Below are 57,671 nucleotides of genomic sequence, written 5' to 3' on the forward strand. Positions count from 1 at the left end.
AAACAAAAGATCGATGAGATTAATGCCTCCATGAAGGAATTGGAAGAGCGCTATCAGCTTATTGGCCATTTGTCTGACATTTCAAAAGGTCAAAATACGTACAGAATCACATTCGAACGTTTTGTTCTTGCTGCCTTTTTAGATGATATTTTAAGGGAAGCCAACAGCCGTCTGACAAAAATGACGAGCGGACGCTATGAATTGCTGCGCAAAACAGACCGCTCAAAAGGAAATGTTCAAAGCGGACTTGAACTGCTTATTTATGATCAATATACTGGACAGGAAAGGCATGTGAAAACATTGTCAGGCGGAGAAAGCTTTAAAGCATCTCTTGCATTGGCACTTGGCCTGGCTGATGTTGTTCAAAACTATGCAGGCGGGGTTTCGCTTGAAACCATGTTTATTGATGAAGGCTTCGGCACCCTCGATCCTGAATCATTAGATCAGGCGATCGAATCATTAATTGATATTCAAAGCAGCGGCCGTCTCGTAGGCGTGATTTCCCATGTGCCGGAACTGAAAGAAAGAATTGATGCAAGATTAGAAGTAACTGCAACCCAAACAGGCAGCAAAACGCAATTTTTATTGATGAATCATTAAGCTTCTAATCTAAAGGAGAGACGCTGAAATGGCTTCTGCATTAAAAGACATCTACAATGTACCATTTATTCATAAACTTATCTCTTCTATTAAAATTGAATATCCTCCCTTTAACGGGGAGGTATTAACTTCTGCTGTTTTTGATGAACAATGGGAGTATAGAACATTAAAAGAACGGATGCGTCATATTACGCTAAAACTGAATGAAGGCTTGCCTGCGGATTACGAAGAAAGCTTAGACTTGCTAATGAAAGTTGCACCCCATTTTAAAAATGAAGATTTGGCAGCCATTATTTTTCCAGACTATGTTGAAGTATTTGGCTTGGATCACTGGGAGCTATCCATTGCAGCCTTGGAACATTTCACTATGTATTCGACATCTGAATTTGCCGTCCGTCCGTTTATCCTGAAGGATCTAGACAAGATGGCAAAACAAATGGAGAACTGGGCAGTCTCACCTCATGCCAATGTTCGGCGTCTGGCAAGTGAGGGAATTCGTCCCCGTCTCCCTTGGGGAATGGCCCTTCAGCCGTTAAAAAAAGACCCATCTCCTATTATTCCCATCTTGGAGCTTTTGAAAGAAGATGAGTCTTTATATGTTCGTAAAAGTGTAGCCAATAATTTAAATGATATCTCAAAGGATCATCCAGAACTTGTCCTTCAATTAGCACAAAGCTGGATCCGTTCACATCCTTATACAGATTGGATTATTAAGCATGCATGCCGAACACTGTTAAAAAAGGGTGACCCTGCTGCTTTAGCCTTATTCGGATATTCAGGTGCAGAAGGATTATCTGTTCAAAACTTCAGGATTGAAAATGAAACGATCCAAATTGGAGAAGAACTTCAATTTTCCTTTGCCATCGCCTCAGAGCGAAACGAACCAACCCCGATCCGGTTGGAATACCGGATCCAATATGCAAAAGCACAAGGCAAACAATCCGCTAAAATATTTAAAATAACGGAAAATACCATCTCGAAGGATAAACCGCTTCTGTATAAAAAGAAACAATCCTTTAGAAATATGACAACAAGAAAACACTATCCTGGTGATCACATGATAGCAATTCTTATAAATGGGGAAGAAAAAGCTAAGCTTTCATTTATTGTTAGGTGAGGGGAATGGGACTTGGGCTGGGTTACCGATATTTGGCGTATTACTGAGAGAAACGAGATATGAAATGCTGAAAAATGGTAATTGGGGTTATGTTATTGAGAGAAACAGGACACGAAACCCCAGTAACTGGAAAATGGAGTCGTGTAAATGAGAGAAACAGGACACAAAAACCCAGTAACTGGTAAATGGAGTCGTGTAAATGAGAGAAACAGGACACCAAACCCCAGTAACTGGAAAATGGAGTCGTGTAAATGAGAGAAACAGGATACAAAACCCCAGTAATTGGTAAAGGGAGTCGTGTAAATGAGAGAAACAGGACACAAAAACCCAGTAACTGGAAAATGGAGTCGTGTAAATGAGAGAAACAGGATACAAAACCCCAGTAATTGGTAAATGGAGTCGTGTAAATGAGAGAAACAGGACAAAAACCCCCAGTGACTGGTAAATAGAGTCGTGTAAATGAGAGAAACGGGACACGAAACCCCAGTAACTGGTAAATGGAGTCGTGTAAATGAGAGAAACGGGACACGAAACCCCAGTAACTGGAAATCGGAGTCTTGTAATTGAGAGACGAAACCCTAGTAACTGGTAAAAAGAGTCGTGTAAATGAGAGAAACAGGACACCAACCCCCAGTAACTGGAAAAAAGAGTCGTGTAAATGAGAGAAACGGGACACGAAACCCCAGTAACTGGAAAAGAGAGTCTTGTAAATGAGAGAAACAGGCCACGAAACCCTAGTAACTGGTAAAAAGAGTCGTGTTTTTTTTCAAAAACAGGATATAGCCTCATTAAATGGTGAAAAAGTCCTAGAAATAAGTGAAACGCTACTCCAAAGTCCGCAAACTGTTAGCCAAGAACTAGTTACTGTTAAAACGGTGACCCTAACCACTTATAACCCAGATGAAAGTCCGCTGCCAGCGGACTTTTTTGTACTCCTGTAAGATACCGCAGCATAATAGTACATATGGAACTGAGCTAAAATGACAACTGAACTACCACATCAAAAATTTGCTGTATAAAAATGTATTGTACGTCTAAGAAAATATGGAACTTTCTATTTATTTCTTCGTATAAAAAGGAGACAGAGAAAGGAGGAGCAAGATTGGAAGTGCAAACAAAAGCAGCTGCTGAAATAAACATACATACAAAGGAAAACATGACAATAAAAAAAGCTCTTCAAATGTACGGCATTTTTGCAGTAATAGGTATGTTTTTATCCAACTTAACCATACCTGTATCTTTAAATGAAGAGATGCAATTTTTCCTAAATGAAGAATTAAAATTATCTCCGACTGAGTTGAAGGAATTCTCAGTTTTTATCATTGTAAATGCTTGTGTTTTCTTTGGGGTGATTCATACGGTTTTTAGAAAGAGGTCATGACACTGTAGTTTGTAATGGATTTCAAAGGAAGAGTGAATTGGAGGAAGCTGTGATAAAAATCAGACCTATTACCATGAACGATTACAAATATGTACTCAATTGGAGTACCGATAAGACTTTTTGTCATGCAAATGGCTGGAAGATTGATCGAAAGCCAGAGGAATTATATGACTGGTGGTTCAATCAAGTGTATTATTCCTCTAGAGAATTTGTCAGATTAGGGATTGAGCAAGACGGAAAATTAATTGGATATGGCGACATGGCAGATATGAAGAACGATACTGCCGAATTGGGAATTGCGATTGGTGAAAGTATGCTTTGGGGTCAAGGAATTGGCACAAAAGCAGCGTCAGATTTGATGAAATATGGTGTAAAGAAATATGGAATAGCCAAATACACTGCTGAAACGCATGAAAACAACCAGCGTTCACGAAAAATGCTTGAGAAATTAGGATTTCAAGAAACAAGCAGAGCTGGAAAGGAAGAATACTTAGGAGAATATGTTCAATTAATTCAATACGTTCTTAGGTGCAAAGGGGTTATAACCGATAAAGTTAGGATTCAATTGTGTATGCTGGTTCTCGGTATTTAAAGGATATAAATTGACAATTGGAAGATTTATACTAAACTAAAATAGTAATATCCGCTGATTACCCTCTGTAAATTTACCTCCATCTGCACCATTTCTTCCAATGTTCAATCAAATTAATGCAGATTAAAAGACAGCTATGCTGGATTCCAGGTTAAAAGATCTCCTGGGTAAGTTTTAGGCTCTAATAATGAAGAAGTATCTATTATGAAAAAGGAGGAATTCAATGGGATATGAAGAAGAATATCAGGCGTTTTTAAATGCTCACATGCAGGCAAGAACTGGGGAACGGCTGCGGCGCTTGGAAGAAGGCCATAGTCAGGCTGAAATGCTATTTTTGAAGCAAGTGTGGTGGCCGATATTTTATCAGTTCAAGTACCTTCATCCAGAATATGAAATAGATGATTTCAAGGACGGCAAAAGGTATTTGGATTTTGCTTATATTCGCCCGGGAATTCGGATATGTTTTGAGATTGACGGGTATGGGCCTCATTTAAAGAACATAAGCAGATGGCAATTTGCTGACAACCTTGATCGTCAAAATCAGTTAGTGATTGATGGATGGACTGTGATTCGCTTTTCTTATGACCAAATAAAAGAGAAGCCACGCCGCTGCCAACAGATTGTTCAGCAAATGATCGGCCAATGGCTGGGTGATGAGTTCGATGAAACATCCTTGTCCTACGCTGAAAAGGAAGTAATCCGGTTAGCAGTTCGTAAAGGAGAAGCCATCTCCCCTAAAGAAGTTTTACATTATATGAAGCTAAGTGATAAAACTGTAAAAAAAGTGCTTTCTAACCTAGTTGATAAAAAGCTTCTGATTCCCGCATCAGGTCAAAAAAGAGTCCGCACTTATCGACTGGGGGATAAGGTGAAGGCTCCTATCTGATGTACTATGGAGTGTAGGGATCAATCTAGGGTTTATTATGAATTGAGGCATCCATCCTGGATAAAATAGACGGAAGAATTCCGCTTAAATCGTAAAATCACGGAAAAAGTGCCTAAATAGACGGAGAAATTCCGACTAACTGCTCGAAAAACATAAAAATTGGCTATGTTTCTTTAAATAGTCGGAAATCGTCCGCTTATTTTCCCCGAAAGTAGCTCATTTCAGCAAATAACGGTAAATTCTCCGCTTATTTCATTAGGCTGCAACAAGCATCCATTTTCAACCTAACCTATTTGATAAAAAACTTCTGCTTCCTGCATCTGGCCGCATGAAGTCCGGACTCATCAACTAACAGACAAAGAGGACCGCTCCAATCTGAAAAATAAACGGAAGAATTCCGCTTAAATCGTAAAATCACGGAAAAAGTGCTGAAATAGACGGAAAAATTCCGACTAACTGCCCGAAAAACATAAAAATAGGCTGTTTTTCTTGAAATAGTCGGAAAACCTCCGCTTATTTCCCCGAAAATAGCTCATTTCAGCAAATAACGGTAAATTCTCCGCTTATTTCATTAGGCTGCAACAAGCATCCATTTTCAACCTAACCTAATTGATAAAAAGCTTCTGCTTCCTGCAACTGGCCGCATGAAGTCCGGACTCATCAACTAACAGACAAAGAGGACCGCTCCAATCTGAAAAATAAACGGAAGAATTCCGCTTAAATCGTAAAATCACGGAAAAAGTGCTGAAATAGACGGAGAAATTCCGACTAACTGCCCGAAAAACATAAAAAAAGGCTGTTTTCAGCGAGATAGTCGGAAAACCTCCTCTTATTTTCCCCGAAAATAGCTCATTTCAGCAAATAACGGTAAAATCTCCGCTTATTTCACTATCAGGCTGCAACAACCACCCCCCCACTCTCGATATAAACCCATTCCTCAATAACCTCGACTTCAACTCCGTTAATTGGGCAAACTAAAGAAAAAACAGGAGCGATCTCATAATGCCAAGAAAAGTTGAGAAATCTGATGAAACAGAAACTGATACGCTTCAGCCCAATGAACAGCAACCTAACAGCGCTCAAGATGAAATAGAGCATTTAAACAAAATGCTTGGTGAGGTCTTAACCTATCTCTCTGATGATGAGGTTGAAGAGATCGATATTGAATATTTGCTCAAGAATACAGAAGGACTTCGTGATTGGTGGGATGGGTTTCGGGAGAGAAATCGCAAATCCATTGAAAAAGAAATAATGAAATCCCTCGGTACGCTGCCTATAAAAGAATTAGAAAATATCCGGGAACAAATTAAAGCTAAATCTTAAGCCATTCAATTCTAAAAGTCTGCTTTTTGGACGACATTGTGTTACATAAAATTACTAAATTCCCTTATCTCAATGCTTAATTTTGGTTATCCCAACAAGTGAATAACAAACCGGAAAATCTTCATAATAACAAGGTAACACTGAAACTTAAAAGGGAGGTAATATCATGGACATCCAACAACAAGGCCAAATGCATCAAAATATGCACACAGGTACTGTACCGCCGCAAATGAACCATGGCGGACATGAGGTTTTTGACTTAAATGAAGTACTAACTGCAGGGGTTGGCACGATTAATCAATTTGTCATGCTAAAGGAGCATGCACAAGATCCTGAACTGATTAATATCATGAATCGCCAGCATGCTTTCCTTGTTCAAGAGTATAATACAACTCTTGAGTGCTTCAAAACAGGTCAAGATCCTCAGGTGCCGACACAAACGTATAATATGACGCAAAACAATGATTTTATTTATGGTTTAACACCAAGAGCGCCTAAGAAACCATTCCAGTCTGCAACTGAAATAAACGATGAATATATTTCAGGGTGCCTGCTGCATGCACATAAGTCAGCTGCATCTCAAAAAACAATGTCTGCACTGGAAACAACAAATCCAGTCGTGCGCAGAGTGCTGGCAGATTCAGTGCCAAATTGCATTGAAATGGCTTATGAGCTATCGATTTATCAAAACAAGAATCACTACTACCAAGTTCCACAATTGGCAGCACAGGATATGCAGGCTTTAACAAATGCATACGCTCCAGCTGCAGCACCAGCAGCAGGGCAAATGCCTATGAACAATCAAATGAAGCATTAATCAAATTGCCCCTGCCCTGTGCAGGGGTATTTTATTTTAAAATAAATAAACTTTGCTTATCACTTCATTGATCCTTTATGCTAGAGGTTGAGGTGAATTAAATGGTTACGATTATGATTGTTGAAGACGACAAAACGATTGCTGCAGGTCTGGAATATACATTACAACAAGATGGTTTTGAATCCATTCTTTGTTATAATTTTGCTTCAGCATTGGATATTTTATCTAAAGAGATAGACCGTATTGATCTTTGCTTGTTTGATGTCGGACTTCCAGACGGAAGCGGCTATGATTTATGCTCATACGTGAAGGAGCGCAGTGATCTCCCGGTCATTTTTTTAACAGCTTTCGACGATGAGGTGAATGTAGTAATGGGCCTTGATATGGGTGGAGATGATTATATTACGAAGCCTTTTCGGATTCGGGAGCTGCTGTCGAGAATTAAATCGGTGCTGCGCAGATACGCTAAACAGCCGCTGAATAAAAAAACTATTGAAATTCAACATATAGTCATAAACACACTGGAAGGTAAAGTGTTCAAGAGGGAGGAAGAAGTATTTCTAACTGCACTTGAATATCGTTTGCTGCTCATCTTCAGCAATCATATTGGACAAGTGCTGTCAAGAACACAGCTGCTTGAACAGTTATGGGATGTAGCAGGTGATTTTGTGAATGATAACACCCTGACCGTTTATATAAAAAGATTGCGTGAAAAGCTTGAGGACCATCCGCAAACACCAGAAATCATTAAAACTGTCCGCGGAATTGGCTATAAAGTAGGTGAGTAGCATGTGGAGGAACAGGGAATGGCAATTATTTATGGTTGTATTGATGATAATAGGTCTACTTATAGTGGGAGCAGCCACATTTTTTTTAACAGCCGAGGCTCTTATCTACATTCTGGCAACGGAAGTTTTGCTGATTACCGCTTTTTTACTATTTACAAGGTGGCGATATCGGGAAATTGAAAAACTCACAGATTATATGCGGAAAATCAGCAGTGAAAGCATAGCATATGACATTCGTGATAATTATGAAGGTGAATTAAGCATTCTAAAAAATGAAATTTATAAAGTAACAAGGAAGCTTTCTGACCAAAGTAATTATCTGCAAAAGAATAAGCAAGAATTAACTGATGCTATATCTGATATTTCACACCAATTAAAAACTCCCTTAACGTCCATGATGGTGATGTCTGATCTCCTGAACGACAGCAACTTAGATGTTAAAAAGCGTTCAGAATTCACCCGCAGTATGACCGTACAGCTTGAACGCATTGATTGGCTTGTGTCTTCACTGTTAAAGCTATCAAAAATTGATGCCGGAACAATCCAATTTAAACAGGACCCTGTTAACGCGGCAGATGCTATTAGAAAAGCAACTCAGCCGGTCCTGATTCCGATGGATGTAAAAAATCAAACATTTGAACTCACAGGTGATGTGACAGCGACGTTTATTGGTGATGCCAACTGGACTGCAGAAGCGCTGTTGAACATTTTGAAAAATTGTGTTGAGCATACTGGGGAGGGCGGACGCATCACGGCTTCTTGCTCTGAAAACGCCCTTTTTACTGAAATCATCATCACTGACAATGGCAGAGGTATCCCGAAAGAAGATCTTCCATACATATTTAAGCGATTTTACAAAGGGAAAAATGCTGGTGATGACAGCATTGGAATAGGACTAGCCATGGCATATAGCATTATAAAGAGGCAGAACGGCTCTATTACTGTCAAAAGTGAACTTAACCAAGGAACAACATTCCATATCAAATTATATAAACAAATTCTGTAAAAGCTTAAGTGACTAAATTGTCATTTTACAGTCACGGCAGAGTCATTTTAGGCAGATATACTTTATGTAAATTGAATGTTGGAGGTATATGATATGGATATTTTAAAAATAGAGAATCTGTCTAAAGTGTACGGAACAGGAGATACAGCAGTCAAAGCTCTTGATGATGTTTCTTTTTCAGTCAAAAAGGGTGAGTTCGTGGCGATTATTGGACCATCCGGGTCAGGTAAATCAACTTTGCTGCATATGCTTGGCGGTGTCGATATTCCAACAAGCGGCAAGGTGCTCGTTGACAATACCGATATTTATGGATTAAACGAATCACAGCTTGCGATTTTCAGACGCAGGCAAATTGGATTGATCTATCAATTTTATAATCTAATACCTGTGTTAACAGTGGAAGAAAATATCACGCTGCCCGTACTGCTTGACGGACATAAAGTCGACAATCAGCATTTAACTGATATTGTGAATACACTAGGCCTAGAACACCGGCTGTCTCATTTGCCGAATCAGCTTTCAGGGGGACAGCAGCAGCGTGTTTCGATTGGAAGAGCGCTTATCAGCCAGCCTGCCATTATGCTTGCAGATGAACCTACTGGCAATCTGGACAGCAAAAACAGCGAAGAAATAATGGACCTGCTGAAAATGTTTAATAAAACTTACAAGCAAACACTTATTGTGATTACACATGACGAGCGGGTGGCACTTGAAGCAGACCGCGTTATTTCGATAGAAGATGGCAGGATTGCAAAGGATGAGGTGCTTCATCCATGAATATCGTTAACAAGCTAACCATTCAGCACTTGAAACAGAATAAAAGGCGAACGCTCGTTACGATCTTTGGTGTTATTATTTCTGTTGCGATGATTGCTGCAGTGACCACTTTAGGAGTCTCTTTCCTGGATTTATTTAAAAAACAGTCCATTGCCAATAATGGCGAATGGCATGTGTCGTACGAAAATGTAAGTAAAGAACAAATACAGGCGATTCAGGATGACGATCAAACACAATCAGCCTTTTTATCGAGAGATGAGGGCTATGCCAATTTAACAGGCTCTGAAAATGAAAATAAGCCATATGTCTTTATTAAATCCTTTGATACAGATGGCTTAGAGAATTATCCAATTCATTTAAAAGAAGGCCGATTGCCAAAAGAGAGCAATGAAGCAGTTATTTCAGAACATATGGAAACAAACGGAGGAGTTTCTTATCAGATTGGTGATGAAGTAACACTGCAGGTTGGAGAAAGAGTGAGTAATCTGCCAGACGCTGATCCTGAGATGGAATTAAAACAAACAGCTTCAGTTGTTCAACTGGACGGCGAAACAGCTGAAACGATTGAAGACACTGCTGAAAAGACATATGAGATTGTTGGTAAAATTGAAAGACCGGAGTGGGAGCCAACATGGTCGCCTGGATATACCATGATTTCTTATTTAGATGTTGAAGCAGATGTTTCAGCTGATGTATCTGTTATCGTGAAAGATATTAATAAGGACATATTTGACCATGCGGAGGTTTTAGCAAACAGTATTGGATTGGAGAAAGCATCTTTAAGTTTTAATGACAGTCTGCTCCGCTATTACGGTGTTACAGATAATGCAAACCTGCAAACTACATTGTATAGGCTTCTGGGGATTATTGTTGCAGTTATCATGATTGGTTCTGTTGCACTAATTTATAATGCGTTTGCGATAAGTGTATCTGAAAGATCCCGTCATTTAGGGATGCTTTCAAGTGTGGGAGCAACCAAACGGCAAAAAAGGAATTCCGTCTTTTTTGAAGGCTTTGTCATTGCTCTAATTAGTATTCCGCTCGGCATTGCCGCTGGTTTAACTGGCATATGGATTACCTTCCTATTGATCAATGACATGATTGAAGGAGCTTTAGGCATTTCAGAAAAATTAACGGTAGTTATTACCCCAATGTCAATAGTGACGGCATGTCTTCTGTCATTGGCCACTATCTTTATATCAACCTATTTACCTGCTGTTAAAGCATCAAAAATATCAGCAATTGATGCGATCCGCCAATCACAGGATGTGAAACTTACAGGCAAAAAGATTAAAACACCGAAACTTGTGAGAAAGCTATTTGGCATCGAAGGAGAAATAGGGCTCAAAAATTTAAAACGAAATAAGCGCCGTTATAATGTGACCGTCTTTTCCCTTGTCATCAGCATTCTCTTATTTTTATCGGTCTCCTATTTTACCGATAGCTTAAAAAAATCATTAGAACTGTCACAGGAAGGAATTAATTTTGACATTAGAGTTTCACTCAATAGCAGTAATGAAGAAAAGTCAGAACAGCTGGCAAGTATTAAAGAATTTGATTTGGTTGAGAGTTCAGTGCTGCAAAAACAAATTGATCTAAACTTTTATGTAAAAGAAGAGGAGGCGGCTCTGCCGTTTCAGGAAGACATAAAAAGCGGATTAATAGAGCTGGATGAAAAGGGAGTTCCATATTACACTTCCGTTACCAGTTTGGATGAACGAAGCTTTGAAGATTACGCAGAACAAATTGGTGTGAAATCATTTACAGATGAACCATTGAAAAGTCACCCGGTCATCTTAGTAAATACAGCACAATACGAAGACTCTGAAAGTGGAAAATTTGTCGAAACAGAAGCTGTTTTTAAGGAAATTGGTGAATCTCTATCTTTGCTTTATTATGATTATGAGCAATCAATCGAAAGTGAATTTGCAGATGTCACCATAGTGGCTGAAACAAATGAGGTTCCGATGGGGGTTAATTACGGTGGCATCGGCAGTGTTAACTTAATTACGACCGAAGAGGTTTTTAATGAGTTAGTGGCATCTGACAAACAGGAAATGGCTAATTCAAGTGTATTTCTTCGCAGTTCAGACCCGATAAAACTGCAGGAAATGATCGAAGACGCCGACACTGATTTTTATGTTTCTAATCTGTACAAAGCCAGACAGGAGCAGGAGCAGCTAATTTTGATTCTTTCGGTCTTTACCTATGGGTTTATTGCCCTGATCACATTGATTTCAGTTGCTAATATTTTTAACACAATATCTACTAGTGTTTCCCTTAGAAAAAGAGAGTTTGCTATGCTCAAGTCAGTAGGGATGACACCGATGGGCTTTAATAAAATGATCAGCTATGAGAGTCTCTTCTACGGGTTAAAATCCTTACTGTATGGCCTGCCGCTCAGCTTTATTGTGATGTATCTGATCTATTATGCTACAACTTCATCATTTGAATATACATTTGAAATACCGTGGATGAATATATTCTATTGCATTATCAGCATTTTCGTGATTGTAGGAACAGCCATGCTGTATTCAATTCGAAAAGTCAATCAGGATAATATTATTGAGAGTATTAAACAAGAGAATATATAGAGTACAGCTGAAAAAATGAGGTTCTTTTCTGACCTCAAAAACGAAGCGTCATTCCTAATTGGATATGGCGCTTTTTTACATGAGTGAGTATGGTAAAATTTATAGAAAAGGAGTGGATCGAAGTGAAAAGCAAAGTCAGATTTCCGTTCGTATATTTTTATTTGGAGCCTAATCGGATCTATATGTATAAAATGGACTCTACGGAGTATTTAACTGTTTCGAATTGGTCTCAAAATGGCGAATGGAGATCATTTGAAATAGCTGATGAGGAAGCGTTTGAAACGTTTAAACATGAAGAGACCCAACCGCCTGAAGGATACAGTATATTCGTCAACCAGGATGTGTTGAACGATATGGTTGAAGAAATCAACAACAGTATCCAGCAATATCGCTCATTGCTGGCTTGTAAACCGTTCAGCAGAGATCCATTTAAAGAGGTGGATAGCGTACATATTGTTTCTTCCGAATCCGCAGCAGGCTCGGTTAGAGTAGGACTGCAGCATCCAAAGGCTGTTATAGGCTTTACTGAATTTCTTGCAATCGGTCCCATATGGAAGCTTCATGAGAAAGAAGGACAAGTGTATCGCAATGAATGGCTGTTTGACCATATTAATAGTGAGCAGGATGAATTTGAGGGTGGAAATAAATTTAGGAATATGCTGCGGGAGATCGAAGACATTCCAGAAACTCTGCCGATTTATATCTGGTATGGAAATGATGCATATGAACAAACATTCCTGCGGTTTATTTTATACATACTGCGGCATAAAGCAAATGTGATTTATCTAATGAATTCTGTTGAACTCTATGAGAAATACATAACCACAAAGGATGCACAACACGAATTCTTATATACATGTCATCTTGCCTCTCAAGATGTTAGGATTCTTTTTGAAAAAAGAGGAGAAGTTAAGGCATTAAATGAAGCAGAGCTGTATCAATATCATAAAGAATGGGAGACACTCTCACAGGCTAAGGGAGTTTTGCGGACTTTCCGTGACAATGAAATAATGGAAGTAAAACAGAATCACTATGATTCACTAATTTTAAATACGATCAAAAAATTACATGAGGCACAGGAACAAAAAGACTTTATTAAAACAGGCAGTGTTATTGGTGAGGTTTTGGAAAACCGTAAAGAATTTAAACATGCGGACTATTTGGAATATCGGATCAGGGACTTAATCTATACAGGGTTTCTTGAGTTAAAAGGAGTACCAAAATCGATGAGTCATTATCGTGTGAAGCTGCGTTCGTAATGTTTTTACAATGATAACTGCAAATCTTAGATCCATTTAGATGAGGGGGGATCTCGATGACCAAAAAAATAAGCGACCCTGCTCAATGGCGTGGGAGCTATTATGAACTGGAAATGCAGTATGATGGAGGCGACCAAGAAGTCATAAATGCAGCGCTCAAAACCATGGCAATGCACATGGATTTAGCTTATAAGGATAACTATGTGGAAAAACGCCAGCCTGTCCAGCTTCCAATTCAGATAAATAAAGAGCAAACATATTCGTTTATTGGAAAATTTACTTATTCAGAAACGATTACCCTTAACAGCCTTGTTGAAGTCATTCTTGATGGTGAAACAGCCTCCGTCATTGTTTCAATTCCGCTATGTGAAATAGAAGAGTACTTTTCAATTGACTATCCTTTAACCATCAAGCAAAACCAATGGTTAAAAAGAATGCATGAGATGTTCATTGAACTCTCTGTCATTATTTATGGACAATCCAAGTTTCAGCTTGCTATGATAGGCGATGAGGTTTCCGGTTATACAAGAATAGGTGAAATTAAAGGCAGTGACCTGCACAATGAAGAGATCATCTTTATTCTCCCGGTTGATCTGCAGCGGAAACTTAATGTAGAGCACATAGGAGTAGAATACCCTCATCAACTAAGAATGTACGAAGATATAATGGAGTGAAAGAAATGAGTAATAAAGTGAGCAGCAACGAAGAGAAACAACTTTTAAAGGCACTCTCTAATATGAAAGAAACGGTTATATTGGAAGAAGATAAGAGAGATAAAAAGCTTTATGCAACAGTTGAATACCCTATTAGTCTAGAAGATACCCTGAGCAAGAAGACAAAAGCAGAATTAGATACCATTCGGAAATTTTACGGGCTGCAGGGACTCAGTGCATTAAAAAAAGCACAATTAATAGAAGTGTTAATTGAAAGCATCGTTAATCAAATGGAATCTTTTTTGGAAAGTATAGATGCAGAGAGAATGCAGGTGATTAATAAAATTCTCCAAAATGGAGGGTATTATGCATTTACTGATTTAACTCATCAAAAGATTAGCTATTTTCGTGAAAGCGGCATAGTAGCAACAGGATCCATTAACGGAGAAAGAGTCCTTTATATTCCAGCAGATCTAGTAGAGCAGCTAAAGGCGCTTTGTGAAAGCACAGACATAAAACAAGCAGTCAAACAAAACACGGAGCTATTAAAAATCACAAAAGGAATTATTTTTTATTATGGAGCAGTCTCATACAATGAGTTACAATCGATGATTGAAAAGCTGCTGAAAAAGCCAGTAAATCTGCTCATGTATTTAGAGCTTTTACTTGATCGCAGAGTATATGACTCAGAAATTATTTTTAAAGACGGTTATGTTCAGCATGATGAACTGGAAGATTTAGATAAGCTCAAAAAAGAACATAAAATGCGGCCGCATATTGGGTTTTATCCTTTTACAAAGGAACAGCTCTTTAAAGCAAGTGAACCTGGCTACATTGATCAGACCGCCAGCTATCAGCAGCTGGTGCAATACATGGTGACTCACTATCCCATGAAAAAGTCCGAAGCAGAAAACATTGTAGGAGAAATTGTATTTCTCATAAAGATTGGCAAGCAATTCGGTGAAATTCTGCTTTATCTACAGGAATACATCGATTTTCAGGATGCTGATGAGGTAAATGCTTTTATGAATCCTGTCATGACATTAGTCAATCATACAAAACAATGGCACCTAAAAGGCTACGCACCAAAAGAAATCCGCAAACCAAATACAAATCCAACCGCTGTGTTAGCAACACCTGACAGCAGCAACATTATTGATATAAAATCAAGGCAAAAAAAAGTTGGCAGAAACGAACTATGCCCTTGCGGCAGCGGGAAGAAGTATAAGAAGTGCTGCGGGAAATAATAAGAGCATACTTGTGAAAAATAAACAGAGCCGTTATTTCTTATAAATTTCAAAAAAGAAAGTGTGCATTAAAAGAGACAGTTTATTTCCCATGTTTATGTGCAATCCAGATTATAGGATTAGATCGCTAGCAGTGAGGAAAATAAACAGGGAACCTTTTAAATAACATCACGAATAAAATAAATTAGGAGTGAGGTAGCATGTTTCGAGATAAAAGCAAAGAAGAAAAACGATTTGATGAAAAACTAGTCCAAAATTATCAGCACGGACTGATCTACATTTTGGTTGATCGGAAAACAGGTGTTAATTATATGCATGTTTGGAATACGCAAGGCAGCGGATTAACACCATTATTAGATGAAAACGGAAAAGTCATTGTGGATCCGATAGACGGTTCGGAATAATAAAGTAGTAAAAACCCTTTCAAGTGTGGAAGGGTTTTTGTGCTTTAAGAAGCAGGATTGATCAGTAGAATATTTGAAAAACAAAAAATCGTGATACAAAACCTGCTTATTCGTTACTAAGGTTTTATAAATAAATGATATAAAATAGTTATGCTTAGCAACTATCAATTTATCTTTTATCTTATACAGGTGCATGGACTATTAGGCATATTGCATAAAGTGTTTTTAGTTTCAAACCCGATTTACGATTTAGCGGTGCGTCCATTAATTTGAATTTTTAGTAACTTAACCGAAGAACAATCGTCTATAGAGGAAAGGAGTGAGCGATTTGAGGAAATATATCTATTTCATTATTTGTATTGGAATTCTTTCAATTATCATTTCAGGTTGTTCCATTAGAGGAACAAATGAAGTTCAGATTAATGTTCAAGATAAATTACAGCATTCAGAAACTAAGTTGAAGGTTCAAAAACGTGTTGGCGAAGAGGCAAATTATGAGGAATTTAAAGAAATCAACAATCAGTCAACTGTTCAAAATGTCAAACATCTACTGGAAAGTATTCACTGGGAAAATGCTGAAGTAAGTATGACACACCCTCCTGATTTCCAAATCAATTTCAGCAGTAACAAGGGAATAGCTGTTATAAATTATGATCTATGGATCAGCCCTAACAATGAACAAATCGAGCTTGTTATACAAGGTGAAGGGAAATATGTTCAGTTAAGTAAGAGTAAATCGGGAAAATTGTTCGAAACCATTTCAGGAGAGAGGTTATCTAACTTTGATTAATTTTTGGTTTTATATGGTGTTTTTAATGAGAAAGAGGAGCTAATAGCAATAGGTGGACTGAATATAAATCCCTTCACAAATGTTAAAACAATCGGAAGGCTAAGAAGATTTTATGTTTCTAGATAAGTGAAAATAGATATCCTAACTCAACACATTTTTTAAAGCTATAAAATTATTTTTTTGTAAAACAAGACACATTTATAGAAATGACCAGTTTAATTTTATCAAAAGAGAGATGTTAGAAATTGCTCGATCGATGAATTAACGTAAATTACAGACCAAATGTTTACTGTCTGCCAATTATAGAATGGTTAATCATATTGCAGCTCTCTAATCCTTATAGTGTTAGTTTGTTTAAGTTAATTGTACACTTCATTAAATAGGCAGTTACAAAAATGAGCTGTTTTCCAACAGCTCAAACTTTACTGATTCTTTTTGTTATCATGATGATGACTGTATTTAACAGCTTTAACCGATACTTCATCAAGGTTCTTTCTCTTACCTTCAATTGAGCCGAAGTACGTTTTAGGATCAATCTGTACGGTCACCGTGTCCAAATTGATAGCTTCATTCTTTAGGTTAGAACTAAATGTACGAATCATCAATTCAAGTTCGTACCAACTTTTTGATTCTGATCCCGTATGATCGACAATCAATTCTAATTTGTTGACTCTCTCAAATGTCCAATTCACTCCTTCTCCACATTCTTTATTAACAATTTCTGTGATATAAGGATTAATCATATCAACCAAAAGCTCTTCTGGAGAAGCGTAAATTTCTTTGTTGATCTTGCTGCTAGGATCTTTGTCTGCATGTGCTAGAGAAATAGGGACCGTCAAACTCATTAAGATTAAAAAAGTTAACATTACTAATCTTTTCATATTATTCACCTCAAAGTTAGTATTCCACTTTGAGCAATTTAACGCATACCAATTATTAGGTGATAATATAAATAAACCAATCTTTTGTGACCGCTTGAAAAGACGACACAGATTTTGCCTGATAAACTGAGAAACTTTCTTCCAGTTAAGGACTCCTTTTTTACGGTAGAGCGTATATTATGGTCATAATGATACAGCAGCACTGTTGTCTGAGTGTATTTTCGAAACTCAATAAAAATATATATCTATTAATAATTATGCATATCAACAAAATGGTGCTTGATATACTAACGGGTGGGAGTAGAAAAAGAAAAGGTGCGTTATAAGCACCTTCATCTCATATATTACTCCCAATTTATTGCTTGTTTTTGAACTAAGCTAACCATACTATTTATAGATGGAGACAACCATTTATCTTTATGATAAGTCAAATAAGTAGATAGTGAACTTTGTTCTTTAGAAACGTCTTTTGCTATAAAAATCCCATTTGAAATTTCTTCTTTTGCAGAAAAAAATGGTACAAGTGATACACCTAATCCAGCCTTAACACAGTGTTTTATTGCTTCGATGCTTTGGAATTCCAAACTATCCCTTATATCTAAATGATTTAGTGAAATATATTCGTCAAATACAGATTTATAGCTGCATCTTAAATCGGAATACAATGCTGTGTTTAAATCACCTTTATTACTATTAGGACGGATAAAGACCATTCTTTCTCTTACTAATTCTTCAATATGCAACTCTTCCTGTTTCCAGTTTTCCTTTTCTAAAACCAATGCTAAATCAATGTCACCACTTTGAAGACTCTTAGTTACATCATAGTTCTCTAATGACTTTACTTGAAGACTAACTTTGGGATATTTATGCTTAAATTCGAGAAGGAGCTGAGGAATTCGAAAAATGGTAAGCGATTCAGATATTCCAATTGTAAGTTCCCCTTGAGGCTCTGTTTCAATAGTGAGTGACTGGTTATAAAGATCAATTATCTGATTTGCATAGGGAAGAAATTGCTCACCGAAGTGAGTCAAAATGATTCTTTTTCCTAAACGATCAAAAAGTGGTCTACCTAATTCTTTTTCTAACTCTTTTATATGCGTCGTTATAGAAGATTGAGCATATCCTAAGTAATCAGCAGCTTTATTGAAACCATTTTTCTGCACGATTGTCTTAAATGTAATTAAATGGCGAAGTTCCACTTTTACATCTCCTTTTTCTTGAGTTCAATAATATTGAACTATAATATCAAATATATTAATTTTACTAAAGCATTCGCTTCATTTAAGCTAATAACTGAAAGGTTGTCAAGAACAAATATTGAAGGAGGAAGAAAGTATGAATAAAGAAATTTTACTTCAATCTTATAAATTAAATAAAACAGAATTAAAAAATAGAGTTGGAGTGGCACCGATGACCCGTATTAGTGCTACAGACGATGGATTTGTTACAGATAAGATGGTCAAGTACTATCGCTCTTTCGCCAAAGGTGGATTTGGTTTAATTATTACAGAGGGTACGTATATTGATAAAAAAAATAGTCAGACGTATCAGTATCAACCAGGTATTGCAATAGATGGACAGGCACAAGCTTGGAAAAAGGTAGTAGATGCGGTGCACGATGAAGGTGGGAAAATATTCATGCAATTGCAGCATAGTGGTCCACTTTCTCAAGGAAGTCATTTTTCAGAGGAAACGATTGCTCCATCATCAGTAAAGCCTAAAGGCGAACAGCTCAAATTTTATTACGGGGAAGGAGAATATATAATCCCAAGAGAAATGACAAGAGAAGAGATAAATGATGTAAAAAAGAGCTTTGTAGAAGCTGCTCAAAGAGCAGAGAATGCTGGATTTGATGGGGTTGAAATACATGGTGCTAATGGTTATCTCTTGGATGCATTTCTTACGGAGTATACAAATTTACGTACTGATGAATATGGAGGAAACACAGAAAATCGAGTAAGATTTTTAGTTGAAATTGCTTCAGAAGTCACTAAAGCTGTCGGAAAAGATTTCACATTAGGTATAAGAATATCACAATCACAAGTGAATGATTATCTCTATAAATGGTCAGGAAAAGAGGAAGACGCAAAAATCATTTTTAGTTCTCTAGGTCAATCAGGATTAGATTATATTCACATAACAGAGTATAAAGCATGGCAACCTGCATTTGATGGGGGAGAAAAATCTTTAGTTTCACTAGGAAAGAAATATAGTCAGTTACCGATAATGGCGAACGGCCAATTAGAGAATATTGAAAGAGCAATTGACATTGTAAGAAATGGTGATGCTGATATTGTAACACTTGGAAAAGGTGCCTTAGCTGATCATGACTGGGTTAAGAAAATTGAAAGGGAAGAACCGTTATCCTTTTTTAATCCAGATGAAGTACTTTATCCAGTAGCTAATATTAAAGATTTTGAGATCTAATAAAAAGAAATAAGCTAACTCGTTTGAGTTAGCTTATTGTATTTATATGTCAGGTGTGGGTTGGTTTTCTATGCCCCATTCACACATTTCTTCCAAAATCGGAATAAGTGAAGCACCTTTATCTGTAAGGTAATATTCAACTTTTAAAGGAAGCTGTTGGTATTCCTTTCTTAGTACTAAATCACACTTCTCCAATTCCTTGAGTTGAGAACTAAGTGTTTTGAAGGTTATGTTCCCGATCATTCGATGCATCTCATTGTACCGGATCGGATGGTTTTCTGCTAGTAAATATAAAATGACCATCTTCCATTTTCCGCCGATCAAAGACAAAGTATAACCAAAAGGGGTATCCTGAATATTTTTAACTTTTCCGTGATATCCTTGCATTGTCATTTAAATCATCCTTTCAAATAACTTCTATTTGAACCGAAATATTAGGATCAAAATTAAGTATTAGTTTACAGGCAACTGAAAAAAATGAAAAGAAACTAACTCTTTGGGTACTTTCATAAAAGTGCGTACTTTTAATTGATTTTAATTCAATTATACTAGCACTAGTTAAAAGGGAAAGGAGAATACAAATGACAAATAAAACAATTCGTCTATTAATGCCTCAATGGCAAGGTGGGAATAACCCCAATTATTCCTTTGGGGCGGAACTACTTGCTTGGTTAGCACCACAAAATGAACAGCCACTTATTAGAGTTCCTCTTCATGAACCAGAGGGAAACCAACTTGAAGTTGAAAGGGGTATTTTCGGTAGAAACCAAGTTATGAATCAATTGAAGTCTGCCCAACAAATTATTGCTGCGCATCAACCGGATAAAATCATTATTTTCGGTGGCGACTGCCTAGTTGAACAAGCACCATTTGCCTATCTAAACGAACGTTATAACGGAGAACTAGGATTGATATGGATTGATTCACATCCTGATATTTCTACGCCAAAACAATTTGAGAATAGTCATACTATGGTATTAGGGAATTTGTTAGGAGAGGGAGATAAGGAGTTTGCAAATGAAGTAAAAGTACCTATAAAGCCAGGTAATGTCTTTTTTGCAGGACTTGAAGAAACATTTTCCCACGAGACAGAATTAATTCAAAAGCTCGGCATGAAGACTGCAAGCACCAAAGAGCTAATAGAAAATCCTAGTGCTATTAAAAAATGGATTGTTGAACAGAATATTAAGCATTTAGCGATTCATCTTGATTTAGATGTTCTTGATCCCAGTGCATTCCGTTCTTTAATTTTTGCAAATCCAGATTCAAAAGAACCTATAGATTTTCCAATGGGGAAAATGCATTTTCCGCAATTAACGGAGATCATCCATGAAGCATCAAAAGTAACTAATCTGGTAGGACTCGGTATTACGGAGCATTTGCCTTGGGACTCAATAAATTTAAAAAATCTGTTAAGCACGGTTTCTATCTTTGATTGATTAATAATTCAATCATTACTAAACCTATAAATTGGAGGATATTATGGAAAACGAAAAGAAGACATTACGCTTGATAATGCCACAATGGCAGGGGGGAAACAACTTTTCCTATCACTTTGGAGCTCAACTTTTAGCTTGGCTTGCTCCACCTACAGATGATGAAACAATTGAAGTACCTATTTCTACAGATCCTACTAACGATGATAATGAAGATGGAATTGTAGCAAAAAAGCAAATCATCGAGCAAACTCAATCAGCTTTAAATATTCTTCATGAACGAAATCCGGACAACGTAGTCGTTTTAGGCGGAGACTGTAGCGTAGAACTTGCGCCATTTGCTTATCTTGCAGAAAAATATAAAGAGGATTTGGCCATACTTTGGATAGATGCCCATCCAGACATTAAAACAGCAGATCTATATCCGCATTATCATGCTATGATATTGGCTACTCTACTTGGAGAAGGGGATTCGGATTTGGCTCAGCTTGTTCCAAAAAAAGTTAACCCTAAAAATATAGTATTTGCTGGAATTAATGATGATAAAGAAAAAGCAACTGCTGTATACGAAAAATATAAATTTACTAATGTAAGTTCAGAGGAATTTAGTACCTCCAGTGAAACATTAATTAATGCATTAAGAGCAACGGGTGCTTCTCGAATCGCTGTTCATTTTGATCTCGATGTATTAGATCTTCGCGAGTTCCGTTCTCAAGGTATTGCAAAGCCAGAACGTTATGAGGAGTATGTAGGAAAAGGGTTAAAGCGTTCAAGCATGCAATCTGTTACTCGCCTAATTCAAGACGTGAGCAATGAATTTGATGTAGTTGGACTGGGTATTACAGAACATTTGCCTTGGGATGCTTTTACACTTTCAAATATGCTTCGGAATTTACCGTTGTTGAAAAAACATTAACACAAAAATAAAATATATTTCATTCTGAGCAACCGTAAGAGTTGCTTTTTTTTATGCTTAATGGTATTCATTTCAGCCTGATTTGAGCAAAAATCATGATAATCTTATTAAAGGAATTTACATTAAAAAAAATTCTTTATTCTATATTATTGAATTATTATTGTCGTCTAATTTTGTAATTGAGAGGAAAATGACATGAGTATTAATATTAGAAAAGCAACACTAAATGATGCTTTACTTGTGACAAAAATGACTGCTGAACTTTTATCAGAGCTAAAGGCAACAACTATTTCAAGTGATGAGTTAATGGATGTTTGTTTAGAATTGCTAAAGAAAGAAGAAGAACAATGGACTGCATTTTTAGCTTTTAAGGAAGATGAATGTGTTGGTGTACTAACACTTTTTGGTGTTATGGCTTTGTATGCACCTGGTTCATTAGGCATTATTCAAGAATTATATGTTGCACCCAAAATGCGGAGTGAAGGTGTAGGAGAACAATTAATCGTTTCCGCAAAAGAGCATGGAAAGAAATTTGGATGGATTAATTTAGAAGTTGGAACTCCGAATCCAGAAGCATGGAGCAGAACTGTTTCTTTTTATAAACGTTTGGGATTTAAAGAGATTGGTCCTCGCTTAAAATACCATTTAAATTAGTGGGGATGAATCTTCATTATTCCTCTTCCTTGTGGAAGTTCGCACTTAACCAATTGGGTGCTTTCCTAAAGTAAAATGGAACCCTTTTTATGTCGCTAAAGTGGCGGGTTAGTGCAATAAGAAACATAAAGAAGAAATGGGAAAATATGATATATTATTTAATAAGGAGGGATATAAAATGAACGCTATTAATCGTTGGATTGTTTTTATTTTTCTTACTTTCTTTACTTTTTTAATGGTCTACAAAGGATTAAATTTATGGTCTCTTGGAACGAATGTGGATGGTGACGGCATCGGAATACACCTTTTAGGATTAGAGATAAATGACCGAGTACCAGAAGCGAATATTCGAATATATGCAATTGGTTTCTTTGTTGCAAGTTTGATTACTATGTTGATTGCCTTTGCACTTGTTGGAAAAACTTTTTTAAAGTTAAAAGGTAATACAACAGTAAGTTAATTATTGATAGATATTCAACTATTGGGTGAAAGTGTTGAAGATGGGAGCTGTCATTATCGGCAGCTTTTTCTTTTTATGCTAACGTATGCAGGCTAGAGGAAAAGAATTATATTCTACTAAAATAGGTGGTACAGTTTAATAATATTAATACCTAAATTTAGGAGGTTTTCTATATGCCAATGGAACAAGAAACCATAAGTATGTTAATTAGTGGATTTTTAATTATAATGGGAATTGCAATTGGAATTACAATTTTTTTGTGGGTGAAAAATAAGAGACGGAGTGGGGCATACGCTTGGCTTTTCCTACATTTTTTGTTATCCTCTGTTGCAGTATATTTTTCTTTACAAGCCATTTCGTTTGATTACCTTCATCCTATGGCATCGGAAGAAATATCTCTTCGTTTAGGGTAAACAGGAGTATTTGGGCTTTAACTATGATTTGTTTGTTGTTGGGTATATACAATTTTTCCAAATTAATTAAAAAGGTATAGCTCCTTGTTGAACTAACTGGTGCTCTCCTTAGATAAAATGTAAGCCGTTTTCTTATGATGCTATAAGGGCAGTTTAGTAAAAGAATGGATTTATAATACAAGTTGAACTAATATTTAGAAAATAGGTCCTAAAAGGAGTAGATTGATAATGGAAAAGGTCACACCATTTTTAATGTTTCAAGATGGCAAAGCAGAAGAAGCAATGAATTTTTACACATCTCTGATTGAGGATTCAGCAATTACAAATATTGTTCGATATGGTGCAAATGAAAGTGGGGATGAAGGAACTGTCATGCAGGCTACTTTCACCTTAAAAGGTCAAGAATTTATGTGCATTGACAGTAATGTTAAACATCAGTTTTCCTTCACACCTTCGTTCTCAATATTTGTTACTTGTAATACCGAAGAAGAACTTGACAATATTTATCAGAAGCTGAACGAAGGTGGACAAGCACTTATGCCACTAGGAGATTATGGATTCAGTAAGAAATTTGGCTGGCTAAATGACCGTTTTGGAGTTTCATGGCAACTTAATCTACCTAATTAATATGAAAAACTTAATATCCTGTTCATACCAACAATAAAAAGCATAACGGGTGCTTATGTTTCAGATCAGCTGCCAAATAAGGCGGCTTTTCTTGAGGAATAAACGGAGCAGCATTCCTGAAATAAGTGAAAATCAAGCTTGTGTTGGGACCGCTTCGGAGAACTTTTTTATTGTAGAAAAGAACCAGGATTATTAAAGAAGGATTTACTATTTTTGTTCAAAGGTGGTGATAAATAGTGGAAAAAAGTAATACAAAAGAATTTCTAAAGGAAGCTATTATCACATTTATTACAAGTATTTTATTGCTTTTTGCTTTGCTAACATTACAAATCAATGGAGTATTTGTTCATATAGGAACACCACCAAACGGTATTAGTCATCAGGCGTTATTTAATTTGCTTATAATTGTGGCAGTAGTATCGCTAATATATTTGTTCAATGATAGAGGTATAAAAGGAATAATAATTGCGATAGGGGTATTTTTCATAATAGTATCATCCCTTCCAAATCTTCTAATAGAGGCTGAATACACGAGATTTTCTTCTCCAGATCATAAAGAAGAATTTGTAGTGATTGAAAGAGGTTATGGTCGCCTATACCAATTATCAAATTCAAGATTATATATGACTTATTTAACCAGCATTAATACAGATGATGGCTATAAGCCATTTTCGGACAGTGCATTTAAATTAGAATGGGAAGAACCGCATCAATTGATTATTCAGTATAAGTTTGATTATACGTTAGATTCCTTGAGTAAAGAGATTTCAACAAAATATAAAGTGAAGTGATTTAGGTGATAAAGTGTTTCATTAATTACTTTCTATTTGTTGAAGTTATTAAGCTACCGGGTGGTTTAGTTCAATAACTCCAATACCCTAAAAGAGCCAGATAAATATTATTTTATTCATTAAAGTGTATATGTTGGCTCTTTCTCTTTCTCATTCATCTCCATCTTAAAAAATCAGTCAGTCTTATCAGAATGTTTGTCTTCTGAGTCTGCTAATTGCTATGAACAGGAAATGATAATTTCCAGTAAAGTTTCCCAATTATTTTAGCAGAAACTGTTTCATTTTTAATGATGATCACACCTTTCATTTTACCTTAACAAAGAAGGTATCAGTTCCGATAGTATCGTTACCTTTCCTAGTCATTGATCGCGCCAAATATTTCATTTAATCATCTATTACCACCAATTTGTATGGTTCGAATTAGGTGGGTTGTGCTTTTGTGCTTCATCCTTCATTAATTCTTGGCTGTCTTTGGCATTCTTATCACTGATTCGTTTATAACGGTTGGTTTTTTTATCTAAGAAATATCCAAATAAGAGAAGTGCAACAACAAACATTCCTACAAAACTCCATACCAAAACCATAATATTACCTCCTTTGTCTATTGTTAACTATATTCAACTTCTTTTCTGTCATTCCCTTGTTCCAAAAAACTATCCTTCTAGTCAAAAGATAATAATTACTCGATTAACAGCAGATCTTAAATGCTTTGGGAAGGTTATTCCTTATTCTCAGCAATCTTTTTCAGTGCCTTTGCACGAGAAGCTATGAATGCCGTCATATATTTCTCCAAAAATAACTTGTCGGCTACAACGCCAATTGGACCGAATGGTGATTTATATTGAAATTTATCAATCATTATGGTTCCGCCAGCTTCTTCAATAAACTGATGGGTATGAACGAAGGAATGGAAAGCTCCTGTCACCATAACATCAACAAATTTATGTGGTTTCTCCATTACTGTCACTTTGGCTGTCAACCTTTGTTTAATCCCAAAATGGATGGCTTCCCAGGTAACCGTATCACCTTGTTCTAAAAATCCTTCTGTCACTCCACTAACAGCTCTTTCCCTAGTTTTAGAGGTCGTTTGAGTATGAATATCTACATTTCTTGCAAGGTCGAAACATACTTCAACTGGTGCTTTAATAAATTGCTGATGCTCAATTACAGGCATTTTATTTTCTCCTTTTAATTAAAAACCTTCAATATCAAAGTTCATTCTGCCGTCACGGTAAATCTGAAATGGATCAACTCCGCCAATCAATACTTTTCCATTATAAATTGATGCTGTTTCATTCCATTCAAATTCCTGGCCATTATGCTCTGTTTCAAGTTTTATATGATGCCAGAAGGAATGGCCATCTTCATATTCGACTTCACCAATCTCAAAGTTTGTTAATGTATAGCCTTTGTCTTGCGAGATCTCTACTTTCTTTAAATAGAACTCTTTTGCTTCTTCATCAGAAAATGTAATATCTTCATTTAATTTATAATCATCCGTTTTTACATCATATTGGAACAAGTGTAATTGCTCGAAAGCCTTCTCATAATTGCCATCTATCATTGACCGATAATAATCCTTGATTAAACCTTCTGCTTTTCTTTCTTCAGTGGAATTACACCCTGTAAGGAGTAGAATTAATGATAAAATAAACAAAATTTGAATTAATTTGTACATCTATTCACTCTCCTAAAATTCCCAGTTCCACTCTAACTTTAGCACAAAATTTGTAAAAGCACTTTAATTCTTAACGTTAATTTGTATGTGAAGAATGAATTATACTTCAAGAAAAAATTTAATGAAAAATAAAATAGAAACCATTTCAGAAGTTGGCTTGTTTAGTGGCTATTATTCAATATTTGAATGGGGAATTATTATCACAGAAAAATAGTTTCCAAGAGGTGATTAAGTTCCTGATTATTTAAGTGTATTTTCTTCCTAATAATTCCAACTTTATTATTAGTATATTATAATATAGCTATTATTTTTATACTCCATTGGGTTACTAACATCAGTTTATGCATTAAGGTTAGTTCCTAAAGATTTGCCCAAGCTGCATTTATGTGATCTGACATAATAAATGGATATTGTTCATATGGGCATTGATCTATAAAGGGATTGATGTCTTTTTTATGGGAACTTATTGTACAAATCAGCCAGCAAAATTAAAGAAGACAATTTTTCATTAGGGGTTTATCTGGTTACCTGTAAAGTAAAGTAAGGAAATGGAGGTAACAATAGTTGAATTTAGCCACTAATCTTCGTAAAAAAGGAATTATTGTAACGGAATTTGAGAGCATAGGTCATGATTATAGAAAAGAATGGATCAAATCATTATTTGAATCTATAAATGAAAAAAGATTATATCGTCACCATTTTTTATGGGAGCTGTTGCATAGTAATAAAATGAATTACCTTGAGGGTAAAGAGGCAAACAAAACTTTTGATAGAGTGAACAAACAATACTGTTATATATTTTTTCAAGAATCCAATGATGTTTTAAAAGTAGAATTTGCTTCAGAAATGAAAGCAAATGATTTGTTACATCAATATGGTGAATATAGAGACGTGTACGTAGTTGATAAAGGGTTTAATTGGACATACGTTATTCCGCACGAAAAAGGGATATATGGGCCGTATTTTTATCGGAAATAACTTTAAAGGAACAAGTGTGTTGATACACATAGGATTAGTGCTTTTTATGAAGTGATTTAACTAATCAGGTCAGGTGCGTGCAAGTAGGGATAAGATGAGAAAGATTAGAACATGATATGACGGAAATTGATAAAGGAAGTGTTTCTATGCTTCAGATGAAGATAATTAAAAAATTTAAAACCTCTTATCAGATTAAATTTTCCAATGACTATCGTTTTTTATGCCATACAATGGGCAGTAAAACAATTATTTATGATACGAATTCTTGGGAAAAAATAAAGGAGCTTAGTGAACCTAATCACCCAGGGTTTATTCACTTTTCCGACAATGATGAATATTTGTATATAAAAAACACAAGTGGTACTTTATATTTGTATGAAACAGTTGGATTTGAATTAATTAAGACCATTAAATCGAATAAAAAATATCAACTTGTTGAAGCAGACTTTGCTTTAACCAATACTTCACTCGTTATTCTCGATACATTGAATACAAAAGACGGAAACCAATTGGCATTAATCAACATGGAAAATGGTGACATTAGAGTCTTAACTCAAATAAAAGATTCAATTAATTATGCCTATTATAATCAATTCATCGAGGCTGAAAGAGCCTATTTATTTACTCTAGTTTATGAAATTACCGATAAATACAACGATGAATACATAGTTCGTAAAATTGTAAAAGTGAAAGAACCATTAAATAATGAAGCGATAGAGGTAATAGAAAACTCTGAGATCTGGGATTGGAATTTTATCCTTTTTAACTCTATTCATAACTCATTTATTGTAGTTGAAAGATATGACATAATTATGCTTGATGCACAATTTAATGAGATTATAAAGAGAGTTAAGTTGTCAGATAAAGTTTCTCCAGAATTAGGTGTTTTTCACTATATTCACCTTTCAAATGATGGTCAATTTATTATCCTTACATATAGTAAAAGAGTTATAATCCTGCGATACGAAGATTTAGAACCAATTGTTGTTGAAGAGATTCAATATGCTTGTTTTGGTGAATTCAGCAGCGATGACCGATTTATTCTGATAGGAACGTGGAATAATGGATACATTCTTGAAAACACGCTGTGTTAGTTTTTTGAAGAGCTTATGGTCGCTGTGGTTCTTAATGTGTAATGACTCCGCTTAGAGTGAAGGTTATTTTAATTCCAACTGCTAAATTAGGCAGCTATTCCTGCCACAAATACAGTTTAATTGAAGAACTAGGCCATCATTCCTAGGGTTTCTATTTGCGTCCCTTACATAATATTTTGTTCTCTCGTCAGAAGGGTATTCTGGACTCTTTCCGCCAAGACTTCCGGTCATTTCAAGTGGAATTCACCGACGATCTGATCATTTTTTAAATAAAGACAAATAACGAAATATCTACCTAGATATGATTGATTAAACAAAAAAAGAGAGGTGTCACCTCTCAATTGTAAGTTACTGTTTGAAAACAAATTGTTCTCTATATCTGCGCTGGTCGTTAGGATTATCGCTTTTCTTTATCCAAGTTACAACAACTTTAAGCTCTGTTGCTTTCGTATATAAAGGAAAGTTTGAATGATGAAATGCAGGAGATAAATTCTTTTCAGGTAAATCATTTTGAATAGTAAACAGTTCAAATTCTATGTTTGTATTAGGCTCATCTCTATATGCTTCAACCCTTACCAATTCAATATTATCATTGCCGATATTTTTAATGTCCAGACTGTAAAACTTATATAACTCTGGTTTATCTGATTTTGGATCTTGACTATCAGCTTTATCTACAACTACTTCCCATTGCTTAGAAGATTCCATAGCAGGAATTTTATCCAAAGAAGTAGCTAGGCAATTACTTGATACAAAGCCCATCATTAAGAAAGAAAATAATAAACATGAGACAATCTTTTGCAAAACAAACACATCCTTTTTTTTCTTAGTTTGCTTTAGGATGTAAAGTCTATACACATTTGTTAAACTTCGTGACGCAATGCAACTCCATAACGAAATGCTTATATTTATACTTAGGGGATAGTTTAGTTGAAGAAAGACCCAATATTAAACAAAAAGGAAGCATGTATAGTCTAGCTTATTATTCGAGAAGCACGATTTTATATCATCACCATCCCATCCAACAAGATAAGGCTGAACAAGCAATCTTTCTATTTTAAGTATAGGGTAACGTTATTAGAATAAAGAATAAATGTTTGGGAAGAGTATGAAGAAAAATATATATGAGGTGGATTTTATTGGTTAAACAATGCTTATGCCTAGTAGGATCATTATTATTTGCATTTACCGTTGTGCACACAGTCAATGCAGAAACTATTCCAGAAGTAGAAAATTCGCATTTCACAACTGAAGATATTGTTTCAGACTTAGTAATGCCAACTATTGATAAAAGAGTGATAAAAGAATATAAAGGCGATGACCTATTTGGCTGGGAATGGCAAAGAATTGTCGGAATAAAGTACAATAACAATCATTCATATGACATTGATGTAAAAATTAATATTCCTTCAAAAGATAATAACGATATAGAAGATTTAGTTAAAGTAAGAGTATCCCCATCCTGTGACAGTGAAAAGATTAATAAGCAGAAATGTAACCACGATTTTAATATCGAAATTATAGACTACAAACATTTATCTCGATAAGGAAGGGTACTAATATTAAAGTTCCAGAGCTGCCACTAAGGCAGCTTGTTTAGTTTTATTTTACTAAAGGGTCAGAATAGTGGGGGAGGAATAATAAGTATAAGCGCGAATAAATTAAGAAGTATATGTTTTACATTAAATCAAAGGTTACTCACTGTAATATAATTCTTAACTACCATAGCTGATTGTTTCTCTACTTATTAATCTGCAGGAATAATGTTAAGAGACCGCTATATATGAGGAGGATAATAAATTGGAGTTAGTTTTTATTAGGCACGGACAGGGTGAACATACTCTGAATCTACCTTATAGTCTATATACAACTGATCCTTCTTTAACAAAAGAAGGTATAATTCAGGCGCGAGAGCTTAGAACCCAATTTCCTATTTCAGAAGATGACATTGTAATAATCAGTCCTATAAGAAGGGCATTACAAACAGCAATGATATGGACAGAAGGAATAGGTTCTACAAAATTGGTAAGCCCACTAATCTCCCCAAGAATATTTCCTCTAAAACAAGATTCCAAAACACTTCCATGTGATCAGCTATTAACAAGGGAAAAGATAAGAAAGGATTTTCCTGGTTTTATCCTTGATAAAGAATCGTCACTTAATTTATGGATATATGGAATAAATACTATTCCAGAAAATGAGTTTATTTTGTTAGCAAAACATTTTCTAGAATGGTGTAAAAAACAAGATAAGAAGAGGATTTATATTGTATCTCATGATGGAACAATCACTTCTTATAGACAATATATTTTGGGTGAAAAATTGTCTAGAGATGATTTTCCGAAAGAAACAGGATGGTTTATACTTAATTACTAACCTTGATATAAGTAATAAAAAATTGAGTTTCATTAACCAATGACAAAATTAATGGCCTTTAACAAGGGAAGTTATTACTATGCTAAAAATATTATAAGTATTAGATCTTATGGTTAAATAGTCCAATCTATAAATGAAGAGGGGGATTTTTTGAAAAGATATCTAAAAATCTTAACTTTAATTATGATTTTAATTTTAATAGGATGCGAACCATTAGCGAAAGAAACGATGGACTTTTATGAAAATACAGGGAGTATTGACCTGTCTAGTGAAGATATTAATTCTATTTCAATAAATTCATCTGAGAAGGATGTAATCAACAATTTCGGAAAACCAAATGAAGTCGAAGAAATAGACAATCCAAAGTCAAAATATTTAAGTTACGATGGTGTGGAGTTTGGATTTGTAGATGACAAGGTTATTCGATTATTCATTAAAAGAACACACGAAAACTCTAAAATATATGAAACTTATAAAGAAATTAAAATTGGAGATAAAAAAGAAAAGGTAATGAAAGAATACGGTGATCAGTATTATGAAAGGGTTGAAAGTGGCATAGATACGGTTGGATATTTTGATAAAGATAATAGGATAAATATAGAGTTTGGGATTAATGAAGATAAAGTGATAGCTGTTATTATTCAGCAAATTGGTTGGAAGGAAGATAATTAAGCTATAACGGAGGAATTCCAGATAAACTGCCTAACTTGACAGGTTCTTTAAAATTCCACAATAGGGGCATGTTAGCTTAGGAAGGAAAATACGATTAGAATAAAGAATTTACAGGAAATAGTGACAAGCTAGCAATATATATTAAAGGGGGAAAAAATGAAGCGTGTTTTTTTAGGTATATTGGTGATCATGGTAATCCTTTTAGGGATATATTTTTTGACTACCAATGCATAGCTGCTTCTTTAAGTAAAGGGGGACCAGTCCTCTAATAAGAGAAATCTTGCTTATGATAGAAACGAGGCGTTATAGTGCAATTGGCATATTAAAATTTGGGTGGGAATGAGCTTGGAAGATAAAATAACAAATTTATTTAAAAGAATTCCAAAAGTTGAACAAGGTCAAAGGGTTGTTCTAGGAATAGATGGATTAAGTCGTTCTGGTAAAACATCAATAGTAAGAAACATCGAACAGCATATACAAGAAAAAAATATCCTGGCTTGTGTTTTGCATATGGACGATTACATTGTTGATAGAGATAAACGTTATAACACTGGTTATGAAGAGTGGCATGAGTATTACAATTTACAATGGGATGTAGAATGGCTGAAAGAGAAGTTATTCAAAAAACTTAAAGATGCTAGTGAACTACAATTATTAACTTATGACAATAGTTCTGATTCGCAAAAATTACATACGGTTAAAATACCTGATACTTGTCTAATTATAATCGAAGGAGTTTTTTTACAAAGAAAAGAGTGGAAAAACTATTTCGATTTTATGATTTATCTGAATTGTTCAAGAGAAGAGAGGTTCAATCGTGAAAATGTCGATACACAAAATAAAATTGAGAAGTTTCAAAAGAGATACTGGAAAGCTGAAGATTATTATATGGAAACAGTTTCGCCAATCGAACTAGCTGATTTAGTTATAAATAATTAAGATTTAGAATGAATAAATGCTTTTGAAGACTGACATTGAATTTGAGTAATCAAAGAAATAGAGTTTCCGTTAATTTAAATATAATTAAAGTTTAACAGAGACAGAATTACTGACTTTGAAAAAAATCTCTCCTTCAAAATTTAAATTCCTGTTTTTTCCATAACAATCTTTACTTTTTAAAAAACCTTATGTTAAAATTATAATAATATTCTGATTTTTATTTTTGCGGAGGGTGATGTATTGAACTTCAAATACATATTTGTTTTCCTTGCAGTATTTGTCCTATATTATATTATCACCTCTAAGGTTTTAAATTATTTCTTTTTTGCACCAACCGCAATATTTAACATTATAATATCGATAGCAATTTTTATTATTTTATTAGTATTAACGAAAATAACTGTTGATAAAATATTTGAGTGAATTTTACACAACTCATTTCATGTATTACTGAATATTTAAAGTACTTTGAATGTACAAGATTCAAAGACTCTTGGATCAATTCCTGGAAAAGCCGCAAGTTTCTTAGTGTGATTAAAACGCTACATTTCCTCGATTTCAGAAATAGTCGCTCCCCGATTTTTCATCTATTCCGAAAATGGATTGTTTGCCCACTCTAGGTGAACTGCTTCTACAGATCTCATTTATTTTCTTTGTGATGGTCTTTTTTCCTGCTTTTAAAACGTCTGATGACCTAGGAAATGTTTGAAGAGTGAGTAATGACATATCAGAGTATAAGTCACCAAAAACCCCTACATAAAATTTCAACCTGAAGCAGGGTGCACGTGCACCGGACTATAGAGGAACGGAGTTTGGCAACCCACTTGTTATTTTGAAAATACCAAGCAGAGATTCAAATGTTTCTATATTGGATCAATCAATAAAAGCTGGAACAAAACATGAAAAAGTGATCATAAGGTTGGAACTTACCGGGCACTATTGGATTACCTAATAATGAACATTATTTTTAGATTCTTTTAATATAAATGAATATTTACTCATTTATCTGTATAATAATTTATAAAGGGAGGGAAAGTGGTGAAGAGAAATAAGTTAATATTTTTGATCATAGCTTTTATAATCTTTGTTTTTTTTGCATATGATTTTTTAAAAGGTAGGCATATAAGTGAACAATATTTATATGAAGGGAAAAGTGAAAATTGGAAAGTTTCATCTACTTTTACTAGTAAAGGCCATGTGAATTACCAAAGTAAAATAATAATAGAATACATCGGTAAAGATAACAGCATAATTGATGTTAATACCTGGTCATTAGAAGGAACTGGTTATGGTATTGGTGGAGGAGAACAAACCTTAAAAGATAATAAAATAATTAAAACTAGTGACTACGAAGACTTCCAATTTAAACAGTCAGATCAACAATCTTTTTCAATCGAATGGTTAGATGAAGATGAGGAATTTAAGTTATATCAAAAAAATAGTAATAAAAATTCACTCGTATCTCATTCTATGTTCACTTATTCCGAATAAATTTTAATAGTAGCGCAATTATTAAAACAATTAAGTATGTAGTTACAAACGATAGGATAAAGTTAAGCCTTGAGAATTTATAATCAATATCATGATCTAAGAAATCTGTTTGAAGGCCAAAATAATTAGGAAAACCCTTTATATCAATTATATCGTATGCACCTGAACTAATTAGGTCTTGCTCTATGTATCTGAATGGTAGTCCGAATTTCGCGTTTTCTGCCTCTTCAGGTGACTCGATATAGCTAGGAAAGAATATTGAAATGAATACAAAAGATAAACTTAGGAAAGGAATAACAATTACAAAAATTAATATTTTTTTAATCACTGATTTACCTCCTAAACTCATTGCAACCAAGTTATTAAATTTAACATTGTGAAAAATCACCTAAAAATAATGTAGTATAAAACTAATAAAAAAGTCTATTAGGATTCAATGAATGTTATTATTTATTAGTTGAGAGGGGATAATGAGACATCATAAAGAATTAATTTTAAGTGACCTATTCATTTGTCTTGCTTTTTGTGTATTGTAGTTTTTATTCTTCCATCTGGTATACAGTAGGTTACTAGATATATTATTAATAATCCTTATCTAAATCTTGGACTTTTATTAATGAATATCTTCATCTATACCATATTCTTCTTTTTTACTCATAAAGTTCTCAGTATTTAAAGGGCCAGTTACTTTCCCACTTTCTATTTTGATAATCCAAAAACTCTTGCTTTCTTTACCTTTTGCTGCTTTGCAATAATATATTCTTCATTCCATCCAACCTCTATGACTTCAGCAGGGACAACATCAGCACCCCAAAGATTCTCATCTATTTTAGGTGCAATTGTGACATTGTTAGCTGATGTTCTAATAATTGAATGTTTGCCTGGTAAATCTATTTTATAATCAGATGCTCCAGCGCAACCTCCTAAAAACAAAGTTAAGAAAATGAAGAAAAATTTAAAGTTTCTATTAGTATACATATAATCTCACTATCTTTCTTTTTTATAAATTTAACATTTATTTCATGTTTTTCAAGTTACTTTCCTTTTTTTTAGATGAAACATTCTATAAATCATATGTAATATTTTTATAACTTTCCTTCCTTAATCCAAGACGAAATCCGATAACTGCCAAATAAGGAGACGAATAAGAGTAATAATAACGTAATAAACCAAATTGTTAGTCTGCCAACTTCCTCTAATTCTTTGATATTGCTAAATACAAAGAAGGAGCTGGCAATAAACATAAAGTAACAAATCACATTTGGTATGATCCAGATGATTCTTAATTTATTATTCTTCAATTAGACACCCCTTATATATATCAACTATTGTACATTGATTAATAATACTTATTCATCCTCATAATCATCATCGTTTTCTTCTTCTGAGGCCGACACGATAAACTCCTTCAAAGTAGAAGCATATTTTTCATGTGTTGCATCTTCATGAGACCAAAGGTAAATAGCATCACCCATGATTCCTTGGTTCACTATAAAACATAATTTATCTCCGGATCCGTCTTCCCCGATTGTAATGAGTTCTTTGGGCATAAATTCTTCTCGAACTTCTGTATTCTGTCGTACAACATCATCCCAAGTCTTCTTTGGATTTTGCTGGTCTTTAATAGGATAAAGTATCCAATCGCCTATTTCTGCATTGTTGACTAATTTGAAAAGTTCTTTGTATTGAACAGGAAAAATGGCACCTAATTTCTCTTCGGCTTCTTTAATACTCATTTCATTAACTCCCAATTTGCGCGTTTGAATTAGTTTTCTAACATCTTCCATTTTATCATCTCCTCTTTATGTGTTTATAACTAGAATAGTAAGTGTTCTAGGACATTAAAAAAATGAAAACAAATGCTTTTCGAATTTAAATGTAACTAACTTTTATTAGAAATATCAAGGCTATCAATTGTATGTCAAATAAATCTTGTTTTTTCATTCCGAAGTACAATTGCTTTTTTAAATTCCATTTCCATGCTATAAATAGTTTATAGGGAAATTATACCATAAATGAATTCCTCAATTAATTAATACAATTAAGACAATCTATGTTTGAATAATCTTAAGATCTAGAAGTTTGAACATCCATATAAAATTGAGCAAAAAACATTGCTGTGAATCTATGACTGATATGATCAATCAACTTGAAAATTCATTTGATTGTCCTGATAAATTAATGTTTTATTCTTCTAAATTTGATGAATACATAATAATAATCCACGATGGAGGGGATTCATTTATAGAAATTTCCTTCTGTCCTTGGTGCGGAGTAAAACTATCAATGTCAAAAAGAGTTCGAGACCCTTGAAAAATTGGTTATGATGACCCGATTGAACAGGATATTCCAAAAGCATTCAATTCTGATCAATGGTATAACAAGTAGCCTCTATTATAGGAACTTTTTCAAAAGCACTTATGTCATTAATAATTGGGTTTATACATAATCGGTTCTACTCTACACTGAATAACAAATTTGATAAATCACACTTTTTTCTTAAGAGGTTTTTCAAGAAAGACACAAAGTTAACCATGTTCAGATATGGGGAAGATCTGAGTGAGTATGGAGATAGCTGCTCTTTAAGTTGATCTTAGATTATTAGAGAGGATATATAGTGCGGCAAATTATTTCTTGTCGAGAGTAAAACTTTCCTTCTTGTCATTCCATTCTATTGTCATGATTATTTCTGTATCTTTCGTTATCTTTGCATTGGTTGGATTACTCTCACTTTTGTCACTAAGAGTTCCACTTGCACTTAATGTGGCTCCATTCCTGAAAAAATTCCCAACACTTTCTACAACATAATTAATATCTCCAACACTATCTACATCTTCCCCAACATACCTTAATGCAAGTTCTTGTGTCTCAAAGTTGTTGCTTGTTTGTATAACCTTTAGTTCAGCAGACCAATTATCAGTTTCACCCGAATAAATATATGTCTCGGAGCTGCAAGCTGTTAAGAATAATAACAAAATAGCGAACAGAATGCCTGTTTTTTTATTCATAAGATAGTCACCCCTTCTTTAAATTGGAAAATTCTGATATTATTATAATATATATAATCACTTAATGATAGCTATTACAAAATATCCATAAAAAAGATCTAGAATTGACATAGTGGGGGAAATAATGTATGAAAACAAAAAATATTATCATCGTCCTGTCTGTATTACTAAATCTTACGTTAGGAATTCTTTTCTATATTGAGGCGCAAAGATTAGGTCCTGTTGATGTCGGTTTTGATTTCAAAGAAGCAGTTAGAATGGAACGTTATGCTGATGCAAGGAATCTTATGACTGAGGAAAGAATAGATGCAATACCGGAAGATACATTAAAGAAAGTTAATGAAATGATGAGTTCTGGAACAAGCTTCAAAACCTATCAATTATTAGAATTCACTAATGGAGAAATGGTTTTGTTAAACTTAACACCAAATAAAGAATATGAGATTCAGAATGTTACCATTGTTCCGGATGAAATGAAGTCGGTGTTTAGCGAGTTATAATGTAATAAAAAGTATACTTACGAAAACTCTATAATATCGTTTTTTGTACCTGGGAAAATATTTAGGTGTGACAAATATCTAATATTATCCTTGTTCCTACTTTAAGAATTGTCTCAAGGAGATTTAAACATAACAAAATTTTAGTAGAAAAAAGAGAACAAATTCAATTATATTTGCTTGGTTGTAACTTGAATCAGCAAAAGCAGGAGTTCCAAGTTAGCTTAGGGTAGTAAAGAGAAAAGAGGAGGCCAAAAAGTGAAACGGTATGAATACATGGTAGAAAATATTCAAATTCAATTAAGAAACGGTACTAACTTTGAAGATATCATAACTGAGAAGCTGAATACTCTGGGCAGAGAAGGATGGGAACTTGCTGGTGTGAATGGGACTGTTTATTACTTTAAAAGAGAAATCTAGAGATAGCACTCTTGTTAACTAAAATTGCTTTAACTCTATGTTAAAAGAATAATGTTTTCTGCAGCTGCCATCCTTTCTTTGGCGGCTCTTTATTATGCAAAATTATGGATATTTCTGTTATAATCAAGATAATTGAATATTTAGCAAATATGTGTAAACGGCTATTTTTATGATGGAGAATTTCTGCATTTGTCTACAAGGAAGAATGCTGTTCCGCATGGCTCTAAATATGGAAGTCCATAGATAGAATGGTTAAGTTGATTGATATAGTATTTCATTTCTTATTTAGAAAGCGGTGATGGCAATGTTGAAAGCTTTTTTATTATGATAGGAATTTTTTTATCGATCGCTTTAATAAAGCTGAAAACGATAAAAAAAGAAATGAAAAATAATCCTAGTAAGCTTCTATTTGAACTTCTGATTGTTTTTTGCTTTATCACTTTTTGGGTAAGTGTCTCTGTAGATTATTATTTACTTTCCATTATTAGTGCCATCTTTATATTTTTACTTTTAGTTAAGAGAATTATTAGGCTTTGGTCTACTGATCGGAAGGGCGCTTTAATCATGATCATCCTATTTATTGTCGTATTGTTATCGCTCTATCGCTTAGTAAATCTCCAGTCTGCAGTAAGTTAGACTCATTCAAACACGTTAAGAGAAAGGAAACAGATGAAACAACTGATTTTCAGAAAAATTGTGAGGTGTGTCGAGATGAAAGACCAAGAAGAAACAGTGGAACAAAAAAGAGAGCGGTTAAGACAGCAGGAAATGCAGCGCAATCCAACTGGTATCATGAACGATTCTATAAATAGTGCATACAGTGGGAATCTCCATGAATTAGTTAGAAGCTTAGGGTGGAAGGGTGCAGGAATTCTGTTACTTGTTGTTGTAATGGCTTTAATCATTGTAACATTCATTTTATAGTCAGATATAAGATTAGCAGAGAAGTGAATTTTATAAATTTACACTGTACCATACCTTATAAATTTGGCCATCATAATCAGTATGAACAATATTTTCGGGAACACTAGCAAGATAAAATGCTAACGCAAAAGCAATTTTTTCGTCAGGTGTTTGATATCCATTTATTCCCTCAAGCATTAATTGATTTGATAACGAGTGCGCCCAAACTTCAGCTTCTCTTAGACTATCAAAAATAAAATCTTCCACTTTCCATCTAATTTCCATGGTTTGCCCTCTTTTCATTTGCAGATCTGTTTTTAATAATTGAGTGATTTATAAAAGGATCAACGAACATTTTTTAACAATACGTTCACTTGAATAAATAAATATCGTATTACATTTTCATTTAAGGAATCAACACTTTCTGTGCTGTTAAAAACCACTTTTATAATTAGGTAGAAAAGAAGGAGTGAAGAATGCGAGTATTTTTTTCTGTAATACTTATTTTGTTTGGCAGTTTCTTATTTGCTCTAACTGTGGATCAATTTGGCAAGGTTGGTAATTTAATTATGAATGGTATTGGGCTTATTTGTGTAGCTGGCCCAGTATATTATATTAAGGCGAGAAGGAAAAAGAAATGAAATTTAGCATGTTCTAGATTCACAAGGTAAGGAGGTATTTCTATGCAGCCTGTTAATTGGATAAGTGGAGGTTATAAAGAAGATCATATGATTTTTGATTCTGAGTATGAAGTCGAGGAATGGGTCGATTCTTTGTATTCTGATATGGTACCTTACTTGGCGAATAACATCAATATTGGCTACGCGACACCGGATCAGAAGGTGGTAAAATCTTTAGAAAATCATTTACCTTCTTGGGCCACTTTTAATGAAGTAAACATTCAAATACATAGTGAAAAAGTAAATGTAGACGGGAAGGTTATCTATAAAGTATGGACACAGCAGCTCTCATAATTAATTGCAAAGCAATGTAAATTATTAATCTACTGGAGGTGCGATATAAATGAAACAAATCATCGCCCTTGGAGGCGGCGGATTCTCTATGGAACCGGATAATCCACTCTTAGATTCTTACATATTGAATCAATCAAATAAATCGAAACCTAAAATCTGTTTCGTTCCGACAGCCAGTGGTGACTCTGACAGATATACTTCAAGATTTTATCAGTTTTTTGAACAAATGAATTGTGAACCCTCTCATCTTTCCTTATTTAAACCGCCCACTAGGGATTTAGCAGGTTTTTTACTGGAAAAAGATATTATTTATGTTGGCGGCGGTAATACAAAAAACTTATTGGCCTTATGGAAAGAATGGGGATTGGATTTGGTTATGAAAGAAGCTTGGGAACAAGGAATCATCTTAGCTGGAATTAGTGCAGGCTCCATCTGCTGGTTTGAAGAAGGCGTTACGGATTCCTATGGAGACGGACTGGAACCGTTGGCGTGTCTCGGTTTTTTACAGGGAAGTAATTGTCCGCATTATGATGGAGAAGCAGAAAGAAGACCGTCTTATCATCAGCTTATTTCAGCTGCCAAAATTAAACCGGGAGTTGCTGCTGATGATGGCGTTGCACTTCATTATATAGGACAGGAATTTACGAAGATTGTGAGTTCAAGAGCTAGTGCAAAGGCTTATGCAGTAGAATTTCCATTAAAAGAAACAGAATTGCAGACAGAATTTCTTGGTTCAACTTAAGGTGTAATTCGGTAACGGTTTGTTTTCTGTACATAATATGTTGAGATCCAGAGAAACAACAACTTTTCTAACTAGGTTTATGCTCTTCAATAGGAGGAGTTTATTCCCAAGTTATAGAAATAGTATCGTGGTGTTGGAAAAGGGGAGAACGTGTGAAAAAATGGCTTATAATTGCTGGCACAATAGGAATCATTTTACTTATAGTTACTATAGATAGTAAATTCTATTATCCTGCATTGCCCATTGATACGATGAGCAAAAAAGAAATCATAAATTCTTTACAGTCTAAAGATATGATAAAAATAGGCGCTGATCAAAAAAATGAATGGTATATGACTAAGAAGGACCAAGGAATGGCCAATGAAAAAATAAAGGATATGATTCAAGAGGAAGAATGGAAATTTCGCAATTACGACGGCAATGGTCTTTTCTTTGAAAAAAAGGATAAAACACTAATTGCTTCTACTCAAATGTGGACAGGGGATTATGTACTTGTAAATGTTCCTCTAGGCTGGAAACAGTAATCAGCTGTGTTGTAAATTTAGATAGTGTGGTGTGGTACATATGGCTATTCAAAGCGCGGTTTACCCAGCATTTATTATGAAAAATAAAGAAGGTTATGGTGTTCATTTTCCGACATTGTATCCTGAGACGGGATGGAAGCATTATAAAAGCCTTGGCAAGACAAAAAAGGAAGCTATTCTTACCGCAAAAAAGGACTTAGCTTATTTTCTTGCGGGTATCGTTTATGATCATGAAGAGTTGCCTAGTAATGCTCCTATTCCTGCCGACTTAGTAACGGAGCAAATGGAACTTGTTTGGATCACTACTGTATATAGTGATTATGCGAAAGAGATAGAAGAACATCTGATTGGGCGTCATTGGCATATTGATTACAATCGAGATATGAATAGTGAATATAAAGCAGTTGCCTATAAGAACGAGCTAGGGGAGTGGGAGGTAAGAATTGACTGTTATCTGCCTGTCGAGGAGCAAAAGCTGCTGCAAATTTGTCCTAGCTACCCTTTAATTTGTTTGGCAGCACGCCGAGCGGAGGCAGAAGAGAAGTTTGATCGTTTTGTGTTAAAAGTGGAAGAGATTCTTAATAAATAAAAAATACGCGAAAGGAGACTTTATGATGAAACTTGGAGCATTTTCTGTGAGTTTGAATGTTAAAGATATACATGTATCAAAGGAATTTTACGAAGCATTGGGATTTAAAACTCTAGGTGGGGACATAAGTTAAAAATGGCTGATTATGAAAAATGAACATACTGTGATAGGGCTTTTTCAAGGAATGTTTGAAAAAAACCTTCTGACTTTTAATCCGGGCTGGGATGACAATGCTGAAAATCTCGAGCACTTTACAGATGTGCGTGAATTGCAAAAAGAATTGAAAGAAAAGGGAATAAAGGTTATAAAAGAAGCTGATGAATCAACAGAAGGACCTGCATTCATTACACTGGAAGACCCCGATGGGAACCCTATTTTAATTGATCAGCATCGATGAAAATTATGTATGATACATCATTGGGGGCATCGTAATTGAACTATTTTTTAAGATTAAATGTTGTGAGTGTCCTTTATGCATTTATGGTCTTTGTTCCTTTAGAACTTATGTTAAATGTTTATAGAATTAGCAGAATAACAAATTGGGAGATGTCTACGGTAACCACCTTGTCAGGCATCATAAGTCTTGTTGAGATCGTTGCGGGTACAATTCTTCTATATTTATTAACCAATAAGTGGCTGAATGGCCGAAAGGGAAATTATTGGACGGTCATCTTATGGGTGCCTTACTTTGTCCTTTTTGTATACAGTTTCGCTACTTTGTTTCCCGTAACGTATGGTGGAGATTATCCTAATCCTGGCTCTGGTCTAATAGCGATCGGAGGATTAATTCTATATCCGTTGTACATACTGCTTATTAATTTTGTTGGGATGTCAGGTGATGATGAATCGGTGAGTCATCCCGTATAAGAATGCTTCGCCCGAATTTAGATTTATTAGGGACGGTAAAGAAAAACGCTCCGAAATTTCTCTGAGCGTTTTGTCTTGTTATTAACCCTCTATTTCGCATTAACATCTGGCTGATGTATGCCAAATATGTTTCCTTCAGTGTCCTTATAATAACCCTGCCACGCCATTCCTGGTAGAGCATATTTAGGCAGTGCTGCTGTACCGCCTTGTTCAAGAATCTTTGCTTCTGTTTCATCATAATCGCCTACACCCATTGTGCAGGCAAACCCATTTAAAGGCTGATTTGCATCTGGCGCGGGACTTTTACGCTGCATCAAAGCGCCATTAATTCCAGGATATTCATCACTGCCAGTCACTGCGCCGAAATAAGGCATGCCAGCAAATTCGCTATAATCTTCAAACTTCCAGTCAAATACTTCTCCATAAAACTTTTTAGCGCGCTCCATGTCATCAACATGGATTTCAAAATGTATGATTCTGCCCATAATGACCTCCTGATTTTACATTAATAGTTTCAATAGCTTGTATTTTCAACATTTCTATAGGTTATTCCTTCTTCATTATGGAAAGGCTATAGAGGATTTATACAATTCTTGTAGAAACAAGATTCATTCAATGCATAATATAAAAAAATTAGATTACCTGCTAACCACCCTATAAAAAAAACCTATCAATAACCTCGCAAATGGAATCGTAACTGGCAGCAAAAAGATAGCATAAATCGGACCCCATACAAGTGTTCCTTCAATGTTGATGGATTCGATTCCGCCTCTTACGATCATTTCGCCAAAAATGGCACCGATCGTTCCGCTGAATAAGGATACAAGAAAGGCACATATAGCGCTGATCTGCCAAAGTTTTTTGTTTGACACATTTTTTTTATTATGAAAATATACGCTTAATATGGGAAAAGTAATAGAGAAGGGAATCAAGACAGAAAAATATAACCAGCTTTCACCCCAAAAGGACGTTACTCCACCAGCCATTGTCTGTCCAATCAGCATAAATAAGAATGCAGCAGCAATTGAAAAGACCACACCAAATATTAGACCTTTAAACACATTCATTGTTTTGATTCTAATCACAACCCTACCTTTTATTTGAAAAATAAGGAGATTAATCTTTTGCCAAAGAGCATTTAGACTCCCAGCCTTTACGATATAATTGTCATATAAATACCAGGAAAATACAATTAAATTCTAAAATTTATAAGATAATAACTATATAAATAGAGGATAAGGAGTGCGAACATAAAATTGAGTAAGAAAATATGAATTTTTTATCTATCGCAAAGCATAGTAAGGTCTTTGGTTATAAAATGATTACAGCCAAGGGTTTTTACCACCCTTGCCATCTTTTTTACCACTCTTCGCCAAGGAATTTACCAGGCTACGCCAACGTATTTACCAGTACGCAATAAGCCCTACAGATTAACATTCTAGTAATCCTGTAGGGCTTTATTTTAAATTAACTATTTAGAGTGGTTAATGAAGTAATTGAAGATTAACTTTCTAGTCCCTTCAAATATATCTTGCTCAGTCCAGCTATAAGGAACAGGTTCCTCACCGTATACCTTTAAAATCTTTTCATTTAGTTCCTTTGGGAAAGGAATCCAGGTTTTGTAACCCACCCAATAATAGTATTCTTCAATCTTCTGAATCTCTTTAGGGGTTAATGTGGCCAAATCAAGGTTACCTTCCTAACCCGTGACGCTCACGCATAGAAACTTCTCCATCTAGTAGAATTTGATAGGAGTCATGAATAATGCGATCTAAGATTGCTTCCGCAATCGTTTCATTTCCTAGCTTTAAATGCCATCCACTAGGATCAATCTGTGAACAGAATATAGTGGAACCCACCTTATGACGCGCCTCTGTAATTTCCAAGAGGATTGCTGCTTCATCCGTTGTTAAATCTGTTAATAGCCATTCATCTAGAATAAGGAGGTCTACTTTCGTATATTTTTTTATGCTCTTCCGATAACTTCCGTCGGCTGCTAATTTAGCGAGTGACAGCTCATCCAGTAATTCTGGTAATCGAATATATTTAACGTTGAAAAACTGGCGACAGGCAGATACTCCGAAGGCAGTAGCTAAGAATGACTTTCCTGAACCAGTAGGTCCTTTTAATATAATGTTGTGACTATCAAGTATATAATTACAACTAGCCAACTTCAAAATCAGTTCTTTGTTTAGCCTTCGATCTTCATGATATTCAAGGTCTTCAATACATGCATTGGAATTAAGAAAAGTCGCCATTTTGATTAACCGTTGAAGCTTATTACTCTTTCGGCGGGCATGTTCTAAATCGACAAGTAAACTAAATCGATCTTCAAAAGTCATTTTTTGAAATTCTTTATTAGCTGCTTGTTCCTTATAGGCTTCTGCCATTCCACTTAATTTCATCTCGATTAATTTGGTTAATGTTTGTTCATTCATCATTTATCCGTTCCCCCATAGTAAGAAGCTCCACGTGTAAAGCCAAAATTATTTGTGTTGATTTCTGTTTTCCGTTTTAATTCTTGCTCTGCGTCATTCTTCTTGTTAGTCTTCAGTAGCGTTTGAATACTTTTGACCGTTGGTCTTTTAGTCATTGAGATTACCATCTTACAAGCACGTTCAATCTCATATTTCGTGTATCGACGCTCAAACTTCTTCAAAGAAAATATAGATTGTAGGGCTAGCTTCTCTGTTTGTGAAGTATCTAGAAGATATTGAATTACACTTAACGTTGATTCTCCAATATTTTCTGCCCATTCAATCGCAGCTTCTGGGGTTTGATCAACGAATAACTTGTGATTATCTGGCATATGATCGTGAACAGTGGTAGTTTGACCAAATTTACCATATAATCGTTTATGAGAGGCTATTCTCATATGGTTAAAAAATACTTCTAAGAGTTTATCAGACACTCTCACTTCGACTTCTCGATTGATATATTCGTATGGTACGGAATAAAACATGCTATCGAAGGAAACGTGATAGTCAGGTGCTACAGTTGTCTTTTTCCATTCAGACATTTTATAAAGTTCTATCGGAAGGGGAGAAAGGGCAAATTTCTCTTCTTCTTCAAATGCAGACAAACGAGACCCTTTTTTTCGAGTAAAGGGTCTTTTATTAAATTCGTCTAATTTCTTCCTAACCTCTTCGTTCAATTCATCAATAGTAAAGCAATGCATGTTTCTTAATGCTGCGATTATCCAAGTAGAAATCACTCCAACCGAACCTTCTACACTGGCTTTATCTTTAGGGGTACGAACCCTCGCTGGCATGACAACAGTATTGTAGTAGTCCGCCATCTCTTTATAAGCAGGATTTAAGATCAATTCGCGGGTTGTATGCTTAGTAACGCTTGTTCTTAGGTTGTCTGGAACGACAATTTGAGTCGTACCACCGAAATACCTATAGGCATTATTGTGAAGTGTGATCCATGAATGAGAGTCCATAGACAGGCTTGCTTCTGCGTATGATAACTGGCTGCACGGCAAGGTCGCAACGAACACATAGGCTTTTACCTTTTCTCCAGTATCTCTATCAATGATGAATGCTGTGGAGCCCGCCCAATCGACTTCCATGATTTCACCTGGTTTTCTGCGAATGCGCAAAGTAGCTTTGTATTTATCTGCATAATTACTGTAATGACGTAAGAAACTTCGATAAGAGTATGGGATCTTTTGATTCGCTCTACATTCAGCTTCATATTCATGGTGGAGAAGTGAAAGTGTTACATTGGGCTTTGCCAACTCCTCATGAATATAGTCAAAATTCAAGGGATGCCGACCTGAAGCCTCCAATGTTTTCTGAGGAAAAAGAAATTCTTCAATCCATTTATCCGTCATTTCCTCCTCTAACGGACAGACTAGGCCCTTCTTTTCGGCAAGGGTGATGATCTCTGTTACTTTTTGACGAGAATGGCCAGTACTTGAGGCAATACCTCTAAGGCTAATACCCTCATCCTGTAATTCCAATATCTTTCGATAATGAATCATACAAAAAACCTCCTGAATAATAATGACACACCAATAGGTGTGCTCAATAATTATACAGAAGGCAATGTAGTGGTAAACAGCTTGTCATTTGCTGGTACATTTCTTGTCACTAGGTGGTAAATAGAATGTCATTAGTGGTACATTTCATTGGCCGTAATCAATAAAATAATAAAAATCGGGAATAGATGAATGACAGAGGAGGTTTATTACATGGTTCTTAAAAAAGTAAAAAAGCTGCTCGATGATCCTAAAGTGAAAAAAGCCATTAAAGAGCAAGTGGTTCCTGCTATAAAGAAAGAATTAAGAAAGCGAAAATCGAAATAGATATTTGCAAAAAAGTTGAAGCCGCAGAGGTTTCAGCTTTTTTACTAGAGGTAACGATGTTGTTGAAGATAAAAATCTGAAACTATCTTTCATCTTCTTCGTAAGTATAAAGAACAACAAGTTACCGACTAGAACAAGGGAGGATACGAATGAATTTGTTTGTTGCCTATTTGGTTATTTTTTTACTAGGAGCCACGCCTTTTATGGAGGTTGTCGGTGTAATTCCATTGGGCATTGCTGTTGGCTTGCCGGCAATTCCTGTCACCATTCTGGCCTTCGCCGGGAATATTCTCACGATTTGGCTGCTGATCCTGCTGATTGATCACGTAAAGGTCTGGCTGCAGCGACGCAAGGAGAAGAAGGGGAAAGAGGGATCAGATAAGAAAGGACAGCGTGCTGCACGTATATGGAAAAAGTATGGTTTGCCCGGCTTAACCATTGTTTCCCCTATTTTAATTGGCACCCATCTTGGTGTGATCCTGGCAATGAGCTTTGGGGGTACTCGCAAACAAATCACAATCTGGATGACGGGCAGTATTATTGTCTGGACGATTGTGATGAGTATTGCTTCTCATTATGGAATTGATTATTTTTATGAGAAAACAGGGAATGAAGGGTTTCTGAAAGATTTTTTAGAAAATACAGATTAGAAATATAAAAAGTTTGTAAATATGTAAAAACAACTTGCCAAACGTTTTTTTCTATTTTATAATCATCAATAATATTTCGAATAATTAAATGATTCCCACAAACGATGAAGAGAAAAAGTAAGATTATGCAGTTTACAAAGAGAGCTTCGGTAGCTGAAAAGAAGCAAAAGTGCTGATCTGAACAATGGCCTCTGAGTTCCGTGCTGAAAGTGCGTTCGCATGTTAGGTTCCGGCGAGATTTGGTGCTCGTTACAAACACCACAGTATAATGACTTATGTCAGTACTTGAATGAGGCTGCAATGTGTTAACATGCAGTGAAGTAAGGTGGTACCACGTGATCTAGAACCACGTCCTTATCCGATGAATGGATAATGACGTGGTTTTTTATTTTATAAACTATTGGAGGAAGAAAAAATGAATAATTATTTAGTCATTCAAACAGATTTTGGCATTAGTGATGGAGCGGTAAGTGCAATGTATGGTGTTGCTTTATCTGTTGATCCGAAGGTCCGTATTTTTGATCTGACTCATGATATTCCGCAATACAACATTTGGGACGGAGCTTATCGTCTATATCAAACGATTTCTTATTGGCCAGAAGAAACAGTCTTTGTGTCGGTTGTCGATCCAGGGGTCGGTACAGACCGACGTTCGATTGTAGTAAAGACAGAGTCAAACCATTATATTGTCACACCTGATAACGGTACACTGACTCAGATTAAGAAACATATTGGCATAAAAGAAGCAAGATTGATTGATGAAAAGGTAAACAGACTGCCGCGCTCAGGAGAATCCTATACGTTCCACGGCCGTGATGTGTATGCCTTCACTGGAGCTAGATTGGCAACTGGCGTTATAACATACGAACAGGTTGGACCTGAATTAGACCCAGCTAGTGTTATTGAATTACCTGCAGAAGAAGCAGTTATTTCGAATGGTTCTGTAACAGGAAATATTGATATCCTTGATATTCGTTTCGGAAATCTTTGGTCTAATATTGACCGAGTACTGTTTAAAGAATTAAGCATTGAGTATGGCGATTCATTTGAAGTTGTCATTGAAAATGGCACTAGACAGATATATAAAAACATTATGACTTTCGGGCGCTCATTTGCAGATAGTCATTTGGGAGAGCCTCTTCTTTACGTGAATTCCCTTGATAAAATTGGAGTTGCCCTAAATCAAGGTTCCTTTGCCAAAGCTTATCATGTACAATCCGGTCCAAATTGGAAAATTTCTATACGAAAAGTTCAGAAACTTGTATATAATTAAATCTTATAAATAGAAAATAGAATAAGGGAGTTGGGTTTCTTGAAATTATCTATTAAAACGATTGTAGCAATCGGAATTGGGGCAGCTGTTTTTATCATTTTAGCTAAATTTGCAGCTATTCCATCTCCGGTTCCTAACACGACGATTCAAACGTCCTATGCATTTTTAGCACTAATGGCCATTGTTTTTGGACCAGTTGCTGGTGCGTTAATCGGCTTTATCGGCCATGCGTTAAATGACGCGATTTCATATGGATCTGTTTGGTGGAGCTGGGTTGTTGTTTCGGCGCTTGTAGGGTTTTTAATTGGTCTGGCAGCTAAGAAGATTAACATTGAATCTGGTAAACTTGGTACAAACAAAATTGTAACGTTTAATATTGTTCAAGTCCTTGCTCAAGGGATTGGCTGGTTCTTAGTTGCTCCTTTACTAGATATTTTGATCTACGCCGAACCGGCTAATAAAGTATTCGTCCAAGGATTGTTCGCTGGAGTTTCAAATATGATTACAGTTGGAATTATAGGTACGATTTTATTAGTGGCATACGGAAAAACACGCAGCCAAGGCAATAGCCTGCATAGAGAAATGTAACGGGTAATATTTAAGAAAGCGAAATACATGCAGAACGTCAGCGTTGCCACAATTTTTGTGGCGGCGTTTGTCTGCGTTTAAGGCATAGAATCGCTCTTTAAGTCACTGGATGTAGAACGAACCTTGAAAAGTGTCTATATGCTTACTAGATGCAGCCTGCACTTTTCTTACAAGCAAGGAGACAAACATGAACAAAACAGTTATTGAGTTCAAAGACTACTCTTTTAAATATCATAGTCAAATTGAACCGACCTTACAGGATATTAATCTATCAATCCAAGAAGGAGAGAAGATTTTAATCGTGGGAAGAAGCGGTTCAGGCAAAAGCACGATTGGCCACTGTATAAACGGTTTAATTCCTTTCTCGCATAAAGGGGATACAGCCGGTACCTTAAATATATTGGGGCAGGATGCAAACACATTGGATATTTTCTCACGCTCGAAAATGGTGGGAACCGTTCTGCAGGATCCGGACGGTCAATTCATTGGACTAACTGTGGGTGAGGATATCGCTTTTTCACTGGAAAATAGCCTTACAAACCAAAAAGAAATGCATTCCATTGTAAAAGATACAGCAGCAATGGTTGCGATGGAGGAGCATTTATCCTCTTCTATTCATCATTTATCTGGCGGACAAAAACAAAGGGTTTCGTTGGCCGGTGTCATGGTTGATGATGTTGATATTCTCCTATTTGATGAACCGCTGGCTAATTTGGATCCTGCAACAGGCAAAAGTGCCATTGAACTGATTGACACCATTCATAAAGAAATGAATAAAACGATCGTGATCATAGAGCATCGCTTAGAGGATGTACTGCATTGTGATGTTGACCGGATTATTGTCATGGAGGATGGTCGGATTGTTGCAGATATGGACCCGGATACTTTACTGGCGAGCAACATTCTTGAAGATATAAGTATCCGTGAACCTCTTTATGTTAAAGCGGCAAAATATGCAGGGTGCGAATTGACTGCCAATATGAAACCAGCACATATTAGCACATTTGATGTGAATAGATGCCGGAATCAGATATTAAGCTGGTATAACCAATTTGCAGCAGCTTCTTTTACTAGTAAATCCGAACGTATTCTCGAGCTGCAGAACATTTCTTTTTCTTATGGTTCTGGGGGGAAAACAATTGAGAATGTCTCTCTGTCGATTGAAAAAGGAGAAATGGTCAGTATTGTGGGGCGCAACGGAGCTGGCAAATCAACTCTGTCCAAATTAATCTGCGGTTTTATTAAACCAAATGAAGGTAAAATTCTTCTAAATGGATTAGATATAACAAATGATAGCATAAAGCAGCGTTCGGAAAGAATTGGCCTCGTGATGCAAAATCCAAACCATATGATCTCAAAGCATATGATTTATGATGAAGTTGCACTTGGCCTCGTGATTCGGGGAGCAGCAGAAGCTGAAATAAAAGAAAGAGTCGAAAAAACATTAAAGGTGTGTGGGCTTTATCCGTTTCGAAACTGGCCCATTTCAGCATTAAGCTTTGGACAGCGGAAACGAGTAACGATCGCTTCTATTTTAGTATTGAATCCGGATATCATTATTTTAGATGAACCGACAGCTGGTCAGGACCTGCGACATTATACGGAGATTATGGAATTTTTATCAGAGTTGAATCAGCACGGTGTGACAATCATCATGATCACTCATGATATGCATTTGATGCTTGAATACACACCAAGGGCGATTGTGATCAATGACGGAAAAAAAATAGGCGATACTTCCGCTGTTGAAGTATTGACAGATTCTGCCCTGATTCAGGATGCGAACTTAAAGGAAACCTCTTTATTTGAACTCGCCAACCGTCTGGGCGTAAAGAATCCATTAGACTTTATCAGCCGTTTTATTTCTTTTGATCGGGAGGCGAAGCAGAAATGGCAGTAGAAATGCTCTCTTATATTGAAAGAAATACACCGATTCACCGCTTAACGGGTGTCACGAAGCTGGTATGCTTTATTCTCTGGTCTTTTGCAGCGATGCTCACCTATGATACTCGTATTCTGCTCTTTTTATTCGTTTTAGGAATAGCGATTTTCATTGTTTCTAAAATTAAACTAAGAGAAATATCCTTTGTTTTACTGTTTATTTTAGTATTTTTACTGCTAAATAATGCAGCCATTTATTTGTTCTCTCCGCAGGAAGGTGTCAAAATCTATGGCAGCAGTACAGTCATTGCAGACTTTTTTGGCAGATATAATCTCACATTGGAGCAGCTCTTTTACCAGTTTAATATTACATTAAAATATTTCACAGTAATCCCTGTTGCCTTGCTGTTTATCGTCACGACAAATCCAAGTGAATTTGCGGCGTCCTTAAACAAAATCGGCGTCAGCTACCGCATTTCCTATGCAGTCGCCCTGGCACTTCGCTACATCCCGGATGTACAGCGCGATTATCAGAGCATTGCGCTCTCACAGCAGGCCCGCGGCATTGATATGTCTAAAAATGAGAAGCTGTTCAAGCGCCTAAAAAACGCTGCATCGATTATCATCCCGCTCATCCTCTCGAGTCTGGATAAAATCGAAACCATCAGCAACGCGATGGAGCTGCGCGGATTCGGGAAAAATAACAAACGGACATGGTATAGTGCACGAGCTTTCCAGACTGGAGATTACCTCACACTTATTGTGTTCACCCTGATTCTGATTGTCAGCCTGGTTGTGACCTTTTATGATGGCAGCCGATTTTATAATCCGTTTGTGTAAAAAATTTACTTCCTGAGTTTTGGCTTGGGGAGTTTTTACTATTTTGAATGACTTAACAAAAGGAGTGCAGCTTATAGTGTTAATAACGAAGAAAGATTTAACCTATAAAATTAGATTAGCTGTTCACAGTGATGCCAGGAACTTATCGTTGTTACGATTAAAAATTGACGGAGAAACCGAAAACATGGACAGAGAAGAGGGAGAAGATTTCATAGACCAAACAGGTTTTGAAAAAATCATAGAATCAGATACAAATCATCCTAGGACTTTATTTTTAGTTGCTGAAATGGATGGCAAATTGATTGCTTATTCAAGATGTGCCGGCAATGATTTAAAAAGATTTATCCATAAAGCTGAGTTTGGGTTAGGTGTTTTAAAGGATTACTGGGGATATGGTGTAGGAAGAAAGCTGCTGGAGGCAACAATTGCATGGGCTGATAACAACGGCATAGCTAAACTGGAATTATATGGTGTTCTTGAAACGAATACGAGAGGCATAGACCTATACAAAAGCCTCGGCTTTGAAATCGAAGGCTTAATAAAAAAGGACAGACTACTATCGGACGGGAACTATTATAATACCTATGTAATGGCAAGATTTCGTGAAGATGGAGGTTCAAAATGAAAATTTATAGCTTTCGAAAAGAATTAAGGGTTAATTAGGGGAAATTATCATGGTAATGATTATGGAAGATATTAAAGGCAAATCATACAAACAATTAATAGATATACTATTTAAACACTCAGATACATTCGCGTTTGTTGAAAGTACGCAATGGATGGAGTTTGAATCAGATCGTCTTGCTTTTGTGGATCAATTGATCTCAGATATTAAAGTACATTTAATAGAAAGAAAAGTGCAAACCAAATGGGAAACAACAAGACATACGGACGGTAACAAGGCATATGTATATTATTTTCGGAACAACAATGCGACAAAATTATTCTTAAAAGAATACAGCCAATCTCTGTTTGGCTGGATCGGTCCGGAAATGCCAGAGGATTTAATGTTTTTTCGTAAGGATGAGTGTATATTGGCTGCATGTTCCCATGAAGGGTATTTTTGGATTGAGGGTGAGGTTTGGAGAGAATTTTTGTCCAAGAAATAAAGTTGGTCATTCTAAATGATAAAAGCCAGTTCTAGGGGCATAATATACCGATTGTTCAGAGCAAATTTTTATACATTTGTATATTGTTCGGGGAGGATATTTGGAAGAGTTGCATAGGCATATCTACCGAGCCAGATACTACAAATCGAATATCTCAAAAGACTTTCCTAACATAGAAAGTCTATTTTTTTGCAGAAAAAGATATTTTATTGCTTATTATTATCATTATTGATAATATTATATATAATGATAATAAAGGAGCTGAACATAATTGAACAAGATCGATGCCATCCTTCATCCTGTCCGGTTTAAAATTGTACAAAAGTTTCTTGATGGGCACGGAAAAACAGTTAAGAAGCTGACGAAGGAATTAGAAGATATTCCTCAGGCAACTTTATACAGACAGCTGGATGCACTTGTGAAATCAGAGGTTTTAATGGTTACAGAGGAAAATCAGGTTCGAGGGACCATCGAAAAAGTTTATTCTCTAAATATTGCAAATGCCAATATAACAAATGATGATGTAAAAGAACTGACAATAGAAGACCACCTTCAATATTTTATGATTTTTCAAGCACAGCTTACTCATAATTTTGAAGAATACCTGCAGAAGGATGATCTTGATTTTCAGAGAGACGGTGTAGGATACAGGCAAGTTGCTATGCATCTTTCAGATGAAGAGTTTGCAGATTTTACAAGGGATTTGAGAGAAGTGTATCAAACGTATTTGCAAAAATCTCCTTCACCTGAAAGAACAAAAAGATTGGTATCCAATATTTTTATCCCGGAAAATCAGAGGAGAATGGAAGATGACAAATAGCAGCGAAGTGACGATTCAAGGAGCTTACCCAATAAGCGGCACATTAAAAATCCCAAGCAAAGAAGGGAATCAATTCCCAGCTGTCTTAATCATTCAGGGCACGGGAAAGGCTGATCGCGACGGGAATATTAAGAATTTTAAGATGAATATTTATAGTGATTTAGCCGATTTTATTCATTCAAAAGGCTTTGTCACACTTCATTATGATAAAAGAGGAACGCATAAGAGCGGTGGAGACTATCTTGAGGCTGGTGTTTACGACTTAATTGATGATGCAGCAGCCTGTGTAGACTTTCTGAAAAATCATCCTCAAGTTGATAAAGAAAAAATAGTTATACTTGGGCATAGCGAAGGAGCGTTAATTGCCCCTGCTGTAAATAAAAAATCGCCGGTGTCTGGTCTTATTTTACTGGCTGGAGCTGCGGAACCATCTAAAGACTTACTTCCAAGACAAAGTGAAATGGCTTATAAAGAAATGAATCAATCAAAAGGGTTTAAGGGTCTGCTTTTCAGACTACTTCGTGCCGAACAAAAGGCAAGAAAGCAAAATGAGAAAATCATCAATAAAATACTTATGTCTGACAAGGCAGTCATGCGGGTTCAAGGAGTAAGAACGAATGCAAAATGGCTAAGAGAGACTTTTTCTTATAATGTTTGTGATTATTTAAAAGAAGTCACATGCCCTGTTTTGGTCATTACCGGTGATAAGGACATCCAAGTTCCGCCAGAGCATGCAGAAGTGATTGCCGATATGGTAAAAGGAGATTCTAAGTGGTATATTATTCCTGATATGAATCATATTTTGCGGAAATATGAAGGCATGCACACCATATTAGGTGCAATGAAAGAATATAAAAGCCTTCTGAATCAGCCTATTGATCAAGAGCTGTTTAATAGGCTGGAAGATTGGCTGAGCAGGTACCAGCATGATGTGTAATATTTTTAAGGAAGAAAAGCTCAAAGGATAGGAAGATCATGATGAAAAAATGGTTTAAAGGTCTGCTTGTATGTAGTATCCTGCTTATTCTCTTTGTTTATCTTAACAATAGCTCTCTATTTGCAGAAGAGAGAAAGGGAGATCCCCTCCTTTTAGCTCACCGTGGTTTAGCACAGACTTTTCCAATGGATGAAATTACAGGAGAAACATGTACCGCAGAAATCATATATGATCCTGATCACCCGTACTTGGAAAATACCATTCCTTCAATGGAGGCTGCATTTAAAGCAGAAGCTGATGTAGTTGAATTGGATATTCAGCTTACAAAAGATGGCGAGTTTGCTGTATTTCATGATTGGACACTGGAGTGCAGAACAGATGGCAGCGGGAAAATCAGAGACCATACAATGAATGAGCTGAGACAGCTTGACATCGGATATGGCTATACAGCAGACAATGGAAAATCATATCCTTTTCGAGGCAAGGAGTTAGGTCCAATGCCCACACTGCAAGAGGTACTGACACATTTTCCAGATAAGGAATTTTTAATTCATATTAAAAGCAACGATCCAATTGAAGGAGCGAAGTTAGCAGAATACCTGACAACTAGGTATCCAGCTGATCGGCTGCAACAATTAACCGTATATGGAGGCAATGAACCTGTTGAGGCTTTAAAGGAAACCCTTCCAGAAATGCGTGCCATGTCAAAAGAGACATTGAAAAGCTGTTTACTATCATACGAAGCGCTAGGCTGGTCAGGTTATGTTCCTAAAGCCTGCAAAAACACACAAATTCATATCCCTGAAAAATTTGCTCCATACCTGTGGGGATTTCCTCAAACTTTTATCAATCGAATGGAGGATTCCAACACAAGAGTGATTTTAGTAGCAGGAAATGGAGATTGGTCAGAAGGATTTGATCAAAAGGCTGATTTAGAAAGAGTGCCGGAGGATTACCGGGGCGGAATTTGGACGAATCGAATTGATGTGATTGCCCCCATAGTACATGAGACGAAATTAAACAATTGAAAGGAGAATGAACATGGAAAAGCTGTTAAATGAACAACGTGTAGAATTACTGCAAACATTGAAAGCGCGGTTTGAGAATAATATGCATCGCCATCAAGACCTTAAATGGGAGAATGTCCTAGCGAGATTGGAAGCACAGCCTGAAAAACTTTGGTCACTGAACGAAATGGAAAGGACAGGCGGCGCACCGGATGTGGTTGAATATGACGAGCAGGGAGGCGAGTTTATCTTCTATGACTGCTCAGAAGAAAGTCCTAAAGGCCGCAGAAGTTATTGTTATGATCGAGAAGCATTAGAATCAAGAAAAGCGAATAAGCCAGAAAACAACGCCATTGATGTGGCAGCTGAAATGGGAATTGAAATGTTAACGGAGGAAGAGTATCGCGCACTGCAGAAACTTGGGGAGTTTGACAAGAAAACATCAAGCTGGGTGCAGACACCTGAAGAGGTCCGTTCACTTGGCGGAGCCTTATTTTGTGACTATCGCTTTGGGCAAGTGTTTCTGTATCACAATGGGGCATCCTCCTACTATGCAGCGCGCGGGTTTCGTGGGTTGTTGAGAGTGTGATAGATGGGTGTGATTTAAGTGGGGAAAAGAGCGGTGATGGGGAGTTAGGCTTGGTGGAAGTGCCCTTTGGTTTGGAAGAAGCGTGGTGGCGGGAACAAAGGAACGTTCGGAGTGCCCGTCGGCTTGAAAAAAGCGTGGTGGTGGGAACAAAGGAGCTGTCAAAGTGCCCGTCAGACCGGAAAAAGAGAGTTGGCGGGAATATACGAGCGTGCAAAGTGCCCGTCAGACCGAAAAAGAGAGGTGAAGGGAACATACGAGCGCCCAAAGTGCCCCTCAGCTCGGAAAAAGAGAGTTGGCGGGAACATACGTGGATGCAAAGTGCCCTTCAGCTTGAAAAAAGCGTGTTGGCGGGAACATACAAGCGCCCAAAGTGCCCTTCAGCTTGAAAAAAGCGTGTTGGCGGGAACATACAAGCGCCCAAAGTGCCCGTCAGCCCGAAAAAAGAGAGGTGAAGGGAACATACGAGCGCCCAAAGTGCCCGTCAGCTCGGAAAAAGAGAGTTGGCGGGAACATACGAGCGTGCAAAGTGCCCATCAGCTTGAAAAAAGCGTGTTGGCGGGAACATACAAGCGCCCAAAGTGCCCCTCAGCTCGGAAAAAGCGTGTTGGCGGGAACATACGAGCATCCAAAGTGCCCATCAGCTCCCTCAAGCATCACAATCAATCCATCCACCCAATATAAAAAGCCAACTCTGTATTCGATTCTGCAGGGAAGCCCATCTCATATAAGCCCTCAAAATATTGCTGCTCCCATTTTTTGATTAGGATTCCATAATAATAAGCGATGGGTTTCGAAATGTTGCCCATTTTCAGTTTGCGTATCATTTGTTTAAAGGCTAGAATGGCCATTTCCAGGACAACTTCCTTCTCGTTCTCGCGGTTATTGCGATAAGCAGCGATTAATGTCATTCGCCAAAACTCTTCAATACTTTTTGCATCGGAAAAGTAAATTTTTACGAGTTCAACAAATGGTTTTGGCACTTTGTCACTTGTATAGGTATGGTCGAGCAGCGGTTCGTTACATTTTTTATATTTAGTAGTAGTTTTAGAAAGATTACTAGTTTGAGGGTGGTTA

The 57,671-nt window shown here is 36.0% G+C and carries 70 protein-coding genes, 3 pseudogenes and 1 other annotated feature (2 of these 74 running past the window's edge); of the genes and pseudogenes, 55 read left to right on the plus strand and 18 right to left on the minus strand.

What is annotated here, in order from left to right:
• The 18 genes and pseudogenes from J1899_RS10395 to J1899_RS22620 all read left to right on the plus strand — a co-directional run.
• On the plus strand, positions 1–600 hold the final stretch of the coding sequence (locus tag J1899_RS10395) for an SbcC/MukB-like Walker B domain-containing protein (protein WP_214478573.1). The gene continues 2,538 nt to the left of window position 1, outside the view; 600 of the gene's 3,138 nt are visible here — the last part of the coding sequence; its start codon lies off the left edge, out of view; the stop codon is at positions 598–600.
• Between the two features lie 28 nt (positions 601–628).
• Positions 629–1,717, plus strand: a complete 1,089-nt coding sequence (locus tag J1899_RS10400) for a DNA alkylation repair protein (protein ID WP_214478574.1) — start codon at positions 629–631, stop codon at positions 1,715–1,717.
• A gap of 710 nt (positions 1,718–2,427) precedes the next feature.
• Positions 2,428–2,658: a hypothetical protein gene (locus J1899_RS10405; protein ID WP_214478575.1), complete on the plus strand. Its 231-nt coding sequence runs from the start codon at positions 2,428–2,430 to the stop codon at positions 2,656–2,658.
• Between the two features lie 161 nt (positions 2,659–2,819).
• Positions 2,820–3,098 carry a hypothetical protein gene (locus tag J1899_RS10410; protein ID WP_214478576.1) on the plus strand — a complete coding sequence of 93 codons (279 nt, stop codon included), beginning with the start codon at positions 2,820–2,822 and terminating at the stop codon, positions 3,096–3,098.
• A gap of 49 nt (positions 3,099–3,147) precedes the next feature.
• Positions 3,148–3,690: a GNAT family N-acetyltransferase gene (locus tag J1899_RS10415; protein ID WP_246586634.1), complete on the plus strand. Its 543-nt coding sequence runs from the start codon at positions 3,148–3,150 to the stop codon at positions 3,688–3,690.
• 223 nt (positions 3,691–3,913) lie between these two features.
• A complete protein-coding gene (locus J1899_RS10420) occupies positions 3,914–4,576 on the plus strand; it encodes a DNA-binding response regulator (protein WP_214478577.1) in 663 nt (220 codons plus the stop codon).
• A 1,002-nt stretch (positions 4,577–5,578) separates the two neighbouring features.
• Positions 5,579–5,899, plus strand: a complete 321-nt coding sequence (locus J1899_RS10425; RefSeq protein WP_214478578.1) for a hypothetical protein — start codon at positions 5,579–5,581, stop codon at positions 5,897–5,899.
• A 166-nt stretch (positions 5,900–6,065) separates the two neighbouring features.
• A complete protein-coding gene (locus J1899_RS10430) occupies positions 6,066–6,716 on the plus strand; it encodes a spore coat protein (protein WP_214478579.1) in 651 nt (216 codons plus the stop codon).
• Between the two features lie 101 nt (positions 6,717–6,817).
• Positions 6,818–7,504: a response regulator transcription factor gene (locus J1899_RS10435; RefSeq protein WP_066446186.1), complete on the plus strand. Its 687-nt coding sequence runs from the start codon at positions 6,818–6,820 to the stop codon at positions 7,502–7,504.
• Position 7,505: 1 nt separating this feature from the next.
• Complete coding sequence (locus J1899_RS10440; RefSeq protein ID WP_214478580.1) at positions 7,506–8,510, plus strand: sensor histidine kinase; 1,005 nt, start codon at positions 7,506–7,508, stop codon at positions 8,508–8,510.
• 93 nt (positions 8,511–8,603) lie between these two features.
• Entirely contained in the window at positions 8,604–9,287 is a 684-nt protein-coding gene (locus tag J1899_RS10445; RefSeq protein ID WP_066446177.1) for an ABC transporter ATP-binding protein, read from the plus strand.
• A complete protein-coding gene (locus J1899_RS10450; RefSeq protein WP_214478581.1) occupies positions 9,284–11,881 on the plus strand; it encodes an ABC transporter permease in 2,598 nt (865 codons plus the stop codon). The genes J1899_RS10445 and J1899_RS10450 overlap by 4 nt, the downstream gene beginning before the upstream one ends.
• A 122-nt stretch (positions 11,882–12,003) precedes the next feature.
• On the plus strand, positions 12,004–13,140 hold the full coding sequence (locus J1899_RS10455; RefSeq protein WP_214478582.1) for a DUF1835 domain-containing protein: 1,137 nt from the start codon (positions 12,004–12,006) through the stop codon (positions 13,138–13,140).
• A gap of 56 nt (positions 13,141–13,196) precedes the next feature.
• On the plus strand, positions 13,197–13,814 hold the full coding sequence (locus J1899_RS10460) for a hypothetical protein (RefSeq protein WP_214478583.1): 618 nt from the start codon (positions 13,197–13,199) through the stop codon (positions 13,812–13,814).
• A 5-nt stretch (positions 13,815–13,819) separates the two neighbouring features.
• Complete coding sequence (locus J1899_RS10465) at positions 13,820–15,040, plus strand: SEC-C metal-binding domain-containing protein (protein ID WP_214478584.1); 1,221 nt, start codon at positions 13,820–13,822, stop codon at positions 15,038–15,040.
• A gap of 200 nt (positions 15,041–15,240) precedes the next feature.
• The gene (locus J1899_RS10470; RefSeq protein ID WP_066446161.1) at positions 15,241–15,444 is read left to right on the plus strand and encodes a DUF6440 family protein; all 204 of its coding nucleotides are present in this window, start codon (positions 15,241–15,243) and stop codon (positions 15,442–15,444) included.
• Positions 15,445–15,772: 328 nt separating this feature from the next.
• Positions 15,773–16,234, plus strand: a complete 462-nt coding sequence (locus tag J1899_RS10475; RefSeq protein WP_214478585.1) for a YhfM domain-containing protein — start codon at positions 15,773–15,775, stop codon at positions 16,232–16,234.
• A 9-nt stretch (positions 16,235–16,243) separates the two neighbouring features.
• A pseudogene (locus J1899_RS22620) lies at positions 16,244–16,357 on the plus strand (GNAT family N-acetyltransferase); the annotation flags it as partial.
• A gap of 299 nt (positions 16,358–16,656) precedes the next feature.
• Here the strand turns inward: J1899_RS22620 and J1899_RS10480 are convergent.
• Both J1899_RS10480 and J1899_RS10485 read right to left on the minus strand, forming a co-directional pair.
• Positions 16,657–17,100 (minus strand): DUF3888 domain-containing protein, encoded by a 444-nt coding sequence (locus tag J1899_RS10480; protein WP_214478586.1) that lies wholly within the window; start codon positions 17,098–17,100, stop codon positions 16,657–16,659.
• A 359-nt stretch (positions 17,101–17,459) separates the two neighbouring features.
• Positions 17,460–18,314 carry a LysR family transcriptional regulator gene (locus tag J1899_RS10485; protein WP_214478587.1) on the minus strand — a complete coding sequence of 285 codons (855 nt, stop codon included), beginning with the start codon at positions 18,312–18,314 and terminating at the stop codon, positions 17,460–17,462.
• Between the two features lie 136 nt (positions 18,315–18,450).
• On the opposite strand from J1899_RS10485, the gene J1899_RS10490 reads away from it, so the two are divergent.
• Positions 18,451–19,542: an NADH:flavin oxidoreductase gene (locus J1899_RS10490; RefSeq protein WP_214478588.1), complete on the plus strand. Its 1,092-nt coding sequence runs from the start codon at positions 18,451–18,453 to the stop codon at positions 19,540–19,542.
• A 42-nt stretch (positions 19,543–19,584) separates the two neighbouring features.
• Here J1899_RS10490 and J1899_RS10495 read toward each other — a convergent pair whose 3' ends face one another.
• On the minus strand, positions 19,585–19,935 hold the full coding sequence (locus tag J1899_RS10495) for a winged helix-turn-helix transcriptional regulator (RefSeq protein ID WP_214478589.1): 351 nt from the start codon (positions 19,933–19,935) through the stop codon (positions 19,585–19,587).
• A 188-nt stretch (positions 19,936–20,123) separates the two neighbouring features.
• Here J1899_RS10495 and J1899_RS10500 point away from each other — a divergent pair, with 188 nt between their 5' ends.
• From J1899_RS10500 to J1899_RS10530, 7 genes are all read left to right on the plus strand, one after another.
• Positions 20,124–20,981, plus strand: coding sequence for an arginase family protein (locus J1899_RS10500; protein WP_214478590.1), 858 nt, complete (start codon positions 20,124–20,126; stop codon positions 20,979–20,981).
• Between the two features lie 43 nt (positions 20,982–21,024).
• A complete protein-coding gene (locus J1899_RS10505; protein WP_214478591.1) occupies positions 21,025–21,894 on the plus strand; it encodes an arginase family protein in 870 nt (289 codons plus the stop codon).
• 195 nt (positions 21,895–22,089) lie between these two features.
• Positions 22,090–22,548, plus strand: a complete 459-nt coding sequence (locus tag J1899_RS10510) for a GNAT family N-acetyltransferase (protein WP_214478592.1) — start codon at positions 22,090–22,092, stop codon at positions 22,546–22,548.
• Between the two features lie 178 nt (positions 22,549–22,726).
• On the plus strand, positions 22,727–23,008 hold the full coding sequence (locus tag J1899_RS10515; protein ID WP_214478593.1) for a hypothetical protein: 282 nt from the start codon (positions 22,727–22,729) through the stop codon (positions 23,006–23,008).
• 173 nt (positions 23,009–23,181) lie between these two features.
• The gene (locus J1899_RS10520; protein ID WP_343216744.1) at positions 23,182–23,421 is read left to right on the plus strand and encodes a hypothetical protein; all 240 of its coding nucleotides are present in this window, start codon (positions 23,182–23,184) and stop codon (positions 23,419–23,421) included.
• A gap of 228 nt (positions 23,422–23,649) precedes the next feature.
• Complete coding sequence (locus J1899_RS10525) at positions 23,650–24,048, plus strand: VOC family protein (protein ID WP_214478594.1); 399 nt, start codon at positions 23,650–23,652, stop codon at positions 24,046–24,048.
• Positions 24,049–24,284: 236 nt separating this feature from the next.
• Positions 24,285–24,839 (plus strand): hypothetical protein, encoded by a 555-nt coding sequence (locus J1899_RS10530; protein ID WP_214478595.1) that lies wholly within the window; start codon positions 24,285–24,287, stop codon positions 24,837–24,839.
• Positions 24,840–25,234: 395 nt separating this feature from the next.
• Here the strand turns inward: J1899_RS10530 and J1899_RS10535 are convergent, their stop codons facing one another.
• The 3 genes from J1899_RS10535 to J1899_RS10545 form a co-directional block, all read right to left on the minus strand.
• Positions 25,235–25,423 (minus strand): hypothetical protein, encoded by a 189-nt coding sequence (locus tag J1899_RS10535; protein WP_214478596.1) that lies wholly within the window; start codon positions 25,421–25,423, stop codon positions 25,235–25,237.
• 134 nt (positions 25,424–25,557) lie between these two features.
• Complete coding sequence (locus J1899_RS10540; RefSeq protein ID WP_214478597.1) at positions 25,558–26,013, minus strand: SRPBCC family protein; 456 nt, start codon at positions 26,011–26,013, stop codon at positions 25,558–25,560.
• A gap of 18 nt (positions 26,014–26,031) precedes the next feature.
• Positions 26,032–26,517 carry a hypothetical protein gene (locus J1899_RS10545; protein WP_214478598.1) on the minus strand — a complete coding sequence of 162 codons (486 nt, stop codon included), beginning with the start codon at positions 26,515–26,517 and terminating at the stop codon, positions 26,032–26,034.
• Positions 26,518–27,081: 564 nt separating this feature from the next.
• On the opposite strand from J1899_RS10545, the gene J1899_RS10550 reads away from it, so the two are divergent.
• Both J1899_RS10550 and J1899_RS10555 read left to right on the plus strand, forming a co-directional pair.
• Positions 27,082–27,495: a DUF4275 family protein gene (locus tag J1899_RS10550; protein ID WP_214478599.1), complete on the plus strand. Its 414-nt coding sequence runs from the start codon at positions 27,082–27,084 to the stop codon at positions 27,493–27,495.
• Positions 27,496–27,641: 146 nt separating this feature from the next.
• Entirely contained in the window at positions 27,642–28,589 is a 948-nt protein-coding gene (locus tag J1899_RS10555) for a YncE family protein (RefSeq protein ID WP_214478600.1), read from the plus strand.
• A gap of 348 nt (positions 28,590–28,937) precedes the next feature.
• Here J1899_RS10555 and J1899_RS10560 read toward each other — a convergent pair whose 3' ends face one another.
• Positions 28,938–29,393 carry a hypothetical protein gene (locus tag J1899_RS10560; RefSeq protein ID WP_214478601.1) on the minus strand — a complete coding sequence of 152 codons (456 nt, stop codon included), beginning with the start codon at positions 29,391–29,393 and terminating at the stop codon, positions 28,938–28,940.
• A 335-nt stretch (positions 29,394–29,728) separates the two neighbouring features.
• Between J1899_RS10560 and J1899_RS10565 the strand changes: the two genes are divergently transcribed.
• The 5 genes from J1899_RS10565 to J1899_RS10585 all read left to right on the plus strand — a co-directional run bounded on the left by J1899_RS10565 (position 29,729) and on the right by J1899_RS10585 (position 34,067).
• On the plus strand, positions 29,729–30,136 hold the full coding sequence (locus tag J1899_RS10565) for a hypothetical protein (protein WP_246586635.1): 408 nt from the start codon (positions 29,729–29,731) through the stop codon (positions 30,134–30,136).
• Between the two features lie 253 nt (positions 30,137–30,389).
• Positions 30,390–30,965 carry a histidine phosphatase family protein gene (locus J1899_RS10570; RefSeq protein WP_214478602.1) on the plus strand — a complete coding sequence of 192 codons (576 nt, stop codon included), beginning with the start codon at positions 30,390–30,392 and terminating at the stop codon, positions 30,963–30,965.
• Between the two features lie 150 nt (positions 30,966–31,115).
• The gene (locus tag J1899_RS10575; protein WP_214478603.1) at positions 31,116–31,637 is read left to right on the plus strand and encodes a hypothetical protein; all 522 of its coding nucleotides are present in this window, start codon (positions 31,116–31,118) and stop codon (positions 31,635–31,637) included.
• Between the two features lie 339 nt (positions 31,638–31,976).
• On the plus strand, positions 31,977–32,576 hold the full coding sequence (locus J1899_RS10580) for a kinase (protein WP_214478604.1): 600 nt from the start codon (positions 31,977–31,979) through the stop codon (positions 32,574–32,576).
• A 1,038-nt stretch (positions 32,577–33,614) separates the two neighbouring features.
• Entirely contained in the window at positions 33,615–34,067 is a 453-nt protein-coding gene (locus J1899_RS10585) for a hypothetical protein (protein ID WP_066446087.1), read from the plus strand.
• Here the strand turns inward: J1899_RS10585 and J1899_RS10590 are convergent.
• From J1899_RS10590 to J1899_RS10605, 4 genes are all read right to left on the minus strand, one after another.
• Positions 34,051–34,395 carry a hypothetical protein gene (locus tag J1899_RS10590; RefSeq protein ID WP_214478605.1) on the minus strand — a complete coding sequence of 115 codons (345 nt, stop codon included), beginning with the start codon at positions 34,393–34,395 and terminating at the stop codon, positions 34,051–34,053. The two genes, J1899_RS10585 and J1899_RS10590, sit on opposite strands and share 17 nt — an antisense overlap.
• 371 nt (positions 34,396–34,766) lie before the next feature.
• Positions 34,767–35,045: a DUF3997 domain-containing protein gene (locus J1899_RS10595; RefSeq protein ID WP_214478606.1), complete on the minus strand. Its 279-nt coding sequence runs from the start codon at positions 35,043–35,045 to the stop codon at positions 34,767–34,769.
• 107 nt (positions 35,046–35,152) lie between these two features.
• Positions 35,153–35,368: a hypothetical protein gene (locus J1899_RS10600; RefSeq protein WP_214478607.1), complete on the minus strand. Its 216-nt coding sequence runs from the start codon at positions 35,366–35,368 to the stop codon at positions 35,153–35,155.
• 48 nt (positions 35,369–35,416) lie between these two features.
• Complete coding sequence (locus J1899_RS10605) at positions 35,417–35,854, minus strand: SMI1/KNR4 family protein (protein WP_214478608.1); 438 nt, start codon at positions 35,852–35,854, stop codon at positions 35,417–35,419.
• A 313-nt stretch (positions 35,855–36,167) separates the two neighbouring features.
• Between J1899_RS10605 and J1899_RS22845 the strand changes: the two are divergent.
• Positions 36,168–36,455: pseudogene (locus J1899_RS22845) on the plus strand (DUF6980 family protein).
• Positions 36,456–36,694: 239 nt separating this feature from the next.
• On the opposite strand, the gene J1899_RS10610 reads toward J1899_RS22845, so the two are convergent.
• The gene (locus J1899_RS10610; protein WP_214478609.1) at positions 36,695–37,075 is read right to left on the minus strand and encodes a hypothetical protein; all 381 of its coding nucleotides are present in this window, start codon (positions 37,073–37,075) and stop codon (positions 36,695–36,697) included.
• A 128-nt stretch (positions 37,076–37,203) separates the two neighbouring features.
• On the opposite strand from J1899_RS10610, the gene J1899_RS10615 reads away from it, so the two are divergent.
• The 3 genes from J1899_RS10615 to J1899_RS10625 all read left to right on the plus strand — a co-directional run bounded on the left by J1899_RS10615 (position 37,204) and on the right by J1899_RS10625 (position 38,916).
• A complete protein-coding gene (locus J1899_RS10615; RefSeq protein ID WP_066446074.1) occupies positions 37,204–37,575 on the plus strand; it encodes a hypothetical protein in 372 nt (123 codons plus the stop codon).
• A 255-nt stretch (positions 37,576–37,830) separates the two neighbouring features.
• Positions 37,831–37,992 carry a hypothetical protein gene (locus J1899_RS10620; protein ID WP_180320220.1) on the plus strand — a complete coding sequence of 54 codons (162 nt, stop codon included), beginning with the start codon at positions 37,831–37,833 and terminating at the stop codon, positions 37,990–37,992.
• Between the two features lie 711 nt (positions 37,993–38,703).
• The gene (locus J1899_RS10625; protein ID WP_214478610.1) at positions 38,704–38,916 is read left to right on the plus strand and encodes a DUF6366 family protein; all 213 of its coding nucleotides are present in this window, start codon (positions 38,704–38,706) and stop codon (positions 38,914–38,916) included.
• 30 nt (positions 38,917–38,946) lie between these two features.
• Here the strand turns inward: J1899_RS10625 and J1899_RS10630 are convergent, their stop codons facing one another.
• The gene (locus J1899_RS10630; protein ID WP_214478808.1) at positions 38,947–39,174 is read right to left on the minus strand and encodes a hypothetical protein; all 228 of its coding nucleotides are present in this window, start codon (positions 39,172–39,174) and stop codon (positions 38,947–38,949) included.
• Positions 39,175–39,371: 197 nt separating this feature from the next.
• Between J1899_RS10630 and J1899_RS10635 the strand changes: the two genes are divergently transcribed.
• From J1899_RS10635 to J1899_RS10665, 7 genes and pseudogenes are all read left to right on the plus strand, one after another.
• Positions 39,372–39,536 carry a serine kinase gene (locus J1899_RS10635; RefSeq protein ID WP_214478611.1) on the plus strand — a complete coding sequence of 55 codons (165 nt, stop codon included), beginning with the start codon at positions 39,372–39,374 and terminating at the stop codon, positions 39,534–39,536.
• A gap of 42 nt (positions 39,537–39,578) precedes the next feature.
• On the plus strand, positions 39,579–39,869 hold the full coding sequence (locus J1899_RS10640) for a hypothetical protein (RefSeq protein WP_214478612.1): 291 nt from the start codon (positions 39,579–39,581) through the stop codon (positions 39,867–39,869).
• A gap of 49 nt (positions 39,870–39,918) precedes the next feature.
• Positions 39,919–40,611, plus strand: coding sequence for a Type 1 glutamine amidotransferase-like domain-containing protein (locus J1899_RS10645; protein WP_214478613.1), 693 nt, complete (start codon positions 39,919–39,921; stop codon positions 40,609–40,611).
• Between the two features lie 152 nt (positions 40,612–40,763).
• Entirely contained in the window at positions 40,764–41,135 is a 372-nt protein-coding gene (locus tag J1899_RS10650) for a hypothetical protein (RefSeq protein ID WP_214478614.1), read from the plus strand.
• Between the two features lie 40 nt (positions 41,136–41,175).
• Positions 41,176–41,724, plus strand: coding sequence for a type II toxin-antitoxin system HicB family antitoxin (locus J1899_RS10655; protein ID WP_214478615.1), 549 nt, complete (start codon positions 41,176–41,178; stop codon positions 41,722–41,724).
• Between the two features lie 25 nt (positions 41,725–41,749).
• A pseudogene (locus J1899_RS10660) lies at positions 41,750–42,121 on the plus strand (VOC family protein).
• Between the two features lie 35 nt (positions 42,122–42,156).
• Positions 42,157–42,591, plus strand: coding sequence for a hypothetical protein (locus J1899_RS10665; RefSeq protein WP_214478616.1), 435 nt, complete (start codon positions 42,157–42,159; stop codon positions 42,589–42,591).
• Between the two features lie 89 nt (positions 42,592–42,680).
• On the opposite strand, the gene J1899_RS10670 is transcribed toward J1899_RS10665, so the two are convergent.
• The 4 genes from J1899_RS10670 to istA all read right to left on the minus strand — a co-directional run bounded on the left by J1899_RS10670 (position 42,681) and on the right by istA (position 46,579).
• The gene (locus J1899_RS10670; protein WP_214478617.1) at positions 42,681–43,076 is read right to left on the minus strand and encodes a VOC family protein; all 396 of its coding nucleotides are present in this window, start codon (positions 43,074–43,076) and stop codon (positions 42,681–42,683) included.
• Positions 43,077–43,229: 153 nt separating this feature from the next.
• Positions 43,230–43,676 carry a hypothetical protein gene (locus tag J1899_RS10675; protein ID WP_246586636.1) on the minus strand — a complete coding sequence of 149 codons (447 nt, stop codon included), beginning with the start codon at positions 43,674–43,676 and terminating at the stop codon, positions 43,230–43,232.
• A gap of 606 nt (positions 43,677–44,282) precedes the next feature.
• A complete protein-coding gene (gene istB / locus J1899_RS10680; protein ID WP_180320196.1) occupies positions 44,283–45,032 on the minus strand; it encodes an IS21-like element helper ATPase IstB in 750 nt (249 codons plus the stop codon).
• Positions 45,029–46,579, minus strand: coding sequence for an IS21 family transposase (istA, locus tag J1899_RS10685; RefSeq protein WP_214476366.1), 1,551 nt, complete (start codon positions 46,577–46,579; stop codon positions 45,029–45,031). Before istA ends, istB begins: the two co-directional genes overlap by 4 nt.
• A 473-nt stretch (positions 46,580–47,052) precedes the next feature.
• Here istA and J1899_RS10690 point away from each other — a divergent pair, with 473 nt between their 5' ends.
• The 11 genes from J1899_RS10690 (at position 47,053) to J1899_RS10740 (ending at position 56,597) form a co-directional block, all read left to right on the plus strand.
• A complete protein-coding gene (locus J1899_RS10690; protein WP_214478618.1) occupies positions 47,053–47,553 on the plus strand; it encodes a small multi-drug export protein in 501 nt (166 codons plus the stop codon).
• Positions 47,554–47,648: 95 nt separating this feature from the next.
• Positions 47,649–47,912 (plus strand) — a binding site (T-box leader).
• Between the two features lie 56 nt (positions 47,913–47,968).
• A complete protein-coding gene (locus tag J1899_RS10695; RefSeq protein WP_066446049.1) occupies positions 47,969–48,826 on the plus strand; it encodes an SAM hydrolase/SAM-dependent halogenase family protein in 858 nt (285 codons plus the stop codon).
• Between the two features lie 39 nt (positions 48,827–48,865).
• On the plus strand, positions 48,866–49,414 hold the full coding sequence (locus J1899_RS10700) for an ECF-type riboflavin transporter substrate-binding protein (protein ID WP_066446046.1): 549 nt from the start codon (positions 48,866–48,868) through the stop codon (positions 49,412–49,414).
• 187 nt (positions 49,415–49,601) lie between these two features.
• On the plus strand, positions 49,602–51,314 hold the full coding sequence (locus J1899_RS10705) for an ABC transporter ATP-binding protein (protein WP_214478619.1): 1,713 nt from the start codon (positions 49,602–49,604) through the stop codon (positions 51,312–51,314).
• Entirely contained in the window at positions 51,305–52,135 is an 831-nt protein-coding gene (locus J1899_RS10710) for an energy-coupling factor transporter transmembrane component T family protein (RefSeq protein ID WP_214478620.1), read from the plus strand. Before J1899_RS10705 ends, J1899_RS10710 begins: the two co-directional genes overlap by 10 nt.
• 76 nt (positions 52,136–52,211) lie before the next feature.
• Positions 52,212–52,760 carry a GNAT family N-acetyltransferase gene (locus tag J1899_RS10715; protein ID WP_214478810.1) on the plus strand — a complete coding sequence of 183 codons (549 nt, stop codon included), beginning with the start codon at positions 52,212–52,214 and terminating at the stop codon, positions 52,758–52,760.
• 49 nt (positions 52,761–52,809) lie between these two features.
• Positions 52,810–53,244 (plus strand): stage III sporulation protein AH, encoded by a 435-nt coding sequence (locus tag J1899_RS10720; RefSeq protein ID WP_214478621.1) that lies wholly within the window; start codon positions 52,810–52,812, stop codon positions 53,242–53,244.
• Positions 53,245–53,515: 271 nt separating this feature from the next.
• A complete protein-coding gene (locus J1899_RS10725) occupies positions 53,516–54,064 on the plus strand; it encodes a helix-turn-helix domain-containing protein (RefSeq protein WP_214478622.1) in 549 nt (182 codons plus the stop codon).
• Positions 54,054–55,001: an alpha/beta hydrolase gene (locus J1899_RS10730; protein WP_214478623.1), complete on the plus strand. Its 948-nt coding sequence runs from the start codon at positions 54,054–54,056 to the stop codon at positions 54,999–55,001. The genes J1899_RS10725 and J1899_RS10730 overlap by 11 nt, the downstream gene beginning before the upstream one ends.
• Positions 55,002–55,039: 38 nt before the next feature.
• On the plus strand, positions 55,040–56,029 hold the full coding sequence (locus tag J1899_RS10735) for a glycerophosphodiester phosphodiesterase family protein (protein WP_214478624.1): 990 nt from the start codon (positions 55,040–55,042) through the stop codon (positions 56,027–56,029).
• Between the two features lie 7 nt (positions 56,030–56,036).
• Positions 56,037–56,597, plus strand: coding sequence for a DUF4256 domain-containing protein (locus tag J1899_RS10740; protein ID WP_214478625.1), 561 nt, complete (start codon positions 56,037–56,039; stop codon positions 56,595–56,597).
• Positions 56,598–57,256: 659 nt separating this feature from the next.
• On the opposite strand, the gene J1899_RS10745 is transcribed toward J1899_RS10740, so the two are convergent.
• Positions 57,257–57,671, minus strand: the 3' portion of a protein-coding gene (locus J1899_RS10745) for a hypothetical protein (RefSeq protein ID WP_214478626.1). It continues 392 nt past the right edge of the window; only the last 415 of its 807 coding nucleotides appear in the window; its start codon lies off the right edge, out of view; the stop codon is at positions 57,257–57,259.

Source organism: Cytobacillus gottheilii, assembly GCF_018582665.1.
In the GTDB taxonomy this organism is placed as follows: domain Bacteria; phylum Bacillota; class Bacilli; order Bacillales; family Cytobacillaceae; genus Cytobacillus; species Cytobacillus gottheilii.

Bases quoted from the DNA above. Each gene is read 5' to 3' on its own strand.
- J1899_RS10440 (WP_214478580.1), top strand. From the start codon at position 7,506: ATGTGGAGGAACAGGGAATGGCAATTATTTATGGTTGTATTGATGATA.
- J1899_RS10580 (WP_214478604.1), top strand. From the start codon at position 31,977: ATGAGCTTGGAAGATAAAATAACAAATTTATTTAAAAGAATTCCAAAA.
- J1899_RS10720 (WP_214478621.1), top strand. From the start codon at position 52,810: ATGGTAATGATTATGGAAGATATTAAAGGCAAATCATACAAACAATTA.
- J1899_RS10525 (WP_214478594.1), top strand. From the start codon at position 23,650: ATGGAAAAGGTCACACCATTTTTAATGTTTCAAGATGGCAAAGCAGAA.
- J1899_RS10655 (WP_214478615.1), top strand. From the start codon at position 41,176: ATGGCTATTCAAAGCGCGGTTTACCCAGCATTTATTATGAAAAATAAA.
- J1899_RS10615 (WP_066446074.1), top strand. From the start codon at position 37,204: ATGAAAACAAAAAATATTATCATCGTCCTGTCTGTATTACTAAATCTT.
- J1899_RS10505 (WP_214478591.1), top strand. From the start codon at position 21,025: ATGGAAAACGAAAAGAAGACATTACGCTTGATAATGCCACAATGGCAG.
- J1899_RS10465 (WP_214478584.1), top strand. From the start codon at position 13,820: ATGAGTAATAAAGTGAGCAGCAACGAAGAGAAACAACTTTTAAAGGCA.
- J1899_RS10595 (WP_214478606.1), bottom strand. From the start codon at position 35,045: ATGTATACTAATAGAAACTTTAAATTTTTCTTCATTTTCTTAACTTTG.
- J1899_RS10490 (WP_214478588.1), top strand. From the start codon at position 18,451: ATGAATAAAGAAATTTTACTTCAATCTTATAAATTAAATAAAACAGAA.
- J1899_RS10695 (WP_066446049.1), top strand. From the start codon at position 47,969: ATGAATAATTATTTAGTCATTCAAACAGATTTTGGCATTAGTGATGGA.
- J1899_RS10735 (WP_214478624.1), top strand. From the start codon at position 55,040: ATGATGAAAAAATGGTTTAAAGGTCTGCTTGTATGTAGTATCCTGCTT.
- J1899_RS10625 (WP_214478610.1), top strand. From the start codon at position 38,704: ATGAAAGACCAAGAAGAAACAGTGGAACAAAAAAGAGAGCGGTTAAGA.
- J1899_RS10635 (WP_214478611.1), top strand. From the start codon at position 39,372: ATGCGAGTATTTTTTTCTGTAATACTTATTTTGTTTGGCAGTTTCTTA.
- J1899_RS10460 (WP_214478583.1), top strand. From the start codon at position 13,197: ATGACCAAAAAAATAAGCGACCCTGCTCAATGGCGTGGGAGCTATTAT.
- J1899_RS10480 (WP_214478586.1), bottom strand. From the start codon at position 17,100: ATGTTAACTTTTTTAATCTTAATGAGTTTGACGGTCCCTATTTCTCTA.
- J1899_RS10420 (WP_214478577.1), top strand. From the start codon at position 3,914: ATGGGATATGAAGAAGAATATCAGGCGTTTTTAAATGCTCACATGCAG.
- J1899_RS10730 (WP_214478623.1), top strand. From the start codon at position 54,054: ATGACAAATAGCAGCGAAGTGACGATTCAAGGAGCTTACCCAATAAGC.
- J1899_RS10540 (WP_214478597.1), bottom strand. From the start codon at position 26,013: ATGCCTGTAATTGAGCATCAGCAATTTATTAAAGCACCAGTTGAAGTA.
- J1899_RS10690 (WP_214478618.1), top strand. From the start codon at position 47,053: ATGAATTTGTTTGTTGCCTATTTGGTTATTTTTTTACTAGGAGCCACG.
- J1899_RS10610 (WP_214478609.1), bottom strand. From the start codon at position 37,075: ATGAATAAAAAAACAGGCATTCTGTTCGCTATTTTGTTATTATTCTTA.
- J1899_RS10640 (WP_214478612.1), top strand. From the start codon at position 39,579: ATGCAGCCTGTTAATTGGATAAGTGGAGGTTATAAAGAAGATCATATG.
- J1899_RS10710 (WP_214478620.1), top strand. From the start codon at position 51,305: ATGGCAGTAGAAATGCTCTCTTATATTGAAAGAAATACACCGATTCAC.
- J1899_RS10495 (WP_214478589.1), bottom strand. From the start codon at position 19,935: ATGACAATGCAAGGATATCACGGAAAAGTTAAAAATATTCAGGATACC.
- J1899_RS10430 (WP_214478579.1), top strand. From the start codon at position 6,066: ATGGACATCCAACAACAAGGCCAAATGCATCAAAATATGCACACAGGT.
- J1899_RS10425 (WP_214478578.1), top strand. From the start codon at position 5,579: ATGCCAAGAAAAGTTGAGAAATCTGATGAAACAGAAACTGATACGCTT.
- J1899_RS10400 (WP_214478574.1), top strand. From the start codon at position 629: ATGGCTTCTGCATTAAAAGACATCTACAATGTACCATTTATTCATAAA.
- J1899_RS10445 (WP_066446177.1), top strand. From the start codon at position 8,604: ATGGATATTTTAAAAATAGAGAATCTGTCTAAAGTGTACGGAACAGGA.
- J1899_RS10470 (WP_066446161.1), top strand. From the start codon at position 15,241: ATGTTTCGAGATAAAAGCAAAGAAGAAAAACGATTTGATGAAAAACTA.
- J1899_RS10405 (WP_214478575.1), top strand. From the start codon at position 2,428: ATGAGAGAAACAGGCCACGAAACCCTAGTAACTGGTAAAAAGAGTCGT.
- J1899_RS10535 (WP_214478596.1), bottom strand. From the start codon at position 25,423: ATGGTTTTGGTATGGAGTTTTGTAGGAATGTTTGTTGTTGCACTTCTC.
- istB (WP_180320196.1), bottom strand. From the start codon at position 45,032: ATGATGAATGAACAAACATTAACCAAATTAATCGAGATGAAATTAAGT.
- J1899_RS10520 (WP_343216744.1), top strand. From the start codon at position 23,182: ATGCCAATGGAACAAGAAACCATAAGTATGTTAATTAGTGGATTTTTA.
- J1899_RS10605 (WP_214478608.1), bottom strand. From the start codon at position 35,854: ATGGAAGATGTTAGAAAACTAATTCAAACGCGCAAATTGGGAGTTAAT.
- J1899_RS10500 (WP_214478590.1), top strand. From the start codon at position 20,124: ATGACAAATAAAACAATTCGTCTATTAATGCCTCAATGGCAAGGTGGG.
- J1899_RS10670 (WP_214478617.1), bottom strand. From the start codon at position 43,076: ATGGGCAGAATCATACATTTTGAAATCCATGTTGATGACATGGAGCGC.
- J1899_RS10645 (WP_214478613.1), top strand. From the start codon at position 39,919: ATGAAACAAATCATCGCCCTTGGAGGCGGCGGATTCTCTATGGAACCG.
- istA (WP_214476366.1), bottom strand. From the start codon at position 46,579: ATGATTCATTATCGAAAGATATTGGAATTACAGGATGAGGGTATTAGC.
- J1899_RS10510 (WP_214478592.1), top strand. From the start codon at position 22,090: ATGAGTATTAATATTAGAAAAGCAACACTAAATGATGCTTTACTTGTG.
- J1899_RS10740 (WP_214478625.1), top strand. From the start codon at position 56,037: ATGAACATGGAAAAGCTGTTAAATGAACAACGTGTAGAATTACTGCAA.
- J1899_RS10705 (WP_214478619.1), top strand. From the start codon at position 49,602: ATGAACAAAACAGTTATTGAGTTCAAAGACTACTCTTTTAAATATCAT.
- J1899_RS10545 (WP_214478598.1), bottom strand. From the start codon at position 26,517: ATGTACAAATTAATTCAAATTTTGTTTATTTTATCATTAATTCTACTC.
- J1899_RS10435 (WP_066446186.1), top strand. From the start codon at position 6,818: ATGGTTACGATTATGATTGTTGAAGACGACAAAACGATTGCTGCAGGT.
- J1899_RS10515 (WP_214478593.1), top strand. From the start codon at position 22,727: ATGAACGCTATTAATCGTTGGATTGTTTTTATTTTTCTTACTTTCTTT.
- J1899_RS10555 (WP_214478600.1), top strand. From the start codon at position 27,642: ATGCTTCAGATGAAGATAATTAAAAAATTTAAAACCTCTTATCAGATT.
- J1899_RS10450 (WP_214478581.1), top strand. From the start codon at position 9,284: ATGAATATCGTTAACAAGCTAACCATTCAGCACTTGAAACAGAATAAA.